Source organism: Corynebacterium sp. KPL3927 (assembly GCF_040225835.1).
Lineage (GTDB): Bacteria > Actinomycetota > Actinomycetes > Mycobacteriales > Mycobacteriaceae > Corynebacterium.
The window spans coordinates 57,259-114,180 of sequence record NZ_JBEHGD010000005.1; the positions used below are offsets into that span (position 1 = coordinate 57,259).

General features: G+C 61.6%; 52 protein-coding genes (2 of these 52 cut by a window edge). 30 read left to right on the top strand and 22 right to left on the bottom strand.

Annotated features, from left to right (window positions below; genetic code table 11):
- Positions 1-1,576, top strand: partial view of a selenocysteine-specific translation elongation factor gene (gene selB / locus ABRP86_RS04100; protein WP_349862618.1) — the 3' portion only. Its footprint begins 209 nt before the window's first position; the window shows 1,576 of its 1,785 coding nt (coding positions 210-1,785); the start codon falls outside the window, past its left edge; it ends in the stop codon at positions 1,574-1,576.
- 15 nt (positions 1,577-1,591) lie between these two features.
- Here the strand turns inward: selB and ABRP86_RS04105 are convergent, their stop codons facing one another.
- A complete protein-coding gene (locus ABRP86_RS04105; protein WP_349852581.1) occupies positions 1,592-2,797 on the bottom strand; it encodes a hypothetical protein in 1,206 nt (401 codons plus the stop codon).
- 214 nt (positions 2,798-3,011) lie between these two features.
- Between ABRP86_RS04105 and ABRP86_RS04110 the strand changes: the two genes are divergently transcribed.
- Positions 3,012-4,958, top strand: a complete 1,947-nt coding sequence (locus ABRP86_RS04110; RefSeq protein ID WP_349862620.1) for a BCCT family transporter — start codon at positions 3,012-3,014, stop codon at positions 4,956-4,958.
- A 35-nt stretch (positions 4,959-4,993) separates the two neighbouring features.
- Positions 4,994-5,791, top strand: a complete 798-nt coding sequence (gene zupT, locus ABRP86_RS04115) for a zinc transporter ZupT (protein ID WP_023026231.1) — start codon at positions 4,994-4,996, stop codon at positions 5,789-5,791.
- A 1-nt stretch (position 5,792) separates the two neighbouring features.
- On the opposite strand, the gene ABRP86_RS04120 is transcribed toward zupT, so the two are convergent.
- The 3 genes from ABRP86_RS04120 to ABRP86_RS04130 are packed head-to-tail and all read right to left on the bottom strand — an operon-like array spanning position 5,793 to position 8,002.
- Complete coding sequence (locus ABRP86_RS04120; RefSeq protein ID WP_023026233.1) at positions 5,793-6,734, bottom strand: DUF808 domain-containing protein; 942 nt, start codon at positions 6,732-6,734, stop codon at positions 5,793-5,795.
- A gap of 3 nt (positions 6,735-6,737) precedes the next feature.
- Positions 6,738-7,274: a ribonuclease FAU-1 family protein gene (locus ABRP86_RS04125; protein ID WP_023026235.1), complete on the bottom strand. Its 537-nt coding sequence runs from the start codon at positions 7,272-7,274 to the stop codon at positions 6,738-6,740.
- Positions 7,274-8,002: an Rv1157c family protein gene (locus ABRP86_RS04130; protein WP_349862622.1), complete on the bottom strand. Its 729-nt coding sequence runs from the start codon at positions 8,000-8,002 to the stop codon at positions 7,274-7,276. Before ABRP86_RS04130 ends, ABRP86_RS04125 begins: the two co-directional genes overlap by 1 nt.
- 271 nt (positions 8,003-8,273) lie before the next feature.
- Here ABRP86_RS04130 and typA point away from each other — a divergent pair, with 271 nt between their 5' ends.
- Positions 8,274-10,184: a translational GTPase TypA gene (gene typA / locus ABRP86_RS04135; protein WP_349862624.1), complete on the top strand. Its 1,911-nt coding sequence runs from the start codon at positions 8,274-8,276 to the stop codon at positions 10,182-10,184.
- A gap of 9 nt (positions 10,185-10,193) precedes the next feature.
- Here typA and ABRP86_RS04140 read toward each other — a convergent pair whose 3' ends face one another.
- Positions 10,194-10,850 (bottom strand): GOLPH3/VPS74 family protein, encoded by a 657-nt coding sequence (locus ABRP86_RS04140; RefSeq protein WP_349862626.1) that lies wholly within the window; start codon positions 10,848-10,850, stop codon positions 10,194-10,196.
- 90 nt (positions 10,851-10,940) lie between these two features.
- On the opposite strand from ABRP86_RS04140, the gene ABRP86_RS04145 reads away from it, so the two are divergent.
- Genes ABRP86_RS04145 through ABRP86_RS04175 form a run of 7 tightly spaced genes read left to right on the top strand, consistent with a single transcriptional unit; the run spans position 10,941 to position 16,697 of the window.
- A complete protein-coding gene (locus ABRP86_RS04145; RefSeq protein WP_349852584.1) occupies positions 10,941-12,560 on the top strand; it encodes an ABC transporter family substrate-binding protein in 1,620 nt (539 codons plus the stop codon).
- Positions 12,550-13,419 (top strand): PIG-L family deacetylase, encoded by an 870-nt coding sequence (locus ABRP86_RS04150; protein WP_349862628.1) that lies wholly within the window; start codon positions 12,550-12,552, stop codon positions 13,417-13,419. Before ABRP86_RS04145 ends, ABRP86_RS04150 begins: the two co-directional genes overlap by 11 nt.
- On the top strand, positions 13,419-13,796 hold the full coding sequence (locus ABRP86_RS04155) for a hypothetical protein (RefSeq protein WP_349862630.1): 378 nt from the start codon (positions 13,419-13,421) through the stop codon (positions 13,794-13,796). Before ABRP86_RS04150 ends, ABRP86_RS04155 begins: the two co-directional genes overlap by 1 nt.
- Positions 13,797-13,850: 54 nt before the next feature.
- The gene (gene fdxA, locus ABRP86_RS04160; RefSeq protein WP_023017724.1) at positions 13,851-14,174 is read left to right on the top strand and encodes a ferredoxin; all 324 of its coding nucleotides are present in this window, start codon (positions 13,851-13,853) and stop codon (positions 14,172-14,174) included.
- A gap of 3 nt (positions 14,175-14,177) precedes the next feature.
- A complete protein-coding gene (dapC, locus tag ABRP86_RS04165; protein WP_349862632.1) occupies positions 14,178-15,266 on the top strand; it encodes a succinyldiaminopimelate transaminase in 1,089 nt (362 codons plus the stop codon).
- Positions 15,267-15,318: 52 nt separating this feature from the next.
- The gene (locus ABRP86_RS04170; RefSeq protein WP_298693937.1) at positions 15,319-16,107 is read left to right on the top strand and encodes a pseudouridine synthase; all 789 of its coding nucleotides are present in this window, start codon (positions 15,319-15,321) and stop codon (positions 16,105-16,107) included.
- Between the two features lie 29 nt (positions 16,108-16,136).
- On the top strand, positions 16,137-16,697 hold the full coding sequence (locus ABRP86_RS04175; RefSeq protein ID WP_298693915.1) for a GtrA family protein: 561 nt from the start codon (positions 16,137-16,139) through the stop codon (positions 16,695-16,697).
- Positions 16,698-17,124: 427 nt separating this feature from the next.
- Here ABRP86_RS04175 and ABRP86_RS04180 read toward each other — a convergent pair whose 3' ends face one another.
- From ABRP86_RS04180 to ABRP86_RS04205, 6 genes are all read right to left on the bottom strand, one after another.
- The gene (locus ABRP86_RS04180; protein ID WP_349862634.1) at positions 17,125-17,601 is read right to left on the bottom strand and encodes a transcriptional regulator; all 477 of its coding nucleotides are present in this window, start codon (positions 17,599-17,601) and stop codon (positions 17,125-17,127) included.
- Entirely contained in the window at positions 17,594-17,803 is a 210-nt protein-coding gene (locus ABRP86_RS04185) for a helix-turn-helix transcriptional regulator (protein WP_298693911.1), read from the bottom strand. Before ABRP86_RS04185 ends, ABRP86_RS04180 begins: the two co-directional genes overlap by 8 nt.
- Before the next feature lie 65 nt (positions 17,804-17,868).
- Positions 17,869-18,714, bottom strand: coding sequence for a type IV toxin-antitoxin system AbiEi family antitoxin domain-containing protein (locus tag ABRP86_RS04190; protein WP_298693909.1), 846 nt, complete (start codon positions 18,712-18,714; stop codon positions 17,869-17,871).
- A gap of 502 nt (positions 18,715-19,216) precedes the next feature.
- Entirely contained in the window at positions 19,217-20,548 is a 1,332-nt protein-coding gene (locus tag ABRP86_RS04195) for an amino acid permease (RefSeq protein ID WP_349862712.1), read from the bottom strand.
- A gap of 101 nt (positions 20,549-20,649) precedes the next feature.
- The gene (gene dapD / locus ABRP86_RS04200) at positions 20,650-21,621 is read right to left on the bottom strand and encodes a 2,3,4,5-tetrahydropyridine-2,6-dicarboxylate N-succinyltransferase (RefSeq protein WP_349862636.1); all 972 of its coding nucleotides are present in this window, start codon (positions 21,619-21,621) and stop codon (positions 20,650-20,652) included.
- A gap of 17 nt (positions 21,622-21,638) precedes the next feature.
- Positions 21,639-22,997 carry an amino acid permease gene (locus tag ABRP86_RS04205; protein ID WP_349852591.1) on the bottom strand — a complete coding sequence of 453 codons (1,359 nt, stop codon included), beginning with the start codon at positions 22,995-22,997 and terminating at the stop codon, positions 21,639-21,641.
- Positions 22,998-23,085: 88 nt separating this feature from the next.
- On the opposite strand from ABRP86_RS04205, the gene dapE reads away from it, so the two are divergent.
- From dapE to ABRP86_RS04240, 7 genes are read left to right on the top strand one after another with little or no spacing between them, the layout of a single operon-like run.
- Positions 23,086-24,174: a succinyl-diaminopimelate desuccinylase gene (dapE, locus tag ABRP86_RS04210; protein ID WP_349862638.1), complete on the top strand. Its 1,089-nt coding sequence runs from the start codon at positions 23,086-23,088 to the stop codon at positions 24,172-24,174.
- Between the two features lie 2 nt (positions 24,175-24,176).
- A complete protein-coding gene (locus ABRP86_RS04215) occupies positions 24,177-24,941 on the top strand; it encodes an LOG family protein (RefSeq protein WP_239267886.1) in 765 nt (254 codons plus the stop codon).
- 14 nt (positions 24,942-24,955) lie between these two features.
- A complete protein-coding gene (gene folP / locus ABRP86_RS04220; RefSeq protein ID WP_349837812.1) occupies positions 24,956-25,768 on the top strand; it encodes a dihydropteroate synthase in 813 nt (270 codons plus the stop codon).
- A complete protein-coding gene (locus tag ABRP86_RS04225) occupies positions 25,765-26,487 on the top strand; it encodes a glucosyl-3-phosphoglycerate synthase (protein WP_298695402.1) in 723 nt (240 codons plus the stop codon). Before folP ends, ABRP86_RS04225 begins: the two co-directional genes overlap by 4 nt.
- Positions 26,488-26,490: 3 nt before the next feature.
- On the top strand, positions 26,491-26,796 hold the full coding sequence (locus tag ABRP86_RS04230; RefSeq protein ID WP_239267882.1) for a DivIVA domain-containing protein: 306 nt from the start codon (positions 26,491-26,493) through the stop codon (positions 26,794-26,796).
- Positions 26,797-26,807: 11 nt separating this feature from the next.
- A complete protein-coding gene (locus tag ABRP86_RS04235; RefSeq protein ID WP_005280113.1) occupies positions 26,808-26,975 on the top strand; it encodes a DUF3117 domain-containing protein in 168 nt (55 codons plus the stop codon).
- Between the two features lie 9 nt (positions 26,976-26,984).
- Positions 26,985-27,851 carry a methyltransferase domain-containing protein gene (locus ABRP86_RS04240; protein ID WP_349862640.1) on the top strand — a complete coding sequence of 289 codons (867 nt, stop codon included), beginning with the start codon at positions 26,985-26,987 and terminating at the stop codon, positions 27,849-27,851.
- Positions 27,852-28,097: 246 nt separating this feature from the next.
- Here ABRP86_RS04240 and ABRP86_RS04245 read toward each other — a convergent pair whose 3' ends face one another.
- Complete coding sequence (locus ABRP86_RS04245) at positions 28,098-29,540, bottom strand: GH32 C-terminal domain-containing protein (protein ID WP_298695407.1); 1,443 nt, start codon at positions 29,538-29,540, stop codon at positions 28,098-28,100.
- A 207-nt stretch (positions 29,541-29,747) separates the two neighbouring features.
- A complete protein-coding gene (locus ABRP86_RS04250; RefSeq protein ID WP_023026283.1) occupies positions 29,748-30,395 on the bottom strand; it encodes an O-methyltransferase in 648 nt (215 codons plus the stop codon).
- 151 nt (positions 30,396-30,546) lie between these two features.
- On the opposite strand from ABRP86_RS04250, the gene sigE reads away from it, so the two are divergent.
- The 3 genes from sigE to ABRP86_RS04265 all read left to right on the top strand — a co-directional run bounded on the left by sigE (position 30,547) and on the right by ABRP86_RS04265 (position 32,274).
- A complete protein-coding gene (gene sigE / locus ABRP86_RS04255; protein ID WP_034659280.1) occupies positions 30,547-31,176 on the top strand; it encodes an RNA polymerase sigma factor SigE in 630 nt (209 codons plus the stop codon).
- A 66-nt stretch (positions 31,177-31,242) separates the two neighbouring features.
- Entirely contained in the window at positions 31,243-31,719 is a 477-nt protein-coding gene (locus ABRP86_RS04260; RefSeq protein ID WP_298695410.1) for an anti-sigma factor family protein, read from the top strand.
- Positions 31,720-31,740: 21 nt separating this feature from the next.
- Complete coding sequence (locus tag ABRP86_RS04265; protein WP_298695412.1) at positions 31,741-32,274, top strand: twin-arginine translocase TatA/TatE family subunit; 534 nt, start codon at positions 31,741-31,743, stop codon at positions 32,272-32,274.
- A gap of 12 nt (positions 32,275-32,286) precedes the next feature.
- On the opposite strand, the gene ABRP86_RS04270 is transcribed toward ABRP86_RS04265, so the two are convergent.
- Positions 32,287-33,417, bottom strand: a complete 1,131-nt coding sequence (locus tag ABRP86_RS04270; RefSeq protein ID WP_298695414.1) for an Mrp/NBP35 family ATP-binding protein — start codon at positions 33,415-33,417, stop codon at positions 32,287-32,289.
- A 123-nt stretch (positions 33,418-33,540) separates the two neighbouring features.
- Here ABRP86_RS04270 and ABRP86_RS04275 point away from each other — a divergent pair, with 123 nt between their 5' ends.
- On the top strand, positions 33,541-34,287 hold the full coding sequence (locus ABRP86_RS04275; RefSeq protein ID WP_298695416.1) for a hypothetical protein: 747 nt from the start codon (positions 33,541-33,543) through the stop codon (positions 34,285-34,287).
- A 363-nt stretch (positions 34,288-34,650) separates the two neighbouring features.
- Here ABRP86_RS04275 and ABRP86_RS04280 read toward each other — a convergent pair whose 3' ends face one another.
- Together ABRP86_RS04280 and ABRP86_RS04285 are read right to left on the bottom strand one after the other, a co-directional pair.
- Positions 34,651-38,406, bottom strand: coding sequence for a multifunctional oxoglutarate decarboxylase/oxoglutarate dehydrogenase thiamine pyrophosphate-binding subunit/dihydrolipoyllysine-residue succinyltransferase subunit (locus tag ABRP86_RS04280; RefSeq protein WP_502880086.1), 3,756 nt, complete (start codon positions 38,404-38,406; stop codon positions 34,651-34,653).
- Positions 38,407-38,575: 169 nt separating this feature from the next.
- Positions 38,576-39,307 carry a hypothetical protein gene (locus ABRP86_RS04285; RefSeq protein WP_298695420.1) on the bottom strand — a complete coding sequence of 244 codons (732 nt, stop codon included), beginning with the start codon at positions 39,305-39,307 and terminating at the stop codon, positions 38,576-38,578.
- 146 nt (positions 39,308-39,453) lie between these two features.
- On the opposite strand from ABRP86_RS04285, the gene ABRP86_RS04290 reads away from it, so the two are divergent.
- Positions 39,454-41,157 (top strand): carboxylesterase/lipase family protein, encoded by a 1,704-nt coding sequence (locus tag ABRP86_RS04290; protein WP_298695422.1) that lies wholly within the window; start codon positions 39,454-39,456, stop codon positions 41,155-41,157.
- A gap of 82 nt (positions 41,158-41,239) precedes the next feature.
- Positions 41,240-42,097, top strand: a complete 858-nt coding sequence (locus tag ABRP86_RS04295) for a DNA primase (protein ID WP_298695423.1) — start codon at positions 41,240-41,242, stop codon at positions 42,095-42,097.
- A 3-nt stretch (positions 42,098-42,100) separates the two neighbouring features.
- Here the strand turns inward: ABRP86_RS04295 and ABRP86_RS04300 are convergent, their stop codons facing one another.
- Positions 42,101-42,613, bottom strand: coding sequence for a hypothetical protein (locus ABRP86_RS04300; RefSeq protein WP_349837807.1), 513 nt, complete (start codon positions 42,611-42,613; stop codon positions 42,101-42,103).
- Positions 42,614-42,725: 112 nt separating this feature from the next.
- Here ABRP86_RS04300 and ABRP86_RS04305 point away from each other — a divergent pair, with 112 nt between their 5' ends.
- Positions 42,726-43,961, top strand: a complete 1,236-nt coding sequence (locus ABRP86_RS04305; RefSeq protein WP_298695426.1) for an MFS transporter — start codon at positions 42,726-42,728, stop codon at positions 43,959-43,961.
- Positions 43,962-44,056: 95 nt separating this feature from the next.
- Here the strand turns inward: ABRP86_RS04305 and ABRP86_RS04310 are convergent, their stop codons facing one another.
- The 3 genes from ABRP86_RS04310 to ABRP86_RS04320 form a co-directional block, all read right to left on the bottom strand.
- On the bottom strand, positions 44,057-45,349 hold the full coding sequence (locus ABRP86_RS04310; RefSeq protein ID WP_298695428.1) for an Nramp family divalent metal transporter: 1,293 nt from the start codon (positions 45,347-45,349) through the stop codon (positions 44,057-44,059).
- 93 nt (positions 45,350-45,442) lie between these two features.
- Positions 45,443-48,565, bottom strand: coding sequence for a DUF3427 domain-containing protein (locus ABRP86_RS04315; RefSeq protein WP_349862643.1), 3,123 nt, complete (start codon positions 48,563-48,565; stop codon positions 45,443-45,445).
- Positions 48,566-48,577: 12 nt separating this feature from the next.
- Positions 48,578-48,964 carry a (deoxy)nucleoside triphosphate pyrophosphohydrolase gene (locus ABRP86_RS04320; RefSeq protein WP_349862645.1) on the bottom strand — a complete coding sequence of 129 codons (387 nt, stop codon included), beginning with the start codon at positions 48,962-48,964 and terminating at the stop codon, positions 48,578-48,580.
- Positions 48,965-49,091: 127 nt separating this feature from the next.
- Between ABRP86_RS04320 and ABRP86_RS04325 the strand changes: the two genes are divergently transcribed.
- Entirely contained in the window at positions 49,092-50,438 is a 1,347-nt protein-coding gene (locus ABRP86_RS04325; RefSeq protein WP_349837806.1) for a YjiH family protein, read from the top strand.
- A 3-nt stretch (positions 50,439-50,441) separates the two neighbouring features.
- Here ABRP86_RS04325 and hutG read toward each other — a convergent pair whose 3' ends face one another.
- Entirely contained in the window at positions 50,442-51,380 is a 939-nt protein-coding gene (hutG, locus tag ABRP86_RS04330) for a formimidoylglutamase (RefSeq protein WP_349837805.1), read from the bottom strand.
- A gap of 62 nt (positions 51,381-51,442) precedes the next feature.
- Here hutG and ABRP86_RS04335 point away from each other — a divergent pair, with 62 nt between their 5' ends.
- The 3 genes from ABRP86_RS04335 to ABRP86_RS04345 all read left to right on the top strand — a co-directional run bounded on the left by ABRP86_RS04335 (position 51,443) and on the right by ABRP86_RS04345 (position 54,478).
- Entirely contained in the window at positions 51,443-52,186 is a 744-nt protein-coding gene (locus tag ABRP86_RS04335; RefSeq protein WP_298695436.1) for an IclR family transcriptional regulator, read from the top strand.
- Between the two features lie 74 nt (positions 52,187-52,260).
- Complete coding sequence (gene hutH, locus ABRP86_RS04340) at positions 52,261-53,814, top strand: histidine ammonia-lyase (protein WP_349862648.1); 1,554 nt, start codon at positions 52,261-52,263, stop codon at positions 53,812-53,814.
- Between the two features lies 1 nt (position 53,815).
- On the top strand, positions 53,816-54,478 hold the full coding sequence (locus tag ABRP86_RS04345; protein ID WP_349837804.1) for a flavin reductase family protein: 663 nt from the start codon (positions 53,816-53,818) through the stop codon (positions 54,476-54,478).
- On the opposite strand, the gene ABRP86_RS04350 is transcribed toward ABRP86_RS04345, so the two are convergent.
- Complete coding sequence (locus ABRP86_RS04350; protein ID WP_349862650.1) at positions 54,461-55,258, bottom strand: SGNH/GDSL hydrolase family protein; 798 nt, start codon at positions 55,256-55,258, stop codon at positions 54,461-54,463. The two genes, ABRP86_RS04345 and ABRP86_RS04350, sit on opposite strands and share 18 nt — an antisense overlap.
- A gap of 181 nt (positions 55,259-55,439) precedes the next feature.
- On the opposite strand from ABRP86_RS04350, the gene hutU reads away from it, so the two are divergent.
- Positions 55,440-56,922, top strand: the 5' portion of a protein-coding gene (gene hutU, locus ABRP86_RS04355; RefSeq protein ID WP_298695442.1) for a urocanate hydratase. 194 nt of this gene lie beyond the right edge of the window; the window shows 1,483 of its 1,677 coding nt (coding positions 1-1,483); the start codon lies at positions 55,440-55,442; its stop codon lies beyond the right edge, outside the window.

Sequence of the window (56,922 nt, forward strand, 5' to 3'; positions counted from 1 at the left end):
CGCCGGGGTGGGGCCTGCCTCCGTGGTGCTCTTCGTGGTTGCCGCGGACGAGGGCTGGCAGGCCCAATCCACCGACCACCGCGAGGCGCTGCACGCGCTGGGCATCGAGCACGGCATTATCGCCCTGACCCGCAGCGACCGCGCCGATGAAAAGCGCCGCGCGGAGGTCACCGCCCAGGTGCGCACGCAGTTTTCTGCCACGCCGCTTGCCGATGCCCCCATTATCCCCGTCTCCTCCCACACCGGCGAGGGCCTGGCGGATCTTGGCGGGGCGCTCGATGACTTGGTGGCCCGCGTGCCCGCACCCGACACAGACGCCCCGGTGCGCCTGTGGATCGACCGCGCCTTTAGCGTCAAGGGCGCGGGAACCGTGGTGACCGGGACGCTGAGTGCTGGCACGCTGCGCACCGGCGATGCCCTGGTGCTCTCCACCGCGGCAGGGGACAACCGCGTGGAGATCCGCGGCCTGCATAGCGAAAATACCGAGCAGGAATCCTTGGGCCCCGTAACACGTGCCGCGGTCAACCTGCGCGGGGTCGATGCCACCGATATACACCGCGGTGACCTGCTGCTGAGCCCCGATGCGTGGCGCGGCGTCGATACCGTGGACGTCCACCGCACTTTTGGCACCGCGCTTGATGAACTGCCCGATAACCTCGTGGTCCACTGCGGTACCGCCGGGATAGAAGCGCACCTGCGGCCGCTGTCAGCGGGCTTTTCCCGCCTGCGCCTATCGCGCGCTTTGCCGCTGGTCATCCTGGACCGCCTAGTGATCCGCAGCCCCGGCGGCCGCCATGTCAGCGCCGGCGTAGAGGTCATCGACGTGCGCCCGCCGGAGCTCGACCGCCGCGGTGCCGCCCGCAAGCGGGCTAACGCACTGGCTGAGCTAAGCTCCTTTCGCAATCCTTTCTCCTACCTGAAGCGCGTGGGCTATGCCCGGCGCGCGGACCTGGCACTCGATGGTTATGACACCGACGCTACGCCGACGGGCATCATTAACTTCCACCAGTGGTGGATTGCCGCCAGCCAGGTAACGCGCTGGAAAGAAGCTCTGACTACCGCGCTGCAGGAACACGCTGCGGCTAATCCGCTCGCACCCGGCATGCCGCGCAAGGCGGCACTCGATGCCTTGGATCTCAAGGAAGAAGGGCTGCTGCGCCTAGCAGTAGCCGCCGCGCACGCGGAGGAATCCGAAGGGCTTATCCGCCTGCCCGGCCACAGCGTGGATCTCGGCGCCGCCGAGCCCGCCGTGACTGAGCTGGAGCGCAGGTTAAATAAAGATCCCTTCGCGGCACCAGAGGCGCACGAACTTAAAGAGCTGGGGCTGAGCGAAAAAGAACTGGCCGCCGCTGAGCGCGCCGGGCGCCTGCTACGCCTGAAAGACGGCATCATCCTCTTACCAGGCGCGTCGGGCAAAGCGCGGGAGCTCCTAGTAGAACTCGAGCAGCCCTTCACCCTGTCCGCCGCGCGGCAGGCGCTGGGGACCACCCGCCGGGTGGCCATCCCGCTGCTGGAATACCTCGATGCCCATGGTATTACCCGCCGCGGCGAGGGCGGCAAGCGCACCTTGCGCTAAGCAGAGGCGGCCGACTTATTTGCGATGGTTTCCGCCGCGCGGGCGGGACTGCTCGCGCGCCACGCGCCGGGCACGCACGCGGGCGGACTCGGAAGAAAAGCGGCCCGGTTCCTCCGCGACGGGAAGCGCGCGCCAGCTCAGGTTCTGTGCGCCCGGCATGGACGAGACCAAGTCGGCCAAGCCGCTGCTAGCAGGCGGTGCCGCCGCCTGGTCCTTCTCGTGGGCACGAGGCGTGGGTGGGGTAGTAGGCACTTCTTTTTCTGTGCCTTCTTTTCCGTTCTTGGCGCCGCTCTCCTGGGCAGCGTCGTTCTCCGGGGCAGCGCTGGGCGTCGCGGGCGAGGCTTCGGCAGAACCAGTGACCGCTGTGGCTGCGTCGGTGTTGGGGCTGACCGGGCGCCGGGAGCCGGTGGGAAGATCGCCGGCAATGTCGCTGGACTCCAGCGCGAACTCCCATTCCTCGGGCGGGGCTGGGGTGGCAGGACGGGAAGTGGTGGCATTAGGCAGCGCGGTGCGGCCGGACGGCACGCGCAGGGGCGGTACCGCAGGGGAGAATAATTCGGCTTCTGTGGCATCCGCTACCGGGATATCCACCGCGATCATCCCGCCGCCGCTATAGGCACGGGCGGCCACCGTGGCACCGGAAACTTGTGCCGCCGCATACGCGGCGCGCAGGCCCGGCAGCTGGCTCAACGTGCCGCACGGGCCGAGCACAGTATCGCCGCAGGAGGCCACGACGGCATCATCGATGACCTTGAGCGTGACAAAGAACTGCTGCGTTTCAAGGTGAGATAGCTGCGAATCAGTCAGATCGCCCGCCGCAGTGTCAACCACTGCACCGTGGCCACCGGCGAGCAGCGCCGATTCGGCAGGCTGGTCATTGACCGGCACCATCCACGGCCACAGCCCGAGGGAGACGGCAACCTCGAGTTCGCCGTCAACGATGCCGACCGTGGCCACCGTCTGCGGAGTGGCCTGAGAGGCCTTCAACCGGTGCAAGTCCGGGTATTCGGCTGCCTCAACTTCATCGAGAAAACCGATGAAGCCAAACTCAGAACGCACCCGCCAGCCGTTGGAGTAGGTATCGGGCTCTAAGGAGACATCGATAAGCGCGGGCTCACCACCCACACCAGGGATGCTGAGCGCCGTGCCGGCGATGACGTGATCCAAGATCACGACGTGTTCCACACCGAAGTAGCTGGTAGGAAGCGGATAAGCCATCATGGGTATAAACGTCACCTCGAAGGTTAAATGCTGGCATGAAGGGTGCTATTTATTTTACGCATGTGGGGGTAATGGCATCCTCATCCGGTAATTTTCGCGAGATTTGGTTAATGTATAGGCACCTCTCGGTTGTTGATTTTTGAATAAACGAATAGGAGCAGGTGCTATCTCTTCTACATCCACACCTCAGCCCGGAACCAACCCGGATGATGGGGTGAATAACACCGCAGAAAGCCGCAAGCGCGTGCGCGGAGCCAAGCGTATCCTCCGGGAAATTACGTACCCGCACAATATCCATCCGGCCCTCGTTCCAGGCGTATCTGTTGAAGATCAAAAGATTAAATATGGCGTGGATAAAACCATCCTGAGCGTCGTGGGTGGGCTCATCGTCGCCTTCGTGCTGTGGGGAGTCCTTGCTCCAGAGCAGGTGTTTGATTCTTCTTCCGCTGCCCTGGATTGGGTCATGCGTAACCTCGGATGGATCTTTACTGCGCTGGCAACATGCTTGATGTTTTTGCTGCTCATCTTGGCGTTTTCAAGGTACGGCAAGATTCCGCTCGGCGTCGATGGGGAAAAGCCAGAGTTCTCCACTCTTAGCTGGGCGGCCATGCTATTTGGCGCGGGCATCGGCATCGGCATCATTTTCTTCGGACCTTTTGAGCCCCTGAGCTACTATCTTTCACCGCGGCCAGGCGCCTATGAAGCCGCAAGTGATGACGCTGTCATGGGTGCTATGGCCCAAGCCGCCATGCACTGGGGGATTAATGCTTGGGCTATCTACGCCATCGTCGGGCTCTGCGTAGCGTACGTCTCCTTCCGCCGTGGTCGTGTACCGCTGATGAGCTCCATCTTAATGCCGCTTTTTGGCAATCGATCTACGGATTCCGCACCGGCGCGAATCATTGATGGCTTAGCGATTATCGCAACGCTCTTTGGCACTGCAGCCACTCTGGGTATCGGCGCCCTGCAAATTGGCCGCGGAGTGGAGATCGTCAGCGGATGGTCCACCGCCGGAAATACCGCGGCGCTCATTATCATCGTTGTGCTTTCTATCGGCACCATCTTTTCCGCCGTATCCGGTGTGGCGAAGGGAATTCGGTGGCTTTCCAATATCAATCTGGTATTGGCATTGGCACTCGCCCTCTTTTTCTTTGTCATCGGCCCCACAGCCTTCCTAGCGAATATGCTGCCCGCCGTCATCGTCGAATACCTCGGTGAAATGCCCAATATGCTCTCCGCGAACATGGGCCAGAGCGAAGACATGGTGTCCTTTTTGTCGTCTTGGACTACTTTTTACTGGGCATGGTGGGTGTCATGGTCACCATTCGTTGGCGTATTCGTGGCCAAAATTTCCCGCGGGCGCACCATCCGGCAATTTGTTCTCGGCGTGTTATTAATTCCATCTGCCATCATTGTCTGTGCCTTCACCATCTTGGGCGGTACCACCATTTGGCTGCAGCGCCGCGATGGCGATATTGCCCCAGACGGCACTATCGATTCCATGCCTGCAGCAGAAGATATGTTCTTTACCGTTTTGGATCACTTTCCCGGATCAGAATGGATGGCTCCGATTGTCATCCTCATGCTCGTGGTATTTTTCATCACCACGGCCGACTCTGCGTCCATCGTCAATTCCCAACTGACACAGCGCGGCAATCCCCAGCCGAAGCCTCTGGTAACGATTTTCTGGGTTATTTGCATGGCCGGCATTGCCGTTGTGATCCTATTAGCTGGCGGCAAAAATGCGCTGCAAGGCTTGCAAAACTTGATCACCGTCACGGCCCTGCCGTTCGCCGTCATTATCGTGCTCATGTGCATTGCCCTCGTACGGGAATTGCGACATGATCCTGCAGCGATCCGCGATTATTATGCGGAAGAAGCTGTCTCTAATGCCGTTATCCACGGTGTGCGCGAATACGGTGACAACTTTGCCCTTACTGTCGAACCCACCGATGATGATTCTGATTATGCTACCGGTGGCAAGTTTAACTCCACTGCCGCGGAGGTCACCGAGTGGTACGCGCGCACCGATGAGGAAGGCCATGCCATCGGATATGACTACGAAGCCGGCCGCTACGTGGATGATGATCCTTCGGTGGCCGATGGTGAGTTCGTATCTGGCTCCGCCGAAGACGATACGCAGACCCCGCCAGCTCATTAAGGCTTGATAATTATTGTCAGGTACAGTCACAGACTATGACCTTGTCCACGTTCGCCTTCGCCTTCGGCCTGGTCCTGCTGTCAGGCCTGTCCACCTCCATCGGCGGAGCGCTGGCTGTGGGAAAGCGCCAGCCAGGGCCCGCATTTATGGCTGCGGCCCTGGGCCTTTCGGCGGGTGTGATGCTTTATGTCTCCTTCATGGAAATCCTGCCGGAGGGCACAGAGCAACTTAGCGATGCCCTCGGAAGCGAGAAATCCGGTACCTGGGCCGCGGTAGGCGCCTTCTTCGCCGGTATTGCGGTCATCGCGATTATTGACCGAATGGTGCCAGAAGAAATCAACCCGCACGAACCGGGCACGACCGAAGAAGATGCCCGGCGCGGCAGGTTGATGAAGACGGGCGTATTTACTGCGGTAGCGCTGGGCCTGCACAATTTTCCGGAGGGCTTTGCCACCTTCTTATCAGGCCTGGAGTCTAAGGAGATTGCGGTGCCGGTGGCCGTGGCGATTGCCATCCACAATATCCCGGAAGGCATCGCCGTCGCGGTGCCACTGCGGGAGGCGACCGGCTCGCGCAAGAAGGGCTTCTGGTGGGCCACTCTTTCAGGGCTGGCTGAACCGCTGGGCGCGCTCATCGGATTTGGCCTGCTCATGCCGGTATTGGGTCCGGCCACCATGGGCATTAGCTTTGCCGCCGTGGCAGGAATCATGGTGTTTATTTCCCTCGATGAGCTGCTTCCCACCGCGGAAGAAACCGGCGAGCACCACTACGCCATCTACGGCCTTATCGCCGGCATGGCCATTATGGCAGTATCGCTCATGCTGTTTATGTAATTTAGTGTTGCGCTTCTGAGGTGGCAGACGGCGAGCCGGTTGAGGCTTTGACGGCCATGACGATGCTGGCGATGACGAGGCCGAGGATGAGCCCGCACACCATGGACAGGCCGGTTTCGGCCAGCCAGCTCAGCGCGCCATTGTGGATGTGTTCAGTGGCGGCCTCGATAAACCCATGTGGCTGGTCTACTCCGAATTCATGCAGGCCTGTGGTGACGATATGCCCGCCTACCCACAGCATGGCGGCGGTGCCGATGATGCCGATGATATCCAGCACGATGGGCATGCCCTTGACCAAGGCATTGCCTAGCAGGGAATTGCCATCGCGGCGCCGGGTTAAGGCCAGGCCGATGTCATCCATCTTGACCAGCAATCCCACGGCGCCGTAGACGCCCAAGGTCAAGATGACGCCGACGGCGATGAGCGCGCCAAGGCGCAGCCAGAAGGGCTGATCGATGACCTCATTTAAGGAAATCACCATGATCTCAGCAGACAGGATGAGATCGGTGGTGATGGCGGATTTCACCAGGCTATCTTCGGCCTCGGGGCCCTTGTGCTGGACGGTATCGGTGGCATCGCTTGGGCTGGAGTGGAAGAAGGAGAGGATCTTTTCCGCGCCTTCGAAGCACAAATAGGTACCGCCACACATCAAGATGGGCGTGAGCGCCCACGGCGCGATCCAAGACAGGATCATCGCAATCGGCAGGATGATGACGAGCTTGTTGATAAGCGAGCCCTTGGTGATGCGCCAGATCATCGGCAGCTCGCGCTGCGGTTTGATGCCCTCGACGTATTGCGGGGTTACTGCGGCATCATCGACGACGACGCCGAGGGCCTTCATGGATGTCTTGCCGCCTAAGGCGGCCACATCGTCGACGCTGGAGGCGGCGGCGCGGGCAATTAAGGCGACATCGTCAAGCAGGGCAAAAAGGCCACCGGCCATGGCTTATCCTTCGGGGGCTAAAGTTATGTTGTCTGACCAAGACAAGTCTATGCCGTGGTGGGCAAGCCAGGCCATCGCATCGTCGCCGTGGCGGGTAATTCCCTCGACCGCGTTCAGGGTGGTGTCGATGGCGAGCTCGGCGTCCTCGGCGGAAATGAGGCCGGCAGACGTCGCCGCGGAGAGCTCGTCGATGTCGAGGACGGTGATGGGCTCGCCGGTGGTGGTCACCAGATCAACGTAGAGATCGCGGGTGGTCCATTCGTTGCCCTGGCGCTGGATTTCTGCGACGTCGATATAAAAGTCCTGCTCTACCTCAATGCCGGTGCGGAAGTGAAAAATATTTGCGCGCAGGTTGAGGCTTGGCAGCAGCCAGGATTCGAGGTAGCCAAAACGCGGGTGATCGGCGCCGCGCGCCATGTACAGGCCGAACTCGGTTTCAGTGTAGGTATCGACTTGGCGCAGGTAGCCCTTGGGATCGGTATTGGTGAAGTCCGCAGTATTAAAAGTCTCCCGCTTGACTGGGTGGAGATCAACGGCCATTACTTCACCTCTAGGAAGGCGGCGGTGGGGGCGAAATCGCATCGCGCCTCGGTGGTATTAACGGAACCGGAGAGCAGCGCAACGACCAGGCCCTTGCCGGTGTGGGCCGTGCCAGACAGCGTCGTGGGCCCATCCTGGTTGATGCCGTTATTGTGCAGCGGGGTAATGCCGCTTTGCAGGGTATTGATATTAAACCACTGCACGTTCATTCCTCCTTGGTCTGGTGCTGCCGGTGGGGTGCCCAAGGCGGTAAAGAGGAAGGCGGTCTCGCCCTCGCCGGCGCCGGGGGCGGGAATTTCCGTAGGGCCAGGTACCGCGATGGCAGAGCCGGTGGCGGCGTTGGTGCCGCCGATGCAGTGCGCGGAGACGGTAGGCCAATAAAATTGCCGGAAGTGCGGGTTATCGCCCTGCGGCATCGGAACGCCGCCATCTCCATCGCCGGTGCCAGCAAAGAAGTCCAAGGCAGACAAGATCGCATTGCGGGCGTCTTCAGGGATCCACGGCTGCGCGGCAAAGGCGCGCACGCGGTCCTGGGTCTCCGGGGTGGGGCGGCCGAGCTCATCTAAGGGGCTGGCGGGCATGTGCTGCTGTGCCAGTGAGGAGAGATCCGGGGCGAAGGCCTGCGCGGGCGCTACCAGGGGAGAAGCGAGGCCAATAAGTGCGGCGGTGGCAGCGGCGATGTAACCGGTGCGCCCGCTTAGGCGCCAAGAAGTTCGGGCGTGGCTCACGGTATCAGGTCCTTATTGTCTCGCGGAGGGGAAGCAGAATAGTCCCACCAGTCACAGCAGTAACAGTAATAACTCTAGTAACGATAGTGATCCGCTGGGAAGTGTCAAGTACTAGGTCGTTTCGAGCGCGCGAGACGTTACGGGGTGGCATAGGTCGCGTCTTGGCTCCCCGATGCTGCACTATGCCCTGTTAGGGGGTATCGTAGGACGTCGTTCAAGAACATTTCTCGCGCACCAGCGCTTGTAGATCCTCCGAAGGAGAACCCAACTAGTGAGTAATACCGAGTTCCGTAATGTTGCCATTGTCGCGCACGTTGACCATGGCAAGACCACGTTGGTCAACGGCATGCTGGAGCAGTCCGGTGCCTTTGGCGAACACGGTGAGCACACGGACCGCGTCATGGACTCCAACGATCAGGAGCGCGAGCGCGGCATTACCATTTTGGCCAAGAACACGGCCATCCGCCGCCAGGGTCTGGGCAAGGACGGCGCAGACCTCATCATCAACGTCATCGACACCCCGGGCCACGCCGACTTCGGCGGCGAGGTTGAGCGCGGCATTTCCATGGTGGACGGCGTCGTGCTGCTTGTCGATGCCTCTGAGGGTCCCCTCCCACAGACCCGCTTCGTCCTGACCAAGGCGCTAGAGGCCAAGCTGCCGGTCATCGTCTGTGTGAACAAGACTGACCGCCCCGATGCCCGCATCGATGAGGTTGTCACCGAGTCCCAGGACCTGCTGCTGGAAATCGCCGCCGGCCTCGAGGACGAGGAAGCCGCAGCCGCCGCCGAAGAGCTGCTCGATCTCCCGGTCCTGTACGCCTCTGGCCGCGCCGGCGTTGCCTCCACCGAGAACCCGGGCGATGGCAACGTTCCCGATAGCGAGGACCTGCAGGCGCTTTTCGATGTCATCTACAACGTCCTGCCCGAGCCTTCCGCTACCGTCGATGCCCCTCTGCAGGCGCACGTGACCAACCTGGACGCCTCCGACTTCCTCGGCCGTATCGCGCTGCTGCGCATCTACGCCGGCCGCATCAAGAAGGGCCAGCAGGTGGCCTGGATTCACTACGACGATGAGGGCAACCAGCACACCAAGACGGTCAAGGTGGCCGAGCTGCTGCGCACCGTCGGCTTCGAGCGCCAGCCGGCCGAAGAGGCTATCGCCGGCGATATCGTCGCTATCTCTGGTATTTCCGATGTCATGATTGGTGATACCATCGCCGATCCAGAAAACCCCGAGGCCCTGCCGCGCATCACCGTTGACGAGCCAGCCATCTCCATGACCATCGGTGTGAACACCTCGCCGATGGCAGGCCGCGGCGGCGGCACCAAGCTGACCGCCCGCATGGTCAAGGCCCGCTTGGAGCAGGAGCTTATCGGTAACGTCTCCCTGCGCGTGCTGCCCACCGAGCGCCCCGATACCTGGGAGGTTCAGGGCCGCGGCGAGATGGCTCTCTCCGTGCTCATCGAGTCCATGCGCCGCGAGGGCTTCGAGCTGACCATCGGTAAGCCGCAGGTTGTGACCCAGCAGATCGATGGAAAGACCTACGAGCCTTATGAGATCCTCACCATCGACTCCCCGTCGGAGCACCAGGGTGCCATCACCCAGCTGCTGGCCTCCCGCAAGGGCCAGATGCAGTCCATGGACGTGCGCGAAGGCGACTGGGTACGCATGATCTTCCGCGTTCCCGCCCGTGGCCTCATCGGTTTCCGCACCCAGTTCATGACCGAAACCCGCGGTGCCGGCATCGCCAACTCCATCTCCGATGGCCTCGATCTGTGGGCCGGCGAGATCAAGTCCCGCGCCACTGGCTCCCTCGTGGCTGACCGCACCGGCCAGATCACCCAGTACGCACTGATGCAGCTGGCTGACCGCGGCAACTTCTTCGTCGAGCCAGGCGCCGAGGCCTACGAAGGCATGGTGGTCGGTGCCAATAACCGCGATGAGGATATTGACATCAACATCACCAAGGAAAAGAAGCTGACCAATATGCGCTCTGCCACCGCAGACGCCACGGTCACTCTGGCCAAGGCCCACACGCTCTCGCTGGAAGAGGCGCTGGAATTCTGTGGCAACGACGAGTGCGTCGAGGTCGCCCCAGACGTGCTGCGCGTGCGCAAGCTGGAGCTTTCCGCCACCGACCGCAAGCGCGCCGCTTCCCGCGCTAAGCAGATGAAGAAGTAATCTGCCGTCCTAAGTAGTGCCTGCGGTTGATACCGCAGCCGCCGCGATAATCGCCGTCGTCTCCTGCAGTATGGTTTTTACCGCAGAGGCGGCGGCATCGTCGTATTCCACCTGCTGCTTTAATTCTTTAATGCGGTTGCGCATCTCCCGGCGTTTCATCTCGGGCGCGTCCTCCTTGAGCAAGGGATAGGCGCCCCTAATTTCGCGGAGGATATCCAAGATGATGACGTCCTTGGCGCTAGGGGCTTCGGTGCCGTCAAGCACCGCAGCGAGCCTCTCGCGCACGCCATCTTCTAGCGCCGTATCCGTCATGATGTAACGATCGCCGCCGAGCTGCCACCACGCGGAATCCTCAATTTCCAATTGGCCGCGGTCCCGAAAATCCTGGGCAATCTTCCCGCGCGGGGAGAACCATCGCGCCTGCAGCAGAGCCTTGACCGAGCTGGTCCGGTGCTCGTGCAGGCTATCCGATGCCCAGGCAAGCACCGGATGCTCCGGCTTCTTATCCGTGGCGTGCACCTTATTCTTTGCAGTTATGGCAACCGCATCGTGCAGGAGCAGATCGCTAAAAAGGCCGGCGCGCAGGGCGGTCTCATTATTGGACAGTACTTCCTTTTTACCGTTGTCCTTGGTAAGCAGGAGGAACATTTCTTGGCAGATAAGCATGGTGGCGGCGATCCCTTCAACAGTGATTTTGCCCGAGTTTAGCGCGCAGAATCTTCGTGTGGCGGGAAGAAGGTACTAAAGTAGTCCGCGATGAAAAATAGTCTCAAGGCTCGTGCACTGGCTGCCACTGCCGCCATCGGCCTCGCGTTTGTCAGCGGGTGCTCGGCCAATCCTGGCCCACCGCCGGTGGTAGAAGACTCGGACGAACAGGAATCTACCGCCCAGGAAACGGAATCCTCCACGGCCACGACGGATAACGAGCCGCCGCGCGCGGAGGAAGATGAGTCGCGGCCTACCATTTCCATCGGCGTCGATCCGCTGCGCGCCGGCCTCAACCCACACCTGGTGGCCAATAACTCTGAGCTCGTGGATCAAATCGCCGAGCTGGTTTTGCCGTCAACGTTCCACTGGGGGCGCATGGATACAGACGTCCTGGAATCTGCCGCGGAGGTCACCGCGCCGGAGGGCGTGGCCCAGCGGGTACGCTACGTCATCGCCTCTCCGGCACAGTGGTCCGATGGCACCCCGATTTCCGGGGCGGATTTCAGCTACTTGTGGAAGAAGATGACCACGACCGCAGGCGTCAAGGACCCGGCGGGGTACCGCGCCATTTCCGCGGTGACCACATCCGATGGTGGGCGCGTGGTCACGGTGGATTTTGCAGAGCGCGTTAAAGATTGGAAGCAGCTATTCAACCAGCTCCTTCCCTCACACCTGCTGCAAAATTCCGATTTTGACTCGGTGCTGGCCAATGACATTCCCGCCTCCGCCGGCCGTTTCTCGGTCGATAGCGTGGACCGCAGCCGCGGGGTTATCACCCTCAACCGCAATGACCGCTTCTGGGGCGCCGACCCCGCCCACATCGACGTCGTCCAGCTGCGCGAGGTGCGCGATAGCACCCAGGCGCTGAATATGCTGCGCTCTGGCCAGATTGGCTTCGCGGACTTCACCCCGGATCAGACCTCGCAGGAAGCGCTTGGCCTGCTGGGGCACGTGAGCGATAAGACGGTCACTCGGCCGCGCCAGCTGCGCTTGCACATGTCCACCGAGCAGGGCGCCCTTGAGGATGCGGCCGCGCGGCGCGGGGTGGCCTCGCTTATCGATACCGAACAGGTTGCCCGGCTCGCCACCGGCCGCGCCTCCAACCTGAAGGCCGGGCATAATCCGGTCTCCGGGGAGGCGAACCTGACGGCCCTGCGCGAGCGCGCCAGCAAGAAGCCCATCCGCTTCGCCGTCGATCCGACCAGCCCCACGGCTTTGGCTGCGGCGAATACGCTTTACGATGTCCTCGAGGCTCACGGCATCCCCGCCGAGGTCACCACCGATAGGCTTACTACCATTACCTCTAAGCTGCTTCCTGAAGGCAAGGTGGATGCGGTCGTGACCTGGGAGGATATCACCTTAACCTCGCTGTCGGCCGCGAATATCTTCAACTGTGCCGAAGACGAACCGCTCGCTGGCGATCTCTCCGGGTTCTGCCCCGATAACGCCGCCGCAACGCGCATGGACATCCTTTCCGGAAAGATAAGCCCCTCAACCGCGCTGGGGCGAATCCGCGAGATCAACGCCCAGGACGTGTTATACGTCCCGCTCTTAGATGAAACGCGTGTGCACGCGCTGGGGGAGGGTATTGTAGGCCCCGGCCAAAGTATTGATGATTGGGATAAAGGTCTGGTCACCGCGCCGGTTTGGAGGATAGATGAGGACTAAGGACTTGGCGGGCTACCGCGTAGTTGCAGTGCACGCGCACCCCGATGATGAAACGCTTTTTACCGGCGGCACCCTCGCCACGCTCGCCGCGCGCGGGGCGCAGGTCACGGTCATCACCCTCACCCTTGGTGAGGACGGCGAGGTGATCGGCGCGCCTTATAAAGGGCTCGCCGAGCACCACCAGCTCGGTGGCTTCCGCGCCCGCGAATTGGCCTGCGCCCTCACTGCCTTAGGAGTAGAAGGCATCCAGCTGGGCGGATTCGGCCACTTCCACGATTCCGGCATGGCGGGATCGCCCTCCCACGACAACCCCCGCGCGTTGGTCAATCGCTTGGATGAGGCAGTAGATCTGCTCCGCACGGAATTAGAGGTTCTTCAGCCGCACGCCATCCTGACCTACGGACCAGATGGCGGCTACAACCACCCGGACCACGTGGCGGTGCATAGGGTGGTGGAGAAGGCGGCATCGGCAAGCACGCGCATCTGGTGGGCGATCTTTGACCGCGCCGCCAATTACGCAGGCCTGGACACGCTCGACGCGCCCGCGGGCTGGCGCAAGCCCGATGCCGCGTACCTGGATAATTTCACCACCGCCGGCGCGGATCTGGCCTTCGCGCTTGACGATGCCGCCCTGAACGCCAAACGCGCCGCCATGCGCGCCCACGCCACGCAAATCTGGCTGGCCGATGGCACCACCACCGCCACCAACCCCGAGGCCGCCGTCGCTGCCGTCCACGACCCAGCCGCGGTGCCCGGGGCCTACTGCCTGTCCAATAGATTGCTCATGCCGTTGCTGCGCGCCGAATACTTCCAACTCGGCCGGGGCGAGCCCGCAACCGACCTCCTAGGGGAGCTGTAATGCGCACTGATTTTAGCCGCGGTGAGCAGGTCACCGGCCTTATCTGGCTCTCCCTCGGCGCTCTGCTATCGCTGTTCCTAGAGGTCATTTACCTTACCGCCCGGATTCCGCTGGCTGATGGCGCGAGCATCGCGTTTCCCATCACCATCGTCATCGCCGCCGCATTCAACGTGGTGTTAACCCGCACCGCGCGGCTGTGGAGTGATAGTACTTACATCGCAGCCATCCCGCTTACAGTCTGGGGCCTGGGCTTTTTCGGGCTTATGCTGCTGGTTCCGATTACCGGCGATGTCATAGTGGGCAATAATATTCTCAGCTTGCTCCTGCTTTTGGCCGGAATCGGCGGCGGCGTTTGGCCTTTCCTAAAGCAGAAGTGACATACTATATTTCATCCCCAAACCCATGAAATCAGGAAGATTCAAGGATTCTCCATGACTTATACAATCGCTCAACCTTGCGTTGATGTAATGGACCGCGGCTGTGTTGAGGAATGCCCCGTCGATTGCATTTACGAAGGCAAGCGCATGCTCTACATCCACCCAGATGAGTGCGTGGACTGCGGCGCCTGCGAGCCCGCATGCCCGGTAGAGGCCATCTTCTACGAGGACGACGTACCCGATGAGTGGATCGATTACAACGATGCCAACGCAGCATTCTTCGATGACTTGGGCTCACCCGGTGGAGCGGCAGCCCTCGGCCCGCAAGATTTCGATGCGTCAATGGTAGCCGCGCTGCCCCCACAGAATCAGGAGTAAATCATGGCCCGCACACCGCTAGGACAATCGCTTCCGGATTTTCCCTGGAACTCGCTGGCTGGTGCCAAAAAGAAGGCCCAGGCGCACCCAGATGGAATCGTTGACCTTTCGGTGGGCAACCCCGTAGATCCGGTAGCCCCCGGCGTGCAGCTGGCACTATCCTCTGCCGCCGAGGCCCCCGGCTACCCGCAAACGCAGGGCACGCCCGAGCTGCGCGAAGCCATCGCCTCCGCCCTCCGCCGCCGCTACCGCATGGACGTGGACCGCGTCCTGCCCGTGGTAGGCACGAAGGAGGCCATCGCGTGGCTGCCCACCCTGTTGGGCATGCGCGGCGAGACCGTTGCCTTCCCCTCGGTGGCCTATCCCACCTACGAGGTCGGCGCCCTCCTCGCCGGGGCCACTCCGCTGCGCGCTGACGAGGACTTTCAAGCCGCCTCCCTGGTATTCATCAACTCCCCGTCCAACCCCACCGGCCGCGTCGCTGGGGTAGAGGAGCTGCGCCGCATCGTGGCCTGGGCCCGCTCGACGGGCGCCATCATCGCCTCCGACGAGTGCTATATGGGCTTGGGCTGGAACGATGACAACCCGCCGGTATCCATCCTGGATCCGCGCGTGACCGACGGCGATAATACCGGCCTAATCGCCATGCATTCGCTGTCCAAGTCCGCGAATATGGCCTCCTACCGCGCCGGATTCTTCGCCGGCGATAACGACCTCATCGCGGAGCTCTTGGAGCTGCGCAAGCACGCCGGACTCATCGTGCCAGGCCCGATTCAGGCGGCCATGGTTGCCGCGCTTGACGATGACCCCACCGAAGCCCTCCAGCGCCAGCGCTACGCCGCGCGCCGCGCCGAATTGATGCAGGCGCTCATCAAGGCGGGCTTTACCATCGACCACTCCGATGCCGGCCTGTATCTCTGGGTCACCCGCGGCGAAGACTGCCGCGAGACCATCGACTGGTTGGCTTCCCTGGGTATCCTCGCCGCACCTGGCGATTTTTACGGCCCCTCGGGCGCACAACACGTGCGCATTGGCTTAAACGGCACCGATGAGCGGGTGCGCGCCGCCGTCGAACGCCTCGCCAGTGCCTAACTCGCCTCGCGCCTTTCGCCCGCCCGCGCGGGAGGGGATTTCTCCTCGCAAGGTGGTCTTGCGCGATCGCGTTCCTTTAGAAGGCGAGTACTGGGCCGCCCGTGCCGGGGACTCACCCTTTCCGGAGGGAACCCTCCTTCCCGCGGGTGCAAGCCTCCCGCGGCCCATTCCCGCGTGGTATCACCCCTTCGTCCCGCCGGAGGATCCGATCCCCTTTGGATACACCGTCGTCCACGCGGATGACGACATCATTGTTGCCGATAAACCGCACTTTCTTCCCACCACCACGAATGGCCGCTTGCAGCGCGAAACCCTGCAAACCCGCCTGCGCGTGGACTTTGGCGAAGACGATATCGTGCCGCTTCACCGCCTCGACCGCCTCACCGCAGGTCTTGTCATCTGCTCGCGCAATCCCGCGACCCGCGCGGCCTACCAGCGCATCTTCCTGGAGGGGAGGGCGGTGAAGAGGTATAGGGGCATCGTCAAGCAGCCGCTTTTCTGCGATGAGGAAATCAGGCTGCCGATGCACAAGCCGCGGGGCAGCAGGCAGGTGCTCGTGGCTGATAATGGCACGCCGACCTCGACGTATGTGCGCGCTGCGGGGCGGGAGGTGACCGTGTGGCCGCGGACGGGGCATACGCACCAGCTGCGGGTGCTGCTGAACCATCTTGGGCGCCCGCTCATCGGCGATGACACCTATCCCACGCCGCGTCCGCTCAGCCTCTACGACTTCTCGCGCCCGCTTTCCTTGCTGCACGAAACTATATCTTTTATAGATCCTTTATCACATTCGGAGCGTCAGTTTTTCAGTTCGCGGGGATTAGGAACTACAATCAGGTAATTACTAACCTCCGGCAAGAAAGGCGGCCCATGGCAGACCTCAGCGTTGCGCGCTTTGCGTCCAATTTTGGGCAATTCCTTAAGTTCGGTCTTGTCGGCGGCTCGGGAACCGCGGTTAACCTCTTCGTGTATTTTCTCGCGCAGAAGTTGTTCGGCGCGGCGGATATCTTTGCCGAGGATCCCTTCATGAACCTCTTCGGTTCTGCATTCCACATCCGCTGGTACCACGTCTTTGCCACCATCTCCTTCCTCGTGGCCAATACCTGGAACTACCAGCTCAACCGCATGTGGACCTTCCGGACCGTGTCCAAGGTCTCTTGGATTCGCGGTTTCTTCCCGTTCCTTTTGGCGGGAATCGGGGCGTTTATCGTCAGTCAGGTCATCCTGACGCTGCTCATGAACCCCAACTCGCCCGTGGGGCTGCCAACCGATGTCTTCGATAACTCCACCGGATTGCGCACCAAGTCCTATTGGGCGCAGGCCATTTCCATCGTCGTGGCAATGCCCATCAACTTCATCATCAACAAGCTCTGGACGTTCCGCTCCAAGCCCAATAATCCAGTCGTCGTCGACGAGGTCGCGCCGGTTTAACTACCTTTCGTCGCTGGCCACGGCCCTGCCGTCCGCACGGCTCCAGCCGCCCCAGCCGCCCTTCGCACTCACCAGCGTGGGGCGCTGGGGTCTTTTTGTACCCGCCGGTGAGCGGCAAGGGCGGGGAGGGGCATCGTCAAGCAAGTGCGTGCGGGGCGCTCTTCCCTTCGCGCTCATGGGAAGGTGGACTTCGTGCGCAGCGCTCGCCCCCCGGTGGGCGGCAAGGGAGGCCTCGCCCTTCGCGCTCACCGCCAACGGTTGCCGGCGGCGGAACCTCCTCCCGATGAGCGGCAAGGGTGGGGAGGTCGGGAGCCGCTGACGCTAGCACCCCTTCGCGCTCACGGGGCGTAGCAAACGGAAACCACCCGCCGTCCGCGGTGAGCGCGAAGGGCGGGTGGTGGAGTGCGTATTGGAGGTGGAGTGAGCATTAGTCCTCGAGCTCGGTGTCGAGGCGGGACTGGTCGCGGCGGTTTTGCTTCCGTCGGAGTGCGGGCGAGATGAGGACGGACGTGATGGCACCTACGGTGGCGCCGATGAGGTAGGGGGCGGCGGCATCGGAAAGCGCGTAGGCGTGGTAGGCGATGCCGGCGAAGCAGAGGAGCATCGGGATGAGGTAGAGGGCGGTCAAAGTCCAGTTGGAGCGGCCGGTGGGGGTGGCGATGTGCCTGCGCATCCAGGCGGCGCTGAGGGACGTGCCGGCGATGGAGGGGACGATGGCGAGGAGGGCGAGGAGGCTGAGGCGGCCGGGGAGGGACCAGGCGAGGATGGCGGCGACGATGAGCTCGAGGAAGGAGATTGGGGTCAGTGCGATGGCGGAGGCCTTGGTGAGGATGTCGCGCTCGAACTCGTCGGTGGAGGCGCGCTCGATCTGGTTGAGGGATATGTTGGCGATGGCGTTAATCATGTTGTTCAGCTCCAAAGATTTCTTCGACTGTTTTGCTTAGTTCGTGGCAGATGTCCAATGCGAGGTGCACGGACGGGGAGTAGTTGCCGCGTTCGATATTTGCGATAGTTTGCCGGGAGACGCCGACGCGCTCTGCTAGTTCGCCTTGCGACCATTCGCTCCAGCGCCGCCACTTGCGGACCATGTTGGGTTGTCCGGCCACATCATCACCTCTCTTGTCGTGTTTACATGACCTAATGTAAAGCAAACTTGACATTATGGCAAGGGTTAGACGCATAAATGCCAGCGCCAATACGGCTGGGTGGCGGATATAGGCAGCTGTGGCTTGCGGCCTTTGAGCAGGTCACGGGTGGCTTTGATAAGGAGAATGACTTGGTCAAGGTGGTGCGTGACGTCATCGGCAGTAAAGCGCAAAACCGTGTACCCGTGTGCGGTCGCGGCGTTCTGTTTGGAGCGGTCGGCCTGGAACGCGACGCTGTGGCTGTGGTAGGTCCAGCCGTCGATTTCCACGATGAGCTTGCCCATCAATAGGTCGAACCGGTACCCACACACCAGGGCGTTGTGAACAGGGAAAATGCCTTCTGCGCGCAGCGCGCGGCTGACCTTTCGCTCTGGCGGGCTATCCGCGCCGATGGCGGAGAGTCGAATCGTCTCCTTCAGCGCCCGCGGTGTCCGGCCCATTCGCTTGCGGTCCCGCTCCAGCCGGCCGGGCCCCTTCTCGCCGCGATAAAACTCCTCCAGCAGCGGGCCGCATGCCCTGGCAATCTTCCGCGCGGCCCACAGAACCTGCACTACCGGAAGCCCCTTGACCAGGCTCGTTGCCTTGAGCCGGGAATGCGAGACGCGGAAATTCTTGCCGCGCAGCGTGCGCGGCCCCTCCGCTTCCAGCGGAAAGGTCAGCGGCCGGTCAAGGTGAATCTCCTGCGCGGTCTTCCCCGTAAAATGGATGCGGCTCAGCCCATACACCAGCGCCTTCGCCACCGCCAGCGGCGACCACTCGTCGGTATAAATTCCCCGGTGGACGCGGTACAGATTGCCCGCGCGCACCCGCCGCCGAATCGCGTCCTTGCCCAGCCCCTGCTCGCGCAACTGCGCGGTCGTCCATGCCCCCATGGCTTCAACCTAAAGAAGCGGCCGCCTTCCCGTCCAGGCGGCTTTCGCCAGCCTGTGGATAACCGGCCCATTTCGCGGTCCCACGCGCCATTCTCGTCGCTGCCCTGTGGATAACTCCCTCCACCCCCTCCATGCCTCCCGCCATGCCACCCTTCGCGCTCACCGGCGGCCACTTGGGTGCGCTGGAGCGTCCCCTGGTGAGCGCGAAAGGCGAGTGTGGTCCCGGCCCACCCTTTGCGCTCACGCCCACGCTTTCCGATGCCCATTTGCTCCTCCCCGTGACCGCGAGGGGCGGCCCCACACCCGTCGCGCTCACCGGGAGGTGAAAACGCAGCACCCCGCCCAGTGCGGGTGAGCGCGAAGGGCGGGGGCGGGTGTCACAGATATGGCGCGAGGGCGAGGTGGGCAGTGAGGGCGGGGCGTCAGGTGATGAGGGTTGAGCGGCAGGCGCGGTGATCTGGATGTGAGGCAGTGATGGTGGGCCGGAGGCGGGGAGTGGCCGCTAGGTCAGCGGGAGCGTGGAGGTCGGGTCGATGCCGCGGGCCTTGGAATTGAGCACACCCGCGATGGCGAGCACTACGAACATGGCGGCGGCGGAGAGGAGTTGGGTGCGGGCGGTGGCATCGGTAAGCATGAGCACCGCGATGGCTGCGAAGAGGGCGAGGGCGAACCAGGTGAGGTAAGGGAAGGCCCACATGCGGATTGGGAGGGGGTGCAGGGCCTCGAGTTGGCGGCGCAGGCGCAGCTGGCTGACTGCGATGAAGACCCACACGATGAGCAGGGAGGCGCCGGCGGCGTTGAGCATGAAGGTGAGCAACCAGCCGGTATCGGCGTAGTTGAGGACGACTATGAGCGCGGACAGTGCGACGGACAGGGCGATGGCGGTGGTGGGCACGCCCTCGGAATTGGTGGCGGCGAAGATGCGCGGGGCCTCGCCGCGGGCGGCGAGCGAGTGCATCATGCGGGAGGAAGCGAAGATTTGCGCGTTAAAGGCGGATAGCAGCGCGAGGACGATGATGACCTCCATGATGCCGGCGGCACCGGGGATGCCGGCGCGGTCGAGGACCATGGTAAAGGGCGATTCGGCGGCGGTGGAGGCGGCATCCAGGCTGGAATAGGGAAGCAGGAACGTGATGACGAGGACGGAGCCCAAGTAGAACACGGAGATGCGCAGAATGGTGGAGCGCACGGCGTTGACCAGGGACCTTTCGGGGTCCTCGGATTCGGCGGAGGCGATGGCGACGACCTCTATGCCACCGAAGGCGAAGGCTACGGCGAGCAGACCGGCGGCGACGCCGCCGAGGCCGTTGGGCATGAAGCCATCGGCAAGGAAGACGGATGTGCCCACGAGGGTGTGGCCGGGCAGGAGGCCGAAGATGAGGAGGACGCCGATGATGAGGAAGGCGATGATGACGACGACCTTGATGAGCGCGAACCAGTACTCGAACTCGCCGAAGGTGCGCACGCGCAGCAAGTTGACGAGGCCGAAGACGGCGACGCAGATGGCGGCGGGGATCCAGGGCGGGACGTCGAACCACGAGCCGATGAAACCTGCGGCACCGGTGATTTCGGCGCCGAGGACGGCGACGGTGGCGCACCAGTAAATCCACCCTTGGGTAAAGCCCGCCCAGCGGCCGATGCCGTGCTCGGCGTATTCGGAAAAGGAGCCGGAGGCGGGAATGACCGTTCCCATCTCTCCGAGCATTTGCATCACGAGGATGGCGAGGAAGCCGGCGATCGCGTAGGCGATGATCACCGCTGGGCCGGCGGCGGAAATGCCGACGCCCGTGCCAAGGAAGAGACCGGCGCCAATGGTGGAGCCAAGCCCCATCATGGTCAGGTGGCGGACCTTCAGGCCAGAACCAAGGGTAGAAGAGTTATCAGACACTTCTCCATGGTATTTCTCGGCCGCAGGGCACGGGAATTGGGGTGGCGTTAGTTCTTGTGGAGGTCCTCGTTCAGCGCGACGGCCTCGGCATTCCACTCCACGGCCTCGACGGCACCGGAGACGGAATTGCGGCGCAGCAGCAGGCCGGAGGCGCCGGAGAGCTGGGAGCCCTTGACGGCCTCGCCATTGCCGACGCCCAGGGCCTCGGCCACCTTGCCAAAGACGGCGACCTTGGTGCCGGCGGTGACGTAGAGGCCGGCTTCGACAACGGCGTCATCGCCAAGCGAAATGCCAATACCCGAGTTGGCGCCGAGCAGGCAGCGCTCGCCGATGGAAATAACTTCCTTGCCGCCGCCGGACAGGGTACCCATGATGGAGGCGCCGCCGCCGATATCGGAGCCATCGCCCACGACGACGCCCGCGGAAATGCGGCCTTCCACCATGGAAGCGCCCAGGGTACCGGCGTTGAAGTTGACGAAGCCCTCGTGCATGACCGTGGTGCCCTCTGCGAGGTGGGCACCCAAGCGGACGCGGTCGGCGTCACCGATGCGTACGCCGGAGGGAACAACGTAGTCCACCATGCGGGGGAACTTATCCACGGAGTAGACCACGACGGGGCCGCGGGAGGCGAGGCGGCCGCGCACCATCTGGAAATCGGAGACGGCGCAGGGGCCGTAGTTGGTCCAGACCACGTTATTGAGGTGGCGGAAGATGCCGTCCATGTTGAGGCCGTGCGGCTTTACCTCGCGGTGAGAGAGCAGGTGGAGGCGCAGGTAGGCGTCGTAGGTATCGGTGGGGGCCTCGTCGAGGTCAGCGATGGAGGTTTCCACCGCCACGCGGGCCACGCCGCGCTCCTCAGCGGGGCCGACGAGGGCGGAGAACTGCTGCGGAGTCTCCTCCAAACGCGTCGTGCCGGTGGTCTCTACTTGCTTATCGGTATGAACTGCTGGGAACCAAACGTCCAAGACGGTGCCGTCGTGGGTAATGGTTGCCAGGCCACGTGCGGATGCAGAAGTCATGGTGGCTAGCTTAGCAATTACTGCCGTACTTGTTCGCGCTTGCCCGCGGGAACCACGAAGGACAAGGCGACGAGCGCGGCAAAGAGGATGATGACGGCGATGACTTGGTTGCGGGCGGAGGGATCAAAGAGCATGAAGATGGTCAGCGCGGCCAGCGCGGCGGCGGTCGCCCACGGCAACCAGGGGTAGCCGGGCACGCGGATATCCGTGAGCTCGCCGTTCGCTTTCAACTGCGGGTGCAGCTTGAGGAAGGAGGCGACGATAAACGCCCAGACCACCAAGAGGCAGCCGCCGACGGCGTTGAAGAGGAAGGCCAGCAGTCCCGGCGGGTTCCAGAACTGCAGGCCCACCGAGGCGAAGGCGAAGATCATGGACAAGATGACCGCATTGATGGGGGAGCCGGAGTGGTTGGTCTTGAGGAAGAACTTGGGCGCGCAGTGGTCCTTGGCCATGTCAAAGACCAAGCGGGAGGTGGCGTAGATCTGCGCGTTGAAGGCGGATAGGAGGGCCAGCGCGATGATGGCCTCCATGAAGCCTGCGGCGAAAGGAATCTTGGCGGCCTCGAGCACCAAGGTAAACGGCGAATCGGCGGCGGCATCGGCATCTTGGATCTGGCTAAACGGCAAGGCCATGGTGATGACCACGATGGAGCCGATGTAGAAGATCATGATGCGCACGATGATGGCGCGCACTGCGGTAGCCACGTTGCGGGCGGGGTCCTCGGACTCGGCGGCGGCGATGGTCACCAGCTCGATTCCGCCGAACGCGAAGGCCACGGCGAGCAGGCCCGCGGCGAAGCCCGGCATGCCATTGGGCAGGAAGTTATCGGTGAAGTTGGTCCCGGCCCGGGAGAGATCCATGCCGGGCAGGATGCCGAGTGCCATGAGGATGCCGATGACGAGGAAGGCGAGGATGACGGCGACCTTGATGATGGCAAACCAGAACTCGAATTCACCAAAGCCGCGCACGGCGGCGAAATTCACTATGGCGAAGAAGGCCACCGCGATGAGCGCGGGAATCCACGGGGCGATATCGAACCAACTGCCGATGATCGCGGCGGCGCCGGTGATTTCGGCACCCATGACCATGATGAGCATGAACCAGTAGATCCAGCCCATCGTAAAGCGCGCCCAGTGGCCGAAGGCCTGGCCGGCGTAGGTGGAAAAAGAACCCAGGGAAGGGCGGGCCGCGGCGATTTCCCCGAGCATCCACATGATGAGCGCGATGAGGACGCCGGCGACGGCATAAGAAATGAGCACCGAGGTGCCGGAGATTTGGATTCCCAATCCGACGCCCAAGAAGAGACCGGCACCCACCGCGGAGCCAAGGCCCATCATGGTGAGGTGTCGCGATTTCAATTGTGTGGCTTCGGCCATAATTACCACCTTGTGAGAGGTTATTTTTTACAGTGAAGTGAACATTACACAATGCAACGGACCCAGCGGGGCGCTACCATGGCGGCTTGTGACTTTAGATCTATATGCCGACCCCATTGAAGTGACCAAGGCGCTCGTCGATATCCCGAGCCCCTCCCACCACGAGGAGGCCATCGCGGATGCGGTGGAAGAAGCCCTGCGTGGTCTAGACGTGGAGGTCGCCCGCTTTGGCAATACCGTGTGTGCGCGCACGAACCGCGGGTTGGATTCCCGCGTGGTTCTTGCAGGCCACATCGATACCGTTCCATTGGCAGATAACGTACCGCATCGCATGGACACCGCCGAAGATGGCGCCGAGATCATGTTCGGCTGCGGCACCGTGGACATGAAATCCGGCATGGCGGTATACCTCAACGCCTTTGCTCACCTGCATGAATCGGAAGAGCTTCAGCATGACCTGACCGTCATTGCGTATGAGGGCGAAGAGGTATCCACTGAATTTAATGGGCTGGGCCACTTGCAAAAGGACCACCCCGAGTGGTTGCAGGGCGATTTCGCGCTCCTAGGTGAGCCCTCCGGTGCCATGGTCGAGGCCGGCTGCCAGGGCACGATTCGCCTGCGCGTGACGGCGCATGGCACCCGCGCGCACTCGGCCCGCGCGTGGCTCGGCTCCAACGCCGCGCACAAGCTTGCCCCCGTCATGACGCGCATTGCGGACTACGAGCCGCGCGAGGTCACCATCGATGGCTGCACCTACCACGAGGGGCTGAACATCGTCCACCTCGAGGCCGGCGTGGCCACCAATACCCTGCCGGACGAGGCCTGGATGTTCGTCAACTTCCGCTTCGCCCCGGACCGCAGCACGGAGGAGGCGTTGGAGTACATGAAGGGGGTCATCGGCAAGCATGAGGACGTCACCATCGAGATCGACGACATTGCTGGCGCCGCCCTGCCTGGCCTGGGGCAGCCTGCGGCGCGTGCGCTTGTCGATGCCGTCGGTGGCAACGTCCGCGCCAAGTTCGGCTGGACCGATGTCTCGCGCTTTGCTGAGATGGGCATTCCGGCCGTGAATTTTGGCCCCGGCGATCCGGGCTTTGCGCATAAGAAGGACGAGCAGGTGCCCACGGCGCAAATCACCGAAGTTTCTACCGCTCTGCTTAATTACTTGAAGGGATAAAAATGACCCCTGACCACATGCGTACCCTGCGCGGCCCGCTCTTGCTGCGCAGCGAAGGAGAACAAGGCTCCACCTTTGACCAGCGCCTGCTGGAATCCGGCGCGGACCACGAATGGCAGCATGCCGATCCGTGGCGCGTGCTGCGCATCCAAGGCGAATTCGTCGCCGGCTTCGATGCGCTGGCCAAGCTGCCCAAGGCAGTGACGGTCTTTGGCTCCGCGCGCACCAAGCCTGAGGATGCGAGCTATCAGATGGCCGAAGAACTCGGCCGCAAGCTCGCCGAGTGCGCCTACGCCGTCATCACCGGCGGCGGCCCCGGCATCATGGAGGCCGCGAATAAGGGCGCGCACGAGGGCGATGGCCTCTCGGTGGGACTCGGCATCGAATTGCCGCACGAGCAGGGCCTCAACGAGTACGTGGACTTGGGCCTGAACTTTCGCTACTTCTTTGCCCGCAAGACCATGTTCTTGAAGTACTCCCAGGCCTTCGTCTGCCTGCCCGGCGGCATGGGTACCATGGATGAGTTCTTCGAGGTTCTCTGCATGGTTCAGACCGGTAAGGTCACCAACTATCCCATCGTGCTCATGGGCACCGATTATTGGTCTGGCCTGCTGGAGTGGATGAAAAATACCCTCGCCGCCGGCGGGTACATCAACGAAGATGACCAAGAGCTTTTCCTGCTTACCGATGACCCCGATGAGGCCGTCGCCCACATCATCGAGCGCCACAAGGTAATGAGCGATAAGCGCATTAGGGAGCCGCGTTGAGCCTCGCGCGCGTGATGGCGATAGTCAATCGCACCCCGGATTCCTTTTATGACAAGGGGGCCACCTTTGACATGGACCCCGCCCTCAAGCGCTGCGATGAGGCCATTGCGGCGGGAGCCTCCATCATCGATATCGGCGGGGTCAAGGCCGGACCGGGCGAGGAGGTGGATAGCGCGGAGGAAATCGACCGCGTCGTGCCCACCATCGCCCGCGTGCACGAGCGGCACCCAGAGGTACTTATTTCCGTAGATACCTGGCGCGGTGAGGTGGCCGAGGCCGCCATCGCCGCCGGGGCAGGGCTGGTCAACGACACGTGGGCCGGCTGGGATCCGGAGCTTATCGAGGTCGCCGGCCACCACCGCGTAGGCTACGTGTGCTCGCATACCGGCGGGATTACCCCGCGTACCCGCCCGCACCGCGTGCACTTTGATGACGTCGTTGCCGATGTCATTGCAGAAACCACCGCCCTGGCAGAAAAGGCCGCGGGGCTCGGCTGCCCTGAAGATCTCACCTTCATCGATCCCACGCACGACTTTGGTAAAAACACCTATCACGGACTTGAACTCCTGCGGCGTATCGACGAGATCGTCGACACCGGCTGGCCCGTGCTCATGGCGCTATCCAATAAGGACTTCGTGGGTGAGACCCTCGCGCGCGGGGTAGGAGACCGCGTCGCCGGAACGCTCGCCGCCACAGCCTGGGCCACAGCGAACGGGGTGGCCGCCTTCCGCGTCCACGAGGTTGCTGAGACCATCGACGTCATCCGCATGACCGCCGCCATCCAGGGCACGGCCGCGCCCCTTGATACCACGCGCGGGCTCGCATGAGCGTTTCCGTCATCATCCCGGCGCTCAATGAGGAATCCACCGTGGCCGGCGTTATCCGCGCCTGCCTTGCCGATGACCCCCTCGAAGTGCTCGTCATCGACGCCGACTCCACCGATGACACCGCCGCCGTCGCGCGCGCCGCCGGTGCCGATGTGCGCAATTGGCGCGATATCCTGCCCGAACCGCCGCGCCCCGGCAAGGGCGAATCCCTTTGGCGCGGGGTCGCCGCCGCGCGCGGGGACATCGTCGTCTTTATCGACGCCGACCTAGAATCCGCCGCGCCCGGCATGGTCACAGCGCTCGCGGCTCCCTTTGCGGATCCCGGCGTGAACATGGTCAAGGCGCGCTATCGCCGCAGCCTCAACGGCCAACCCACCGGTGGTGGGCGCGTGACCGAATTGACCGCAAAGCCGCTCATCCGGCAATTCTTCCCAGAGCTAGCCCACATCGATCAGCCCCTAGGCGGCGAGTATGCTCTTCGCCGCTCTGCCGCGCTAGAGGTGCCCTTCGTGGAGGGCTATGGGGTGGAAGCGGGGCTGCTGGTGGACATCGGCAAGCGCGGCGGGCTGACAGAAGTCGACCTAGGCACTCGTGTCCACCGCAACCGGCCGCTTGATGAGCTCGCGCCGATGGCGGATATCGTGGCGCGCACGCTGCTCTCGCGCGCCGGGGTGAGTGCGCCGATTGCTCAGCGCCCACCGCTGCTAGGTAGGATTTAAGTCATGCTGTCCTGGATTGTGCTCATCGTGGTGCTCATTGCGTTCATTGTGATCGGAACGTGGCTGTGGGGTTCGATTTTTGGCCCCGGGACCGTGATGGACCCGCCCGATGAGCCGCAGAAGGTGCTGGAAAATAACCGCGCCGCCGCAGCTCAGGGCCGTTTTGAGGACGTGCAATTCGAGGTCGTGCCGCGTGGGTACCGCCAAGATCAGGTTGATGATCTGCTCGCGCAACTGGAGCTGGAATTAGCGGCCGCGCGGAAAAGCGGGCAAAAAGGGACTAAGCTGGAAAGAAACGAAGAAAGTTAAGGAGCCCAACTATGGCAGCAATGAAGCCACGTACCACTGGCGGCGAAATGGAAGCGGTGGTGGAATCCCGCAAGATCGTCATGCGCATCCCATCCGACGGCGGCGGGCGCATCGTTATCGAGCTGAACAAAGAAGAGGCCGCGGAGCTCGGTTCCTTGTTGACCGAGGTTTCTAGCTAGTCTGGATACATGCTTTCTCATATCATCGACATTCTGGCCGATCCATCCGACGGCACGGCGCTTTCCGGCGCCGATGATTTTTCCCGCCTCGTTTCGGAATCCGGCCATTCCTTTGATGTGGCCAAGCAAGGGTATGTGACCTTAGCGGCCGGTGCCGGCCTCAAGCACAAGGGCGATGACATGGATATGGTCAACGCCCGCGAAGCGTACCTAGCCACCGGCCATTTCGCGCCCTTCGTCGAGTCTGTGACCGGAGCGGTACAAGACGCGCTCGATGCCAGCTCGCTGTCTGCCTCTACGCCCGCCTCGCTTCTCGAGGTCGGCGCCGGAACCGGCTACTATCTGGCCCACACGCTTGATTCCATCGACGGCGCGCGCGGCGTCGGCCTCGATATTTCCCCGCATGCGGCCAAGCACTTGGCCAAGTGCCACCCACGCGTGGGTGCCGTGGTTGCCGATGTCTGGCAGCAGCTTCCCATCCGCGATGAATCCATCGACGCGATTTCCGTGGTCTTCGCCCCGCGCAACCCATCCGAATTCCAGCGCGTCCTCGCTCCCGGCGGCCAAGTCATCGTCCTGACCCCGGGCGCGGGGCACCTCGATGAGCTGCGCGAACCCCTCGGCATCCTCGGCGTGGAAGAGGGCAAGGTCGAGCGCATGTATGAGCAGGCAGAAGGCCACCTCGAGCAAGCGGCCGACCCTGTCGATATTTCCTTCCCCATTCACCTGGATAAAGCGGCCATCGCCGCACAGGTAGGAATGAGCCCGTCCGCCCGCCACATCAGCGCCGACGAGCTTGCCGAGCGAATGGCCGCCCTTCCTTCCACGCTGACGGTCACCGCCCGCGCCCGCCTGGACCGCCTCCGCGCGGTTTAATAAACGCAGGTTCGCCTCAAGGCACCTCGCCTTCGGCATACATACCGCCCTTCGCGCTCACCAGCAGCGCGCGGGGCGGTTCATTTGTGCTTCCGGTGAGCGCGATGGGCGGGGGTGGAATCAGCCAGCTACCGTACCCTCCTTTGGCGCTCACGGGGAGCTGCTTGCCGATGTCGCGACCTCTCGCCGGTGAGCGCGAAGGGCGGGCGGCCGGAAGGCGGGTGGCCGGGAAGGAGGGTAGCAGTATTAGAGCTTGGAGCCGGAGCGCTGCCAGTCTTGTTCGATGACCGCCTCACCGGTGGTCTCGACATCCATGCCGGAGCAGCCGCCGTCGAAATAGACGCGGGAGGCCATGGCGATGAGGCCGCCGTCGACGAATACCTCTACCGTGGAGCCGTCTTGGATGATGGTGAGGGTGTCGGAGTCGCCATCGGCGAGCGTGGCTGTGGCGGGAGCGGAATCGGAGAAGAAGTGGTCGAAGGCCTTGTTCATGGAACGATCGAGGCTGATTTCCTCGCCGGAGTGACAGATGGCGGCGGCGGGGTCGCCGTTGCCATCGCGAAGGGTGATGGTGACGCTGGAGCCGGTGGGAACCTCCATGACACCGGTCCAGGAGCGCGCGTAATCCGAAAGCTTGACCGCCACGGGCAGGCCGGTGGCCGGTGCCTGGTACAAGACGCCGCCCTCGAGCGTGACCTGGCGCGGCAGGGAGAGGGCATTGGACCAGCCTTCGGCATCCCAAGAGGCGTGTTGGGTGGCGTCGTCGCCGCGGCCATTGCCGTTGAGCAGACCGAGGATGACGGCGCGCTCGTAGCGGCTTTCTTCAGGAATCGTGCCTGCGGTGGCGTTGGTATTGCGCGGGCGGGAGAAATCGTGGCCGAAGTCCACGCGGCGGAAACCGGAGACCACCGTGAAGGTGGTGCCTTCCAGCTGACCCACGAGGTAGCCGGAGACATCGCGGCCGTCGCGCTCGAGGGTGACAAAGAGGACGTCGTAGATTTCTTCGTCGATTTCATCGCGCAGGCGCACGATGCGCGGGGAAACCACCGGAGGAATGGGGGAGTCGGCGGGCACTTCGCCGTCGAGAAAGCCGGGGTCACCTTCGAAGGTAAGGCTGCCGCGCAGGGACCATGAGATGCCATCGTGGCTTTCTAGGAGAACCGGCTGCGGGGTTTCGGTGCGGCCGGATAGCGCCAGCATGAGCCAGCCCTTATGGCCGTCTTCGCGGTCATCGGTGGCCCAATCGGGCACGACGGAAGGCGAGCGGAACCGGGTGTGGTCGGTGGTATTGCCGGCCACCTCGCCGAAGCGGACGACGTTGGGGTCGAGGGCCGAGGAATCATCGGACACCTCGCAGACATCGTCGATGCCGGAAAAGCGCGCGAGGCGAATGGAGGTGCCGGTCGCGGTCACGGAGGTGAAATACAGGTTGGTAGCGTCCTCCCCTTGGGCCACGGACCCCGCGCGAAGAGCGAGCTCGCCGCCGACGGGGGCAAGGACGTCATCGCAGTCCAGCCAGTTAAACGGCGCTTCCTCCGAGTACGTGTGTCCCCAGCGGGCGGGGGCATCGGGAGTGGGGCGATATTGGTAGAACATGTGCCACGTATCGCCATCGCAAAGGACGCCGGCGGGCGCGTCTAGGATGCCGGCATCGGGGATGAAGTGGAGTTCGGGGCGGTGAGTCGTCACGGCATTCCTCTCTTAAATCAGGTGCGGGTTACAAGCTTGGGTTGGGGTGGCAGCCACGCCGGGGAGGAAACTCGTTGACCTGCCACGCGGTAGTTTCGCCGCCGTGTGCGGGCGGGGACTTTATGGGGCAGTGTCCGGCTGTCATGTACACCCAGAGTACGGATATCTTTTAGCGCGTGCAGGGCCCTCGCTTGCCGATGCCGCCTTTTAAAGCTTCGTTACCAATGTCAGCCCCGAACCCAGCGGGAGCCGGGTTACGGTGGCGCCTTCGAGCTCGCGGAGGTATTCATCGGCCTCGCGCGCGGCGGCGGTATCGCGGTCGGTGCGGGAGGTGTCGGCGACGGTGCCATCGAGAAGCGCATTGGCAAGCACGAGCGTGCCGTGCTGGTGCAGCAGGGGCCAGGCTGCCTTGATGAGGGCGGGGAGGTCGAGGGCGGCGACGTCCGCGTAAATGACCTGGTAGGCCTCGGTGGCCAAGCGCCCGAGCACGTCGAGGGGGCGCGAGGGGAGGAAGCGGCCGCGGGTGGAAGCGTAGCCGGCCTCGCGGAAGGCGGCCTTGGCGCTGCGCTGGTGCTCGGCCTCAGGGTCGATGCACGTAAGGATGCCGTTGTCTGGCATGCCCGCGAACAGGTAGAGACCGACGACGGAGGCGGCGGGGGTAATCGCCACGGCCTGGGGACGGTCTACCACACCGGAAGACGTTGCCGTCAGCGTGGTGAGAAGCTGGCCGGTGGATTCATCCGGGACGGGCAGGCCGTATTCCTCGGCGTGGTCGCGGGCGCCGCGGAGAGCCGCCGAAGGCTCACTGGTGGAATCGATATAGGAGCGCAGTGCGTCATATGCGGTAGTAGTCACGATTAAGACAATAGGTAAAGTTGCGCGAAAGGGTGGCAAAAACGCGCGCAGCCAGCGAAATTGTGATCTGTGGGAAGTATGTGACGGACTCACAGGATATTATCAGCGCAGTGGCTGGAGTTTCCGCGCTGAGTGTAGAAAAATGACACCCATGACAGAAACGAAGCGCGATGCCGAGTCCGTTGCCTCCACCGATGCGAACGTGGAGTTGACCGGTACCGCGGCGTTCGATGCTGGGGAAGCCACGATGCCTTCGTGGGCCGAATTGGTGGCAGAGCACGCCGATGGCGTGTACCGCCTAGCCTACCGCTTGTCCGGTGACCAGCAGGATGCCGAGGATCTCACCCAAGAGACCTTCATGCGTGTCTTCCGCTCCTTGGATAAATACCAACCGGGTACCTTTGGCGGCTGGCTGCACCGCATCACCACGAACCTCTTTTTGGATATGGTGCGCCACCGCTCCAAGATACGCATGGAGTCCCTGCCTGAGGATTATGAGCGTGTTCCGGGTACGGACATGACCCCGGAGCAGGCCTATACCGTGGCCAACCTGGACCCCGTGTTGCAGTCCGCGCTGGATAGTCTGGCGCCGGATTTTCGCGTCGCCGTGGTTCTGTGTGATGTCGAAGGCATGAGCTATGACGAAATTGCCGAAACCCTCGGCGTGAAGATGGGTACGGTGCGCTCGCGCATCCACCGCGGCCGCTCCCAACTGCGCGCGGCGCTAGAAAAAGAGGCACAGACCAATGCGGAAGCGCGCATCTTGTTGCGCACGCGCTAGAATCGAATCGTTAGCTCCCCTGCCGCGCGGCAGGGGAGGATTAAGTGTGATTAATCCGGCTGTGGCATGAACGTGAGGAGGGCGTCGATGGACTCACTGCGCGGACGCCGCACCCTCTCCAGGCTCAGCGTGCGGGGCGACTTTACCCCCGCGCAGGCAAAGGCTCGGGATAAGGCAAAGGCGCGGGCGCGGCGCAGCGATTCCATCGGCCACCTCGGCCCAGAGGCCGTCGTCGCCTTCGTAGATGGGGAGATGGAGCCCAAAGCCATGCACCGCGTGCGCATCCATCTAGTCCACTGCGCGGAGTGCCGCGCCGACGTGCACCACCAGCGCCACGCTTCCGAGTGGGTACGTCACTGCAGCGATGATTCCGCGGTGAAGGCCCCACAGTCCTTATTAGCCAAGCTGGCGGGAATGGCTACGGAAGGCGTGGCCCCGGGGCCCGATGCGTCAACCCCGGCGCACCGGCCGGAGCAGGATTTCCTGGATAAAGTCGAGACGGTGGTACGCGCGATTAAGCACAATCAGCGCGGGCAGAACTAAACGGAGGGCGAGGATTTAATCGTGTTTTCTTCCATTGGCTGGCCTGAGATTATTGTCATTGTCCTCCTTGGCATCGTCATCATCGGCCCGGAGCGCATGCCGGAGGTCATCAAGGACGTGCGCGCGGCCATCTATGCCGCCCGCAAGGCCATCAATAACGCGAAGGCCGAGCTCAATGGCGAAATGGGGTCGATCTCCGCGGAATTCGATGATATCCGCGGTCCGCTCAACCAGGCGGCGCAGTGGACGCGGCTGGGCCCAAAGGGCGCTATTACCAAGGCGCTTTTCGATGGCGATGATTCCGCCTGGGACGACTTCAATCCCAAGAAGATGGCGGAAGACATTAAAACCGGAACCGCGCCGAAAGAACCCGAGCAGCGCGCGCAGGACAACAATGGCCCCGCCCGGCCTAGCTTTAACTATGCCGAGGTATATGGCGATACCACCGAGACCACCCAGCAGCCGGCGCAGCAGCCACCACAGCAACAACAAAAGCCGCAGCGCGGTGGGGAAGATTCCACCGGCAGCGGCTCTGAGTGGAGCGACGTTACTTAATACGACGCGCTTTTAGTTCACGCCCAAGTTGAGGCTCTTGCCCACGAGGGAATCGGAGCGAATGGCGAGCTTATCAGCAACCGCCCTGATTTCCTTCGCGGCAGGGGAGTCGGGAGCCTCGAGTACGATGGGCGTGCCGGCATCGCTATTCGAGCGCAGGGACGGATCCAGCGGCACGGAGGCCAGCAGCGGCACCTCGTGGCCAAGAATGACGCCGAGGCGGTCTGCGACGATCTGGCCGCCGCCTTCACCGAAGACGTCCATGGTGGAGCCATCCGGCATGACCATGGCGCTCATGTTCTCAATCACGCCGGCCACGCGCTGGCGCGTTTGCTGGGAGATGGAACCGGCGCGTTCGGCCACTTCTGCCGCAGCTGCTTGCGGCGTGGTGACGATGAGCAGCTCCGCATTCGGGATGAGCTGCGCAACGGACAGCGCGACATCGCCGGTACCCGGAGGCAAGTCGAGGAGGAGAACATCGAGATCGCCCCAGAATACGTCCGCCAAGAACTGCTGCAGTGCGCGGTGGAGCATAGGTCCGCGCCAGACGACGGGCGCGTTACCCTCCACGAACTGCCCGATCGAGATGTGCTTAATGCCGTGGGAGATGGGAGGCAGCAGCATTTCATCATCAAGCACGGTGGGGCCGTCGGTCGAGCCGAGCAGGCTGGGCACGGAGTGGCCGTAAATATCGGCATCGACAATGCCCACCTTCAGGCCCTTATCCGCCAGCGCGGCGGCTAGGTTGACGGTCATCGAGGACTTGCCGACGCCACCCTTACCCGACGCCACCGCAAAGACGCGGGTCGTCGAATCGGGCTTCGCAAAAGGAATCTCGGGTTCGGCCTGGCCGCCGCGCAGCTTCTGTTTCAGCTCGCGGCGTTGCTCATCGCTCATCGCGTCCATGGTCACGGTAACCTTGCCAACGCCGTCGATGTCCTCGACCGCGGCGCGGGTATTGGTCTCGATGGTGGACTTCATGGGGCAGCCCGCGATGGTCAGATAAACGCCAACGGTGACGTCGTTTCCTTCGATATCGACCGATTTCACCATATTCAGTTCGGTGATGGGGCGGCCGATTTCTGGATCCTGTACGTGGGAAAGAGCCTCGCGTACGACTGATTCGGTAATAGAGCTAGACATAACTCTTGCCATCTTAGTCACGGCGCTACCTCAGGTAAACACGCTTGCACGGTAGACTCTGTGGGACACTTAAATCCATCCGTTTGTATCGGTGACCTAGCAGAATCAGAAGGAGCACACTCAGTGAAGCGCAGCCCCGCCCGTCGATATGCCCGCGCTACTGTCGCCGCGGTGGTAGGCGCTGCGCTGCTTGCTGGGTGTTCAGACAAGGTCGATACTAGCCCCGCTGCGGCACAATCCGCACCGGAACGGGTGCAGATCGTCGTTGACCCTGCAGAAACAGATCAGCTCATCTTGGGCGAGGTATTCCGGCAGTCGCTCTTAGAAGAAGGACGCACCGCCGAGTTGAAGGAAGAAGAAACCTTCAAAACGCATGGTGGCAAGGGCAGTTCCCTGAACCCGGAAGGCAACTTTTACGTCGGCTGCACCGGCAGCTTTTTAAGCCACTTTAATCCCAGTGAGGCGCGCGACATCTCGGCGGAATTTAAAAAGGCAGAAGAAGACAGTGAGCCGGGCGGGGAAGACTTTCTTGCCCGCACCCATATCGCGCTCATGTCTACCTTGCCCACCCAACTTGCTACCGTCGAGCCATCCGGCGCTCACGGTTGTGAGGATGCACAACCAGAGCTGCCAGAAAACTTCGTGGTCATCTATAGCGACAGCCTCTTTGACCGCGAAGAAGAAAAATCCGTCGCCGCGGTCACCAAATTCATCACGCAAAAAGACATCTCTGACATGGTGGAGGCTCTAGAGGATGGCGAAGAGCTGAAGAAGGTCGTCCACGAATGGATGGAAGCCTCCGGACTGGACATTGTCAATGAAGAAAGCGACTCCGGCTCCTCCGGTGGCTCGGATCTGAGCAGTTCTTAAGTAAGCGGCGCGGTCCGTGCTACCCACCTACCGCCCTTCGCGCTCACGGGCAGCCGCCCTTTAACATGCGATCGCCCCCTCCGTGACCGCGAAGGGCGCCCGGTCTCGCCATCAGCTACCGCCCCGCCCTTCGCGCTCACGGGCGCAGCTTGTCGATGCCCCTACCACCTCGCCGGTGAGCGCGAAGGACGAGTAGGTGACCGGTGTGAGGCGAAGGAGGGGAGCTGAAGGTAGGGAGAGCAGGAACGGTGGCGAGGTAGGAGGATCGGGGAGAAGGCAGCAGAAACCATGAAAATGCCCCAGTGAGGAAATAACCTCACTGGGGCATTCAGCGCTGCAGTGCGCTAGGTGCCGATTCGGCGGTTAAACGTCGAAGGCCTCTTCAAGCAGGTTCTTCTGCTCAATCTGGTGCACCTTGGCGTTACCCGTAGCCGTAGAGGACTGGGCGCGGCGGGAGACGCGGACCATTTTCGGCATATCCGGAATGAGGTCGCGCAGGTGCTCGTTGTAGAACGGCCATGGGCCTTGGTTGGCGGGCTCGTCCTGTACGAACCGGACCTGGGTGGCGTTCGGGTACATCTCGAATGCCTCGCTCAGGCGGTTGAACGGAATCGGGTGGAGCATTTCCACGCGGACGATGGCGATGTCATCGCGGCCGTCGGCCTCGCGCTTCTTCTCCAGGTCCCAGTAGAGCTTGCCGGAGACCAGCATGATGGTCTTGACCTTGTCCGTGTCGCCGACCTTCTTGTTATTGACGTCCACGAAGTGGGGGTCATTGATAACGGAGCGGAACTTCTTGACCTCGGTGAACTCCTCAACGGAGGAGGTGGCGGCCTTGTTACGCAGCATGGACTTCGGGGTGAAGACGACCAGCGGGCGCTTCATCTCGCCCAAAGCCTGGCGGCGCAGCAGGTGGAAGTGGTTAGCCGGGGTGGACGGCTGGGCCACGGTCATGGAACCTTCCGCGCACAGCTGCAGGTAGCGTTCGATACGGGCGGAGGAGTGGTCCGGGCCCTGGCCCTCGTAGCCGTGCGGCAGGAGGAGAACCAGGCTGGACAGCTGGCCCCACTTGGCCTCACCGGAAGACAGGTACTCATCGATGATGGTCTGGGCGCCGTTTGCGAAGTCACCGAACTGAGCCTCCCATGCCACGAGGGCGTCGGGGTTACCCACGGTGTAGCCGTATTCGAAGCCCATGCCAGCGAACTCGGTCAGCGCGGAGTTGTAGACCATGAACTTACCGCCGTTGTCCTTGGACACTGCCAGGGAGTTGAGCGGGTTGTACTCGTTGCTATTGCGGGGATCGAAGGTCACGGCGTGGCGCTGGGTGAAGGTACCGCGGCGGGAATCCTCACCGGCCAGGCGCACGACCTTGCCCTGGTTAGCCAAGGAACCGAAGGCGAGCAGCTCGCCCCAGCCCCAGTCGATGCCGCCTTCGCGGACAGACTTCGCACGGTCCTTGGCCACCTTGGCCACGCGTTTGTGGTACTCGAAGTCCTCGGGTGGGTTGCCGTAGGCATCGCCAAGCTCGACCATCTCTTCAGCGGTGATGGAGGTATCCAGACCGTGGGTGAGCTCCTGCGAGGAGGTAATACCGGTCTGTTCCTTCGGGCCGGCCTTCTCGGCTTCCTTGTGCTCGGTGAACACGGACTCCATCTGGTCGTGGAAGTCGCGCGCCGCTGCCTCGGCGTCTTCAGCAGACAGGTCGCCACGGCCGATGAGCTCGTTGGTGTAGTGCTCGCGCACCGGCTCGTGGTTCTCGATGACCGAGTACAGCTGCGGCTGGGTCATGGATGGGTCATCGGCCTCGTTGTGGCCGCGCAGGCGGTAGACCACGAGGTCAATGAAGACGTCCTTGCCAAACTGGCGGCGGTATTCTGCAGCCATCTGGCCTACCCAGACAACGGCCTCTGGGTCATCACCATTGACGTGGAAGACTGGGCAGTCAAAGCCCTTTGCCAAGTCGGTGACGTAGTGGGTGGAACGGCCAGAATCCGGGGTGGTGGTAAAGCCCACCTGGTTGTTGACCACGATGTGGACGGTACCGCCGTTGGTAAAGCCACGCAGCTGGGACAGGTTGATGGTCTCCTGCACTACGCCGAGGCCGGTGAAGGACGCATCGCCGTGGAGCATGACAGGAACGACGGAGTAGCCGTCCTTGCCCTTGTCCAAGATGTCCTGCTTGGCGCGGGCGATGCCCTCCATGACTGGGTCGACAGCCTCAAGGTGGGACGGGTTGGCAGCAAGGGTGACCTTGATTTCGCCATCGCCGAACATTTGCAGGTGCTCGCCCTCGGAGCCCAAGTGGTACTTCACGTCACCAGAGCCACCGAGCTGGCCGCCCTTGTAGTTGCCGTCGAACTCGCCAAAGATATCCGCCAGCGGCTTGCCCACGATATTGAACAGCACGTTCAAACGGCCGCGGTGCGGCATGCCCATGACAACCTCGTCGAGGCCCTGGCCCGCAGCGGTGTCGATGATGGAATCCAGCAGCGGGATGAGGGTCTCAGCACCCTCGAGGGAGAAGCGCTTCTGGCCCACGTATTTGGTCTGCAGGAAGTTCTCGAATGCCTCGGCGGCGTTGACCTTCTGCAGGATGTACTTCTGCTCGGCGTTGGTCGGCTTTGGCATGCCGGCCTCGAGGCGGTCCTGCATCCAGCTGCGCTCGTCGCGGTCCAGGATGTGGGTGTATTCGGAACCGACCTTCAGGGTATAAGCAGCGCGCAGGCGGGAGAGCACCTCACGCAAGGTCATCTGTTCCTTACCACCGAAGCCGCCGACATTGAAGACGCGGTCCAGATCCCAGATGGTCAGGCCGTGCGTAGCGATGTCGAGGTCGCGGTGATCGGGGCTAGGCAGGCCGGGCTGGGACCAGCCGAGCGGGTTGACATCGGCAAGCAAGTGCCCGCGGGAGCGGTAGGACTCGATGAGCTGCATGACGCGGGTGTTCTTGTCCACGCCAGAGTTGGGGATGTCCTGTGCCCAGCGGAAGGGCTCATAAGGAACGCCCATGGACTCGAAGAGCTCGTCCCAGAAGGCATCATCAACAATGAGCTGGCCGATGGTGCGCAGGAACTCGCCGGACTCTGCACCCTGGATGACGCGGTGGTCATAGGTGGAGGTCAGCGTAACCAGGCGGCCGACACCCAAGTCAGCCAGGCGGTCAGCGGAGGCGCCAGCGAACTCTGCCGGGTAATCCATGGAACCAACGCCGATAATGGAGCCTGCGCCCTTGGTCAGGCGGGCAATGGAGTGGCGGGTGCCGATGCCGCCCGGGTTGGTCAGGTTAATGGTGACCCCAGAGAAGTCATCCATGGTGAGCTTGTTCTTACGGGAACGGGTAACGATGTCCTCGTAAGCCTCAATGAACTCGGCGAAGGACTTAGTCTCGCACTCCTTGATGGCGGCGACCACGAGGGCGCGGGAGCCATCCTTCTGCGGGAGGTCAATGGCAAGGCCCAAGTTGATGTGCTCAGGCTGGACGACGAAGGGCTTGCCGTCCTTTTCCTCGTAGCGCACGTTCATTCCAGGATGCAGCTGCACGGCCTTGACCATGGCGTAGCCAATAATGTGGGTAAAGGAGATCTTGCCACCGCGGGTGCGCTTCAGGTGGTCATTGATCATGGAGCGGTTTTCCCACATGAGCTTGACCGGCATGTCGCGCACGGTGGTAGCGGTAGGAATCTCGAGGGATTCTTCCATGTTCTTAGCAATCGCCTTGAACATGCCCTTGAGCTGGCGCTCGTCGCCGCCCTTATAATCTTCTAGGTTATCCAGCGGAGACTGCGCATTCTTGCCCGCAGAATGCTTAGCCTTTGCGGACTTTTCCTGGGCCTTGGATACGGAGTCCTTCACGTTGGTATCGCGGGCCTCTTGCTTGCGGGCGGTGGTAGTACCTTCGGTCTTCTTGGCCGAGGACTTAGACTCTGCCTTTGCCTTCTGTGGCTGTGGCTTAGATGCTTTAGAAGGAGCCTCAGCTTCTGGCTGCGCCTTGGGCGCGCCGTTTGCTTCGAAATAGTCGCGCCACTCCTTGTCTACGGAGCTAGGATCCTTGGAGTACTGCTGGAACTGCTCGTCTATCAGCCACGCATTCGGGCCGAAGATGCTCGATGTGCTCACGGCAGGTTTTCGCCTCATTTCTCTGCTTTAAAATGGTCGTTTATTCGACTTTAGTCCGGACTTTGTACGAGCGCATTTCTCACCCGCCAAAGTGTCTGCCTATATGATACGGGCCAATCCCTCACCTTCACTATGTCAGGGGTAGCGAATTCGCTCTAAACGATCACCACTAACCCGCCTTTGTGTGGGAAAGAGGGGAGAGCTGCTGGCGGGCGTATTCGATGACCTGATTGGCCAGCTTGCGGTTGGCCTTCGTGCCAATGACCGCCCCGATGCCCATAGGCATGAGCTTGCCCACCCAGGCCCACTTCATGCGCTTGGTGATTTGCTTGGTAAATACCTTTGTCAAGCGGCCATTGATGCCAGATAATGTGGGCCCGGAAAAGCGGGAGAGCGAGGCAACCGAACGCGCCCCCGTGACTGTGCCGAGGTCTCCAACGAAAGTATCAACCACCGCGGAGCCCTTCGAGCCTGTCAATACCACCAGCACCAGGGCGCGGCGGCGCTCGGGCGAGGAGATATCATCGCCGCGCAGGTACGCGGACGCCAGGATGTACCACGCAGCGGCTTCAAGAAAGACTACGGATTCCGCACCAATGGTGGCCGCGCCCGTAAATAGCCCAATGCCGGGCACGGATGCGGAGGCACCAGCGGCCGCGCCCGTGCCGGACGTGATATTGATGAAGTGCTTGTTAATAAAGCCCTGTAATTCTTGGTCAGTGGCTTCTGGGTGGTGCTTCTTTAGGCTCTTGACGTATTTGGAAATAACACCAGATTGCACGGATACGGCGCGGTCCAAGGAGTTCAGCAGCGCCTTGGTAAAACGGCCGCTGTGCTCCGGATCGATGTCATATGTGTCAGTAGCTGCTTTATCCGGGGTGGATTTTTTAAATATGGACATGCCTTCTCCCACACCAATCCTTGAGTTTGTTGGGGCAGTGGTATCAATTGATTTTTTTACCTAGCATAGCCCTGACCTTGAAAGACGGGGGTCGCCATGTGCGATTCAGATCGCCACCGGCGCGCAATCTACCTAAGGTAGGGAGTATGCCTTACCCGCAGGATAGTCAACGCGACAGTGGGGACTCTTATTCCGAAGAGTCCATCGCTGCCGCGCGCTTGCGGGCCATGCGCGCCCACGAGCGCGCCCGCCAGGCCCACGAGCGGGCACAGAACGCCTATGCGGATGAACTCACCGTGCGTACGACCTCCGGCTGGGTGCGCGGAGTAATCGAGGAAGACCTGCGAGTAGATCGCCCCATTAGCGCCGGGCCTGTGCGCACGTGGCGCGGCATTCCCTTTGGCGCCTCTACGGCCGGCGACAACCGCTTCCGCGCCCCACGCCCGGCACCGCGCTGGGATGGCGTGCGCGATTGCAGCCAATTCGGGCCAATCGCCCCACAGCCCACGTACTCCTGGACCGACCGCATCGTCGGCTCCGAGGATTGCCTGTACCTCGACATCGTGCGCCCCCGCACGGAGGAAAAGCTGCCCGTCGTGGTGTACCTGCACGGCGGCAGCTTCATCATGGGCTCGTCCCACATGCTCATGCTGCGCGGGTTTGAGCTCGCCACCCGCATGAACGTGGTCTACGTATCCATCAACTTCCGCCTCAACGCCCTGGGATATTTGGACTTGCGCAGCCTCGGCGGCGAGTGCAGCGCTAACCCCGCCGTGGCGGATCAGATTCTGGCCCTTAACTGGGTCCGCGACAATATCGCTGCCTTTGGCGGCGACCCCGACTCGGTCACCCTCATGGGCGAATCCGCCGGCGGTGCTGCGGTACTGGCGCTAATGACCAGCCCGCCCGCCGAAGGGCTTTTCCACCGCGCCATTGCCCAATCCCCACCCATCGCCCTGGTGCATTCCCGCGCCCAATCCACCTTGTGGGCCCGCGAACTTGCTCGCCGGGTGGGCCTGCCGCGCCGGGTGAGCGTGGATGACCTGCGCCAGGAAGACTGCGCGGATGTGGTGCGCTCCGGCCAATCCATGATGTGGCGCGCCGGCGAGCTCCTGCACTTAAACTCCTGCTACGCGCCCACAGTGGACGGCGAGCTTCTGCCCGAGCACCCCATCACCGCCTTTGAGCAGGGCCACCAGCACAAAATCCCGCTGCTGATAGGCACGAATTCGGACGAAGCCAGCTTTGGCAAGTTCCTCTTTCAGCGCCAAAGCGCCCGGGAGCGCGCCGCCCTGCGGCTCTTGGCCTCCTACGATCCCCACCACGCCCCCGAGGTCGTCGCCGCCTACCGCGGTGCGGTCCGACGGGAAGATTTTGCGCATCTGCTTGCCGATGCCCTCTTCTGGGCACCCTCCACCCGCATCGCCAGCGCCCACTCTGAAGTAGCCGATACCTGGATGTACCGCTTCGACTTCGCCTCTGCCGTCTTGAAGTGGCTGGGGCTAGGCGCCATGCACTCGATGGAATTGGGCAATGTCTTTGGTGATCCCCAATCCTCGCGCGCCTCCCTGTTAACCGGCTGGGGCTCGCGCGCTGAGATGGAGGAATTGACCTCCACCATGCAGGATCACTGGGCCGCGTTCATCCACGGCGGCAGCCCGAAGGCGCAGTGGCCGCGCTATGAGGGCGGTGAGCGCGCGACCATGATCTTTGATGAACAGGCCTATATCGTGCACGCCCCCAATGACGGTCGCCGCAAGGCGTGGGAGGATTACCACATGGTGGAGTGGGGAAGTGGGCGCCCAGAGCTGGTGCGCTCCCTTGGTTTCCAACCACACCGGCGGGATTAGCGGTAGACTCCACAGTGACCGCGGGCGGCGTCTTGCCCACCGCGGGGACCTCTGCTTCCGAAGGATGGATTTTTAAACCACCATGAGCTTTTTCGAAGAAATCGCTTCCGCATTGGACGCCGAGGGCATTGAGTCCCGCGTCAACGAAGACGTCATGTTCGTTCCAATCACCTCTGATTTGGAAATCCAGTTTGTTGAAATCGATCCTCTCTTGCCGGCGGCCAACGTGTACATCGCTGCCGCGGATGTGGATGAAGACGATGAAGAATTCGAGGCCGTCCTGGTCTCCGTCGCCTTTTCCGTCGACGACGCCGTAGAGGCCGTTTCCCGCCACATCGCCACCGACCAGGTTGTCACCGTCTTGCGGGACCTCTTGGAAGGCACCGATGAGCGCATTGCGGAATTGGAGTTTGACCAGGATGAACTCAACCCGCATCTGGTGGTCGCGGAAGTAGGCAATGATTCTGAGCTGCGCGTATTGGTAGAAACCATCGACGGCGTGCCCTCTGCCATCGTGCGTTTCTTGGCCTTCGACTTCGATGAAGAAGACATTGAAGAGCTCGAGGATGAGGCCGTCACGGAGATGTGGCAAGTGGACGAGGAAGGCGAGGACCTCGATGAAAACGAGCGCCTTGCCCTCTTTGACAACACTGATTCTGATGACATCCCCATCGTGGAAGTCCCCGCTGAGGCCCTGGAACTGGGCACCTACACCGATTTCGACCGCCTCTTTGACGTGCTCGGATTGGTCTCGGAACAGGCTCTGGACTGGGAGGCCCAGCTCGTCAACTTTGATGAGGATGACTTCGAGGAACCAGACGTCTACGACATCTTTTGCGAAGATGCCGATGATGACGAGGACGAGGACCTTGAGTTCTTCGACACCTTCACCGAAGACGACGACGCTGTCGCCGACGACGAAGAAGGCAACAACAACTAAGCCCTAGGCCGCTTGCTGGAATCCCGCGAAAAGGGATTCCGGCGAGCGTACGGGTTTAAAGGCGCTATCCACGAGCCATACGTAGGTGGCATTTGGCCCGCGGGAGATTTCGTGGACGGCGCCAGCTAATTCTGCGGGGACAAGCGTGCGCACCCACCCTTCCGCCGTGGCGGGATCGACTACCTGCCCAAAGTTATCGGTGATGCGAATGGTGATGAGGTAGGCGGGGATGCGGCTTTCGCCGAACCCGCGGATCCGTGCCTTTACTCGTGCTCCCACGCGGTGGCGTGTAATGCTCATGCTGTAGTCCGCACCGCCTGGCGTGGGTGGCAGTTGCTTTATGGGCGGGCGCCACGTCGGGGTGGGACGAGCCAAGGACCGCGGGTGGTGCATGATGGCGGAAATTGAGCTGACGGTCTCATAGTGGTGATAGGCCAAGTCGGCGGCGATTTCCGTCGCCGTGGCGCTGGGTTGACTGGGTACTGTGTGCGAAAAGTTCTTATTTACGTTGTGCATGGCACTCACTCTAAACCGCAGGGCTGACACGAGTTCGAATAATTCAAACATGTGTGCGAACAAGTGGGCTAAATAGCTTTCAGACCTTCAAAGGCATAAGGTTGCACGTGCTATGAAGAGTGCTAATGCCGAACCGGCGCCCTACGAAAAGCCCAAGGTGCCGCGGGAAATCTGGGTAATGGTAACGGCGGCGTTTATTATCGCCTTAGGTTATGGCCTGATCGCCCCGCTTTTGCCGCAGTTCGTGGTCAGCTTCGATGTTTCGATGGCCGCCGCCGGCCTGGTGGTATCCATCTTCGCCGCCTCCCGGCTGATCTTCGCGCCGGTGTCTGGTTCGTTGGTGGACCGCGTCGGCTCGCGCCGCGTCTACCTGGTGGGGCTGATGACCGTGGCCGTAACCACGGGCTTGGTTGCCATTGCCCAAGAGTATTGGCACATCGTGGTGCTGCGCGCGTTGGCGGGGCTGGGCTCAACCATGTTTACCGTCTCCGCGATGGGCCTTATCGTGCGCCTGTCTCCGCCGTCTATTCGCGGTAAATGTTCTGCCACCTACGCCACGGCATTCCTGCTGGGCAATGTCGCCGGCCCAGTGCTCGGCGCCAGCCTGTCCTTCCTGGGCTTTCGCTGGCCATTTTTCATCTACGGCATCGGCGTGATGCTCGCTGCTTTCGTTGTCTGGTGGCAGATGCCGCGGGTCAACCACTCCCAAACCACCACCTCGGAACTGCCGCCCATGCGCCTGCAGGAGGCCTGGGGTGATACCGCATTCCGTGCGGTGCTGACCTCCAACTTCGCCCACGGGTGGATCAATATGGGCGTGCGCGTGTCCGTCCTGCCGCTTTTCGCTGCCGCCATATTCCATAATGGCGCAGCAGCCTCGGGCTTGGCTCTCGCGGCCTTCGCCGCAGGCAATGCGATTATTCTCCAGTTCTCCGGCCGGTGGTCCGATCTCCATGGCCGCAAGCCGCTTATCTTGATTGGCTTGGTGGGTTCTGCCATCTTCATGGTGCTCATGGGCCTGGCCACCAGCGTGTGGTTCCTCTTGCTCGTATCCGCCCTTGCGGGTGCTGCGTCAGGCCTTATCAATCCTTCCCAGACCGCCGCGGTGGCAGACATCGTGGGCAACGAGCGCTCCGGCGGCAAGGTATTGTCCGCCTTCCAGATGGCAGGAGACTTCGGCCAGATCGTGGGCCCCATGCTCATCGGGCTGCTTGCCGATGTCTATGGCTTCCCCACAGCCTTCACCGTCTGCGGCGCCATTGCCATTTTCGGCATCATTGCCTGGCTCTTCGGGCGCGAGCCCCGCCAGCAGTCCACGGTGGAAGTAGAGCGGATGCCGAAAAAATAGTTAACGGCAACCGCTCAGTGCCGACGCATCCCGCTCCACGAGGTCGAGAGCCTAAGGGTAATCGGCGCGTACCTTGAAGATTACGAGCAACAGGGCTAGAAGAGCCCTGCGACCTGGGACACACACAGGTAGACAAAGGCCGCAGAAATGATGCCCATCAGGGTGTTGATGAACCAGCCATTGCGCCATTTTTTCGGGGTGTGCTTGGTATTCAGCAGAACCAAGAGAGTAAGTCCCAGGAAGGGCATGAAGAATGCGCCCAAGACGCCGTAGCCAATGATCAACCCGGTGGGCTTGCCCAGCAGCAGGAGCAGCATCGGTGGGAAGGTCAACCAGATGAGGTATGCGCGGTAGTACTTACCGCCCGTGCTGGTGCTGGGGTGGCCTTGTGGGAGGTTCTTCAGGTGGCCAACGTAGTCCGCGAACATGAGGGACACACCGTTCCACACGCCCAAGCAGGAAGAGAATGCGGCTGAGAAGAATCCGACGATGAACCACTTAGAAATAAAGGTTCCGTAGCGAGCCTCCAGCACGTCCGCCATGTCTACCAAGCCCTGGTCGTTATCGGAGACAGCGACATTGGCGCTGTACAAAAGCTCGGCACCCAGGACTAGCGTAGCGAGCACGAAGATACCGGTGACGGCATAAGCCACCGAGTTATCCATGCGCATGACCTTCATCCACTTGGGCGTGAACCATTTCTTCTCACGCAGCCAGTAGCCATAGGCAGCAAGGGTAATGGTGCCGCCGACACCGCCGGCGATGGAGAGCACGTAGACGAAAGAACCATCCGGGATGGTGGGGACGAGGCCGCGCAGAATCTCTGGCAAATTAGGCGCGGTAATTGCTGCAATGCCCACCACGGTGACAAACATGATGCCAACTAATACGGCGGCAAGCTTTTCAAAGAGCTGGTATTGGCCCAACCACGTAAGCGCAAAGCACAAGACGCCGGTCAGGATGGCCCACATAGTCAAGCTTGTACCGGGGAAGAGCGCGCTCAATGCCAAGCCGGTGCCGGACATGGCGGCTGCGCCATATACCAATCCCCAGATGACGATGTAGGGCGCGAAGTACCACGAGGTCCAGCGCCCAAGTTCCCGCCACCCGTGGAACATGGTGTTTCCGGTGGCCAAGCTATAGCGGCCGACGCCTTCCACCAGCACGATTTTCATAATCGTACCGACGATGACGGCCCACAACAGTGCGTAGCCGTAGCGCTGGCCGGCAATCATGGTTGCCACCAAGTCGGCGGCACCGACGCCGGTGGCTGCGGCGACCAAACCCGGACCAACGAGGGTCCATTTCACCTTTGCTTGTGGCTCAGAGTTGTGTGTCTGTTGGCCTTCGTCGGATGTTGCGCCGGTGTGGTTTTCTGATTGGCTCATGACACTTCCTTAAGTGGCTGTGGTGCGAATCACTTAAGAGAAATGTATCACTCTTGACGGGTAAAGTGCAGCCCAATTATTTAACCACGCGTGCTAAGCGACGGTCCGACCAGCAGCGTACAGAGCCTTTGGCATGGTTCTTTGCAGCTTCCATTGGAACTGAATGGGCTTTTCACCGTGGTGGGAAACATAATCCACAGCACCCAAAAATGTATAGGCGCTCGCGGTGCCCACAGAGTTCTTCTTAGTAAAGCGAGAGGCGATAAGAATCTTCCCACCGAGCTCATCATGCTGAATATATCGGCGTGCTGCCTTCGATTTTAGAGTTGTTGTCGATTGCGATTCCCAGTGGAGGAGATCCGGTGAAATCGGGTAGTCCCGGTAATTCGTGGTGGCGCTCACTTGATCGTCCTTTTGGAAGGTCACCAGGAACAAGTCCATGTTCATCTCGGGGAAGTATTTCACTCCCTCGCGCGGAAGGTTGACCAGTTTTTCTAAGTCGCCAGTTTGCAAGGCGCCGACTAACTCTGCCAGAGAGTAATCGGCGTGAGTTTCCAGAACGGTATCGTCGCTTGGCTGCGGGATAATGCGCGAAGCATCGTTTTGTAGCCGCATTACCTGTTCAAGTTCCCAAATAACTCGCGGGTGCTCTCGCAATATTCCCAGCGCTTGGTCAAAAGAAGACGGGCTGGGTGCATTGGAATTAGCCCAAAAGCCCAAGACCAGCATTCGTGCAAAGGCTTGATCAGTGGGCGACATATCGCCGAATTGCGAAGTGGAGGATTTTAGGATTCGAAGATAAGCCTCAATGCGTGTCGCATCATTGACGTGGAGGAAAACTTTAATCCGGTTGAGTAAGAAGCTTTCCATCTCATCGTCACGTGGCTCGAGGAGGCCTTCCTCGCGCAGGAGGTGGGTCCAGGAGTATTTGTTGGGGCGATAAATATCCTCCAATTCGAGGTTTGCCTCGTCGAGGAATTCTTTGAGATCGGTGGTTCTTATTTCCGCCACCAGCGCACGCACTTTCCGCAAGTTGCTCCGTGCCGTCTTCTTTACGTTGCTGAGTACCTGTTCCGTCGTCGACTCATCGAATTGGATGTGCGTTCCCGGCGGCGTGGTGGGAAAGCCCTGCTCTATCTCGGTGAGTAGGCGTTTTCCGCGTTTTCTCGTTAACGCATTGAATTTACGCTCAAAATCGTATTCAACATGCTGTTGGCCAATGAAATCGAATACGGTACAAGAATCCTTTCCGGGGGCAAGGCGAAGACCGCGGCCAAGTTGCTGTAGGAAGATAACCGGGCTTTGGGTCGGCCGGAGCAAGAGCAGTGTATTGACCGCTGGGATGTCGACGCCCTCATTGAAAATATCAACAGAAAAGAGAGCCTTGATGGCGCCGGTTTCTAGCTGTTGAATGGCTTCAGCGCGTTCAGAAGAAGTTAATTTGCTCGTCACGGCCTGGGCTGGAATTCCAAAGTGCTGAAATTGCTGGGCCATATGCTCTGCGTGGGCAATGGAGACGCAAAAGCCGATCGCTTTCATTTCAGAAAGATCGAAAATCCGTTTATCCAGTTCATTTATTATAAAGCGAGTCCGTTTTTCGCCAGACTTGATATAAAACTCTGACAACTCGTTGGTGTTGTAATCTTTCTTGCCCCTGTTCCACGTAAGTGAAGAAAGATCCGTACCGTCTGCAATTCCGTAATAATGCATGGGAACCAAAAGTTGCAGGCGCAAAGCATCCCAGAGGCGTAGTTCATGGGCAATGCGGTAGTCAAAGTACTGTTGGACATTTTTGCCATCGCCGCGCTCAGGTGTTGCGGTCAGCCCAAGTAATTCGTCTGGTTCAAAATGGCTAAGAAGCGCGTTATATGTTGGAGCTTCTGCATGGTGGAATTCGTCGATGACCACGACATCGAATTGATCCGGCGCGAGCTTTTCTAAGCGAGCGGAATTGAGCGACTGAACGCTTGCAAATACGAAGTCCCAGCGCCGGGGCTCGGTGCCATCGACAAGCAACTCGCCAAAGTTGGCATCCTTGAGCACCTCGCGGTACGTACGCCGCGCTTGGTGAAGAATTTCTTTGCGGTGTGCGACGAAGAGCAAACGTGGGCGACGCTTCCACTGCCGGCAAAGATTGAGGTAATCCAGGGCAGCTACGACGGTCTTGCCGGTGCCTGTCGCCGCAACGAGTAGGTTTTTGTGGCGATCCTTTACCTCACGTTCGGACCGCAGCGCCTCGAGCATCTCTTCTTGATAAGGATAGGGAGTAACTTCTAGGCCAGAAAGCTCTAATTGGCGCAAAGCTTGTGGGGACTCCGTTCCTTTTGCAATGCGCAGGGATTCCTGCAGGCGATCCATATCCCTGGCGGGGTCAAAAGTCTTGAAGTGGCTATCGTGCCAGTAGCTGTCGAAAGTCTTTATGAATTTTTCGATGACCTCAGGCGTCGCCGTAGCAGAGCCGCGCACGTTCCATTCCCAGCCATCGATAAGAGCAGACCTCGAAAGGTTCGAGCTTCCAATAAAAGCGGTGTCGAAGCCAGAATTCCGTCGGAATAGCCATGCTTTGGCGTGCAGGCGTGTGGATTTATGCTCATAGCAAATCTTTACATCGGCGCGATATTTTTCTACCAGGCGTTTAAGAGCCGCCGCATCGGAAGCCCCACAGTAAGTAGAGGTCAATAGGCGGAATGGAATCTGGTTGTCGCGCAGGAACTGCAATTGCTGGTCAAGGACACTGATTCCGGAGCTTTTGATGAAGGCACACAATAAGTCGACGGAATCAGCTGTCTTTATCTCCCGCTCAACCTCGCTGGTCAGGCTGGCCTCGCCCTGGGCATTAGTAAAAAGCGCGCTCTTAGTCAGCGATACATCCGGAAGCAGCGGAGGCTCGGCTAAAGAAGTGTTGTAGACGGCGTAGAGGAGTTGCTCGGTATCAATATTTTCGTCCTCGCCAAGCATTCCAGCGATTGTATTGATAAGGGCTACTCGGTCTGCTGAGGATTTGAGCCCCATGAGGCGTTGCTCTAGTAAATCGCCGATGTGTTGAGACATGGCCGAGGTATAGCGCCCGCGAGCGCTATCATCTGTGCCGTTTCCTACCCCGAATCCCGCCGATGGGTGTCGGCTTTGCGTTTCCTCCATACGCTCACGAATGCGCGAGGTCACCGGGGTTTCGTAAACGCCGAAGGGGAGCGAGGAATCCAAGGAATGGCTCATAGCTACAAGATTCTAAGGGCAAAGTTTTTCCACGGCTGGAATATCCGCTGGCGCCCAGGTCAGCTCCATTGCTTCTGCGGGGGTAACCCACCTGGTTGCGTCATGATCGCTCAGGCGAAGCTCGCCGCTGGTGAGCGTGCAATAAAAGGTGGTTAGTTCGATGGTGGCAAAGTCGTACTCGTAGATGGTCGTCGTGAGTTTGCTGCCTACGCGGGCAGTAAGGTTGAGTTCCTCGCGAATTTCGCGGGCTAAAGCCTGTTCGGGTGATTCTCCCGGTTCGATTTTTCCGCCCGGAAATTCCCAATGTCCTTCTAGGGGTTTTCCGGGTTTCTTGCGGCAGGCGAGGAAGCGATCGCCATGGTGAAAGACGGCGCCGACGACGCGGATGGGGTTAGACATAGTCCCATTGTGCCTTGAGCTAAAAAACGCTAGACAACAACATGTTATTTAGATAACATAATCGCAATGTTCGCGTCAGGCTGTCGCGCGGGCTTGATCATCATGCAAGCTTGAGGGGCGGTCTATCATGACTTCTACTGATTCAGTTAATTCCTCCATCCAGAGCCATGACGGGGAAGTCCCGCGGCCTGGGGGACGGTGGAGACTCTTTGTTTATAGCGCCATTGGCGCGTTCGTGTTCTTCTTTCCTGTGACGTATAAGGAAAAGAACTCCATTCCTTTGGACCACATGGTCACCATCGTGCGCGATAGCATTCCGGCGGTGGTGCCGTGGCTTATTTTTGCGCTCGCCGTGTATGGAACGGTGCGCAGCTTTAGCACTGGGGCGTTTAAGCAAAGTGCGCTGCAGGCGGTCTTTGCGGTCCTCAATATCGCAGGCGCGGTCATTTCCTTCCTCATGGTCATTGACGCGCTGCCGTGGGTATTGGGCGATGAGGACTTGGTTCCCTTCTTGTGGAACTCCATTGCTACGCCGGTGGGGCTTATCGTGCCCATCGGCGGTACCTTCCTGGCATTTCTTATTGGGTTTGGTCTCTTGGAATTTGTTGGGGTGCTGATGCAGCCCATCATGCGCCCGCTGTGGAAGACGCCGGGGCGCTCCGCTATCGATGCGGTGGCATCCTTCGTGGGGTCGTATTCGCTGGGCATCTTGGTCACGGACCGCGTCTATCAAAAGGGCGGTTATACCGGTAGGGAGGCTGCCGTTATTGCCACGGGGTTTTCCACGGTATCGGCGGCGTTTATGGTCATCGTGGCCAAGCAGCTGGATTTGATGAATATCTGGGGCACCTACTTTGCCGTCACGCTGCTGGTGACGTTCCTGGTTACGGCCATTACCGTGCGCATCCCGCCGCTGCGGACGATCCCGGATGAATACTGCGCGGGTGTAGAGCCAGACCCAGAAAAGCCGGTGGAGGGATCGCGCTTTAAGAATGCGTGGCGCGAGGCGATGCTGGCTTTGCAGCGCGCGCCGTCGCTGCCACAAGCCATTTGGGATAACCTGCGCGATGGCGTGCGGATGGCCGCGGCCATCGTGCCGTCCATTATGTCGGTGGGCCTTATTGGCTTGCTGCTTGCGCGGTTTACCCCGATCTTTGAATGGATCGGGTACCTGTTTTATCCCTTTGCCTGGATAGTGCAGCTGCCGGAGCCGGCACTCGGCGGCAAGGCCGCGGCGATGGGCATTGCGGAGATGTTCCTGCCTGCCACCGCGGTGGCAGGCAGTGACTCCATGGTGCTGAAATTCGTCATCGGGGTCGTGGCGGTCTCTGCCATTATCTTCTTCTCCGCTTTGGTGCCGTGCATTTTGGCCACCAAGATTCCGGTGAAGCTATCCCACCTGGTCATCATCTGGTTTGAGCGCGTAGCCCTCACCATCGTGATTGCAACCCCGATTGCGCACCTTCTGTTTTGATGTTTATTGCCCGCTTACCGCAGTGAGGTGGGCATTAACGATGTCATCGATAAGCCGCGCCGCTGCCTTGGCGGTGCGGTTGTCTATGTCAAAGGTGGGGTTGAGCTCGACGACATCGACAAGCGCGAGCTTGCCCGTCGCGGCGATGGCGACCGCCAAGGCGCGGATGCGCTCGTAGGCAACGCCGAGGCTGGCCGGGGCGGATACACCCGGCGCGGTGGAGGCGGGAAGCACGTCCAAGTCGATGGAGAGGTGCACCTTGTCCGCGGCGGCGGTGGCCTGGGTGGCGAGCGCGCCGCATTCGGCCGGGGTGAGGTTCACCAGCTCCTCATCCAAGGTGTAGTTAACGCCGAGCTTATCGGCATCGTTGAAGAGCACCGCGGTGTTATTGGGGCGGGAAATACCGAAGACGGTGTAGTCAAAGTCATCGGTGAGCTGGGAAATCTGGGTAAAGGGCGTGCCGGAGGTGGCGTGGTCCGCGTGGCGGAGATCGAAGTGGGCATCCAGGTTGATGATGGGGGTGGCACCGCGCGCGCGGAATAGGCCGCGGTGGGAGCCGAAGGCGGTTTCGTGCCCGCCGCCCAAGATGATCGGCAGGGTAGCGCTGCGGACGAGTTCTTCGACCTTGTCAGATAGCGCCTCGTGTGCGCCGTCGAGATCGTCGCCTTGGGTGGTGATGGTTCCGGCATCGGCAAGCGCATGGCCGTGGTGGACCGCGAGGGAGCCAAGGGCTGTGCGCAGGGCGGCGGGGCCGGCGGCGGCACCTTGGCGGCCGCCGTTGCGTAGCACGCCCTCATCGGAGGCAAAGCCCAACAGGGTTACGGGCGCGGATTCGGCTTGGTTGATAACACTATGCCAGCGCGCGTGCTCGGGGCCGGGGCCATCGGAGCGGCCGGACCACTTGGGGGCGGGAGTAAAAAGTGGGGCTGATTCGGTATTCATAGTGCCGATGGTAGAAGCGTGCGGTGAATTTGTCTGGCAGTAGCGGAATATAATTGGGCGCTGTGAGTGCTAACCGAGTCCCCGCCGCGCGCCATGCCCTGGACATCCTCAAGCTGCTATCGACTATCGATGTCCCGATTTCCGCCGCCCGCATCCAAGGCGAGCTCGGCCTGCCGCGCTCGACCACGTACCACCTGCTCGCGGAGATGGTCGATGCCGGCTTCGTTGCCCACCTGCCCGAGCACAAGACCTACGGCTTGGGCCTGGCCGCGTATTCGATGGCCTCTGCCTATGTAACCCAGCAGCCGCTGGTGCGCATGGCCACGCGTGATCTGGAGGAATGCGCGCGGTTGGTAGGTGGATCTGGGCACCTTTCGCGCATGGCAGGCTCGGAGATTTTATACCTGCAGGAGGTCCGCGCGCCGGGTGCGACCTCCTTGGTCACGGAGGTGGGGGTGCGCCTGCAGGCGCATAAGACTGCCTCGGGCAGGGTGATGCTGGCGCACCTGCCGGAATGGGAGGTCAAGGCCGCCTTCGATACTGCGGGCGGGGAAAATTTTGGTTTCCTTAAAAAGCAGCTGGACCGGGCCCTTGCGCGCGGATGGGACCAAGAGGTGGAAGAAATCTCGCGGGGGCAGGCCTCGGTGGCAGTGCCCATCCTGGACCACCTGGAGCGGCCTGCTGCGGCCATTGCGGTGACCTATCCCGTGTCCACGCCGGCAGATAGGGTAGAGGCGCTCATTGCGGCGCTGCGCCAGGGCGCGGAGAAAGTTGCGGGGAAAATGTATCGCCAGCGTGAAAAGTGAGGTACCATGCGGGCTAGCGCGTTAGGCTGTGACGTGAGCTATATTTTGCTGCCCTAAAGACACTAGGAGTCATCATGCCTAATGCATACCCATCCACCGTTACCGTCGGCGTCGGAGCGCTGACCATTGAGGAAGTCGTGGCGGTTGCCCGCTACGGCGCCACGGTAGAAATCTCCGCCGAGGCCCTGGACGAGGTTGCCTCCACGCGCGACCGGGTCGAAGAACTGGCCCAGGACCCCACGCCGGTCTATGGCATTTCCACCGGCTTTGGCGCGCTTGCCCGCCGCCACATTCCAGAAGAGATGCGTGCGCAGCTGCAGCTATCCCTGGTGCGCTCCCACGCGGCCGGCACCGGCCCTGAGGTGGAAGAAGAAGTCATCCGCGCGCTCATGCTGCTGCGCCTATCCACCTTGTGCACCGGCCGTACCGGCGTGCGCCCCGTGGTGGTAGAAACCTACGCCAAGGCGCTCAATGCTGGCATTGTGCCGGTGGTGCGCGAATACGGTTCGCTGGGTTGCTCCGGCGACCTGGCCCCGCTGGCCCACTGCGCCCTGGCGCTCTTGGGCGAGGGCGAGGTCCGCGTGGGTGGCGAGCTCAAGGACGCCGGCGAGGCCCTTGCCGCCGCCGGCATCGAGCCGCTGGAGCTGCGCGAGAAGGAGGGTCTTGCCCTTATCAACGGCACCGATGGCATGCTGGGCCAGCTCTGCCTGGCCATTACTGACCTGCGCGCGGCCGCCAAGACCGCCGATATCGCCACCGCGATGACGGTAGAAGGCCTGCTGGGCACCCTCGTTGTCTTCGCCGATGACCTCCAGCAGCTGCGCCCGCACCCGGGCCAGGCCGATTCTGCTGCCAATATCCGCCAGGTCGCCGACGGCTCCGAGATCCTCGCCGCAGCGCTGGAGGAGTTCAAGAAGAACCAGGTCCAGGACGCCTACTCCGTGCGCTGCGCGCCGCAGGTAGCCGGCGGTTTCCGCGATACCTTGGCGCATACCGCGCAGGTGGCAGAGCGCGAGCTCGCCGCCGCCGTGGATAACCCAGTGGTGGCCAAGGACGGCCGCGTGGTCTCTAACGGCAACTTCCACGGCGCCCCGGTGGCCTATGCGCTCGACTTCCTCTCCATCGTCACCGCGGACCTGGCGTCCATTTCTGAGCGCCGCACCGACCGCTTCCTGGATCCGGCCCGCAACCGCGGCTTGAACGCCTTTCTTGCCGATGACCCCGGTGTCGACTCCGGCCACATGATTGCCCAATACGCCCAGGCTGGCATCGTCAGCGAATTAAAGCGCCTGGCCACCCCGGCCTCGGCCGATTCCATTCCTTCCTCTGCCATGCAGGAAGACCACGTATCCATGGGGTGGTCCGCCGCCCGCAAGCTGCGCAAGGCAGTCGATGGCCTCCAGCGCGTGCTTGCCGTGGAGATCCTCACCGCGGCGCGCGCCATCGACATGCGCGAGGGAACGCCCGCTGGCGGCACCGGCGCGGTCATTGCCGCCCTGCACGAGACCGTTCCTGGTCCCGGCACCGACCGCTACCTATCGCCGGAAATCGAGGAGACCGTGCGCCTGGTCAAGTCTGGCGCGCTGATCGATGCCGTCGAGGCTGCCACCGGAAAGCTGCGTGGTTAATATGGCTTCCTTAAAGTGGAACCCGCAGTCCGAGCCGAACCCGTTGCCGTATTCGCCGTTTAAGTCCAGCACGGTGCCGCGCCCCATTGGGTGGTTGTCCAGTGTTGATAGCGAGGGTCGAGAAAATATCGCCCCGTATAGCCAGTGGCAAAACCTCACTTTTGACCCACCCATGGTGATGTTTTCTGCCAACCAATACCCGGATGGTCGGCGCAAGGACACTGTGCTCAATGCGGAAGAAACCGGCTGGTTTGTGTGGAATATGGCAACCTATGACCTGCGTGAAGAGGTTAATAAGTCCGCGCAGGTGCTCGAGCACGGCGATAGCGAATGGGAGCGCTTGAATGTCACCAAGGAATACGCGGAGAACTACCGCATACCCATGGTGAAAGAATCCCCAGTGAAGTTTGAGTGCGAATATAAGACCACGCTGCGCCTGCCGGGAAATTCCAAGGTCGGCACAATAGACCTCGTGGTTGCGGATGTTAAGACCATCCACATCGATGAATCCGTTGTTGATGAGGATGGCAAGCTCGATATCGTCCGGATTAAACCCATTGCACGCATGGGCTATTTCGACTACACGGTGGTTACCGAAAAGTTTGAGATGCGCGTTCCCGGATCGGACGACGCCGCCCGCGCCGGGCTAGAGGGCTCTGCCTAACGCCTCGGCCATTGTCACCTGGCCCGCGTGGGTGGGGTGCATGGGGAAGGAATCGGTATCCTGCCCTGTAAAGTCCACCCACGGTTCATCCGAGCAGGCGGAGTGCTGCGAGGCATCGTCAGGCAGCACGTAGGTGGCGCCGTTGCGCTCGGCGGCCTCGCGCACCGTTTGGTTGATGCGCTGGATGGTATCTGCCAACCACTCCCGGTCTGTGGCCGGGATTTTTTCTATGAAGGGGCAGGTCTCGCCGGGGTTGATGAGGGGGATATAGCCGGTGGCAATGACCTTTGCCTCGGGCGAGCGGTGGGCGATTTCCCCGTAGACCTTGTCCAGGCGTTGGGGCAGATCGTGTAGCTCCAGTTCTATCTGCGGGCCCGATTCGTCTTGGCATATATCGTCCGTTGCGCATTGGGTCAGGCGCACAAAGCTGGCATCGTTGCCGCCGATGCTCAAGGAGACAAGGGACGTATCCGGGGCAAGCGCGTCCACCTGGGCGGGGTGCTCGCCCGCGGAGGATAAAACATCCAGCGTGCTCGCGCCCTGGCAGGCGACGTTGCGGAAAGAGCTCGTGGTGATCTCTTGCGCGGCGAGTTCTGGATAGGAATCTTGTGCGCGTGCGCAGGAATCGGGCGGATCGAGCGGGAGCGTCGTCGAGCCCATCGCCGCATAGGAATCCCCGAGGGCCACATAGTTTTCTGTGTCTTCAGGGGCTTCTTCCGGCTGCGAGGAGCACCCTGCCAGCAGGCAGGCGGCGGCGAGGGCGGGCAATACGTGGCGCATGACTGCCATCGTAGCCGTTGAGTCTGAAATGCCAGACAGTTGGTGACTGTGCAAGCTCTAAATACGTTGTGCATCACACTAAATTGATATCTGTGACGCTCGCCAAGCCCCCGGGAGACAGCCCCGGGAAACCGGCCTTGGGGTAGGGCACGGCGTCGATAAGCACGAGCGAAAGGAAGCCATGTCTGAACCACGCGAAGTCCGCGCACCCCGCGGCACCGAACTCAACGCAAAATCCTGGCAAACCGAAGCGCCACTGCGCATGCTGATGAATAACCTAGATCCAGAGGTGGCAGAGCGCCCCGAGGACCTCGTGGTCTACGGCGGCACCGGCCGCGCAGCCCGCAGCTGGGAGGCCTTCGATGCCATTGTGGAATCGCTGAAGGACCTAGAAAGCGATGAAACCCTCCTCGTCCAATCCGGCAAGCCGGTGGGCATCTGGAAGACCAATGAATGGGCACCGCGCGTGCTCATCGCCAATTCCAACCTGGTGGGCGACTGGGCCAACTGGGAGCACTTCCGCAAGCTTGAGGACGAGGGTCTGATGATGTACGGCCAGATGACGGCCGGCTCTTGGATCTACATCGCCACCCAGGGCATCCTGCAGGGCACCTACGAGACCTTCGCGGCCGTGGCCAAGAAGCGCTTCGAGGGCAGCCTGGCCGGAACCCTGACCCTGACAGGTGGGTGCGGCGGCATGGGCGGTGCCCAACCGCTCGCCGTGACGCTGAACGGCGGAGCAGTGCTCATCGTGGACGTGGACGAGCACCGCCTGCGCCGCCGCCAGCACAAGCGCTACCTCGATGAAGTGGTCACCGACCTGGATGAGGCCCTGCGCCTGGTCCTCGACGCCAAGGAAAACAAGAAGGCCCTCTCCGTGGGCTTGGTGGGCAATGCCGCCGAGGCATTCCCAGAGGTGCTGCGCCGCCAGCGCGCCGGGGAATTCAAGGTAGACATCGTCACCGACCAGACCTCCGCGCACGACCCACTGTCCTACCTGCCCACCGAAATCACCGTGGATGACTGGCAGTCCGAGGCCAAGGCCGATCCCACGACCTTTACCAAAAAGGCCCGCGAATCCATGGCCGCACAGGTCCAGGCGATGGTGGAATTCCAGGACGAGGGCGCCGAGGTCTTTGACTACGGCAACTCCATCCGCGATGAGGCCCGCCACGCCGGCTACCAGCGCGCATTCGAGTTCCCCGGCTTCGTTCCCGCCTATATCCGCCCGCTCTTCTGCGAGGGAATGGGCCCATTCCGCTGGGCAGCGCTGTCCGGCGACCCAGAGGACATCAAGGTCACTGACCAAGCCCTGAAGGAACTATTCCCGGAGAACGAGCACCTGCACAACTGGCTGGACGCCGCTGAGGAATACGTCGAGTTCGAGGGCCTGCCTGCCCGCATCTGCTGGCTCGGCTACAACGAGCGCCACAAGGCCGGCCTGCTCTTCAATGACTTAGTGCGCGAGGGCAAGATCAAGGCCCCCATCGTCATCGGCCGCGACCACCTCGATTCCGGCTCGGTTGCCTCCCCGTACCGCGAGACCGAAGCCATGCTCGATGGCACCGACGCCGTCGCTGACTGGCCGCTGCTTAACGCCATGACCGCCGTATCCTCCGGCGCCACCTGGGTCTCCCTCCACCACGGCGGCGGAGTGGGCATGG

Bases quoted from the DNA above. Each gene is read 5' to 3' on its own strand.
- ABRP86_RS04105 (WP_349852581.1), bottom strand. From the start codon at position 2,797: ATGATGGCTTATCCGCTTCCTACCAGCTACTTCGGTGTGGAACACGTC.
- zupT (WP_023026231.1), top strand. From the start codon at position 4,994: ATGACCTTGTCCACGTTCGCCTTCGCCTTCGGCCTGGTCCTGCTGTCA.
- ABRP86_RS04120 (WP_023026233.1), bottom strand. From the start codon at position 6,734: ATGGCCGGTGGCCTTTTTGCCCTGCTTGACGATGTCGCCTTAATTGCC.
- ABRP86_RS04125 (WP_023026235.1), bottom strand. From the start codon at position 7,274: ATGGCCGTTGATCTCCACCCAGTCAAGCGGGAGACTTTTAATACTGCG.
- ABRP86_RS04140 (WP_349862626.1), bottom strand. From the start codon at position 10,850: ATGCTTATCTGCCAAGAAATGTTCCTCCTGCTTACCAAGGACAACGGT.
- ABRP86_RS04145 (WP_349852584.1), top strand. From the start codon at position 10,941: ATGAAAAATAGTCTCAAGGCTCGTGCACTGGCTGCCACTGCCGCCATC.
- ABRP86_RS04150 (WP_349862628.1), top strand. From the start codon at position 12,550: ATGAGGACTAAGGACTTGGCGGGCTACCGCGTAGTTGCAGTGCACGCG.
- ABRP86_RS04155 (WP_349862630.1), top strand. From the start codon at position 13,419: ATGCGCACTGATTTTAGCCGCGGTGAGCAGGTCACCGGCCTTATCTGG.
- fdxA (WP_023017724.1), top strand. From the start codon at position 13,851: ATGACTTATACAATCGCTCAACCTTGCGTTGATGTAATGGACCGCGGC.
- dapC (WP_349862632.1), top strand. From the start codon at position 14,178: ATGGCCCGCACACCGCTAGGACAATCGCTTCCGGATTTTCCCTGGAAC.
- ABRP86_RS04175 (WP_298693915.1), top strand. From the start codon at position 16,137: ATGGCAGACCTCAGCGTTGCGCGCTTTGCGTCCAATTTTGGGCAATTC.
- ABRP86_RS04180 (WP_349862634.1), bottom strand. From the start codon at position 17,601: ATGATTAACGCCATCGCCAACATATCCCTCAACCAGATCGAGCGCGCC.
- ABRP86_RS04190 (WP_298693909.1), bottom strand. From the start codon at position 18,714: ATGGGGGCATGGACGACCGCGCAGTTGCGCGAGCAGGGGCTGGGCAAG.
- ABRP86_RS04195 (WP_349862712.1), bottom strand. From the start codon at position 20,548: ATGATGGGGCTTGGCTCCACCATTGGCGCCGGTCTCTTCCTTGGCACG.
- dapD (WP_349862636.1), bottom strand. From the start codon at position 21,621: ATGACTTCTGCATCCGCACGTGGCCTGGCAACCATTACCCACGACGGC.
- ABRP86_RS04205 (WP_349852591.1), bottom strand. From the start codon at position 22,997: ATGGCCGAAGCCACACAATTGAAATCGCGACACCTCACCATGATGGGC.
- ABRP86_RS04215 (WP_239267886.1), top strand. From the start codon at position 24,177: ATGACCCCTGACCACATGCGTACCCTGCGCGGCCCGCTCTTGCTGCGC.
- folP (WP_349837812.1), top strand. From the start codon at position 24,956: ATGGCGATAGTCAATCGCACCCCGGATTCCTTTTATGACAAGGGGGCC.
- ABRP86_RS04225 (WP_298695402.1), top strand. From the start codon at position 25,765: ATGAGCGTTTCCGTCATCATCCCGGCGCTCAATGAGGAATCCACCGTG.
- ABRP86_RS04230 (WP_239267882.1), top strand. From the start codon at position 26,491: ATGCTGTCCTGGATTGTGCTCATCGTGGTGCTCATTGCGTTCATTGTG.
- ABRP86_RS04235 (WP_005280113.1), top strand. From the start codon at position 26,808: ATGGCAGCAATGAAGCCACGTACCACTGGCGGCGAAATGGAAGCGGTG.
- ABRP86_RS04240 (WP_349862640.1), top strand. From the start codon at position 26,985: ATGCTTTCTCATATCATCGACATTCTGGCCGATCCATCCGACGGCACG.
- sigE (WP_034659280.1), top strand. From the start codon at position 30,547: ATGACAGAAACGAAGCGCGATGCCGAGTCCGTTGCCTCCACCGATGCG.
- ABRP86_RS04260 (WP_298695410.1), top strand. From the start codon at position 31,243: ATGAACGTGAGGAGGGCGTCGATGGACTCACTGCGCGGACGCCGCACC.
- ABRP86_RS04270 (WP_298695414.1), bottom strand. From the start codon at position 33,417: ATGTCTAGCTCTATTACCGAATCAGTCGTACGCGAGGCTCTTTCCCAC.
- ABRP86_RS04285 (WP_298695420.1), bottom strand. From the start codon at position 39,307: ATGTCCATATTTAAAAAATCCACCCCGGATAAAGCAGCTACTGACACA.
- ABRP86_RS04290 (WP_298695422.1), top strand. From the start codon at position 39,454: ATGCCTTACCCGCAGGATAGTCAACGCGACAGTGGGGACTCTTATTCC.
- ABRP86_RS04295 (WP_298695423.1), top strand. From the start codon at position 41,240: ATGAGCTTTTTCGAAGAAATCGCTTCCGCATTGGACGCCGAGGGCATT.
- ABRP86_RS04300 (WP_349837807.1), bottom strand. From the start codon at position 42,613: ATGCACAACGTAAATAAGAACTTTTCGCACACAGTACCCAGTCAACCC.
- ABRP86_RS04305 (WP_298695426.1), top strand. From the start codon at position 42,726: ATGAAGAGTGCTAATGCCGAACCGGCGCCCTACGAAAAGCCCAAGGTG.
- ABRP86_RS04310 (WP_298695428.1), bottom strand. From the start codon at position 45,349: ATGAGCCAATCAGAAAACCACACCGGCGCAACATCCGACGAAGGCCAA.
- ABRP86_RS04315 (WP_349862643.1), bottom strand. From the start codon at position 48,565: ATGAGCCATTCCTTGGATTCCTCGCTCCCCTTCGGCGTTTACGAAACC.
- ABRP86_RS04320 (WP_349862645.1), bottom strand. From the start codon at position 48,964: ATGTCTAACCCCATCCGCGTCGTCGGCGCCGTCTTTCACCATGGCGAT.
- ABRP86_RS04325 (WP_349837806.1), top strand. From the start codon at position 49,092: ATGACTTCTACTGATTCAGTTAATTCCTCCATCCAGAGCCATGACGGG.
- hutG (WP_349837805.1), bottom strand. From the start codon at position 51,380: ATGAATACCGAATCAGCCCCACTTTTTACTCCCGCCCCCAAGTGGTCC.
- hutH (WP_349862648.1), top strand. From the start codon at position 52,261: ATGCCTAATGCATACCCATCCACCGTTACCGTCGGCGTCGGAGCGCTG.
- ABRP86_RS04345 (WP_349837804.1), top strand. From the start codon at position 53,816: ATGGCTTCCTTAAAGTGGAACCCGCAGTCCGAGCCGAACCCGTTGCCG.
- ABRP86_RS04350 (WP_349862650.1), bottom strand. From the start codon at position 55,258: ATGCGCCACGTATTGCCCGCCCTCGCCGCCGCCTGCCTGCTGGCAGGG.